Source organism: Streptomyces sp. JLBG701 (genome assembly GCF_058544905.1).
In genome coordinates this window covers 2,488,554-2,545,710 of the sequence record NZ_CM178588.1, presented here as the reverse complement: position 1 = coordinate 2,545,710, position 57,157 = coordinate 2,488,554, and the positions used below count along the sequence as shown (strand labels likewise).

Genomic DNA, 57,157 nt, shown 5'->3' with positions numbered 1-57,157 from the left:
TTGCCGACGGCGAGCGCCTGCGTGAACCCGGTCTCGCGCACCGCCTCGCGTACCCGTCGGCTGGAGTAGCCGTACGGGTAGGCGAACGAGGCGGGCACTGTGCCCAGTTCGTCGGAGACGATCTCCTTGCAGTGGATCAGCTCGTGCCGCAGCGTGTTGTCGTCGAGCTGGTCGAGCTGGGGGTGGGTGTGGCTGTGCCCGCCGATCTCCACGCCGTCGGCCGCGAGTTCGCGCACCTGGTCCCAGTCGAGCATGGTGTCCAGGCCGCCTCCGGTGTCGTACGCGCCCCTGATCCAGCCCGTCGAGACGAACAGGGTGGACGCGAAGCCGTGCTTGGTGAGCACCGGCAGGGCGTGTCGGTGGACGCCTTCGTAGCCGTCGTCGAAGGTGATGAGGACCGGGCGCTCGGGCAGCGGGGCGGTGGATCGCCAACTCTCCGCCAGTTCCGCCGTGTTGACCGGGGTGAAGCCCAGGTCGCCGATCAGCTCCATCTGTTCCGCGAACGCCTCGGGGGCCACCGACAGGCCCCGGGTGGCGTCGTTCGGGTCGGTCGCGACCGCGTGGTACATGAGAATCGGCACGCGCGTGTCACTCATGTGCTTCCCCCCGTTCTCCGGCGTCGCGATCTCCCGCACTGAGATCCTCGGCGCCGAGCTCGATCTCCACCACTGAGAAGGCGCCCGGGCCCCTGCGGGCACGCACGCTCCCCACCACGTACCCGCCCGCCGCCGTCAGCACCCCGGCGACGATCGCGCCCGCCCGTCCCGCACCGCCCGGCCGGGCCAGCGCGGCGTCGCGCAGACCGCGGGCCACTCCGGCCGGCAGGACCCGCGTCGCGTACCGGCGTTCCGACTCAAGTCCCTTGTCCGCACCCACACTTCGGGCCACCAGCGCCTTGGACAGGCCCTCGGCGTAGGCGCGCGTGCGGAAGTACCCGAAGTGTTCGCGCGCCTCGGGCACCCGGTGATGGATCACCGCGCGGTCGTCGATCAGCAGGACCGCGTCGGGTCTCGCCCGGGTGAGCCGGATGCACAGCTCCGTCTCCTCGCAGCCCAGCGGCCGCTTGTCCCCGTCGCGGCCGATACCGGTCGCGAAACCGCCGGCCGCGTCGAACGCCGTACGGCGGAAGGAGGCGTTGCCGCCGAGGACGTTGCGCACCCGGACCCGGCCCGGCGGCAGGCCGCGGTATGTGCAGCCCACCACCCAGTCGAACTCCTCGGGGAACCAGGCCGGGCGGCGGCCCGACGCCCAGATCGGCATCGTACGGCCGCCGACCGCGAAGACCTGCGGGTCGGCGTAGGCCTCCGCGAAGCGTCGCAGCCAGTCCCGCTCGGCCACGGCGTCGTCGTCGAGGAACGCGATCACCTCGCCGTGCGAGGCCGCGATGCCGGTGTTGCGGCCGGCTGACAGACCGCGAGGGCCCGCGTTGGCGAGCACCCGCACGTCATCGACTTCCTTGTACTCCTTGGCCAGACGGTCAAGGAGCGCCCGGTTGTGGTCCACCACCAGGAGCGTCTCCAGGGCCGGGCGGGACTGCGCCCGGACCGAGGAGGCCGCCGCGAGGATGTCCTCCCAGCGGTCCTCGGTGTAGACGCAGATCACGACGGAGATGTCGGGCCTGCTCAAGACACCTCTCCCCGGCCCGAGTCGAGCATCGGCGAGTGCTGGGTCCGGCTGCGCAGGGCCCGCCGGTTCGAGCGCTCCTTGAGGATCACCTTGAGCACCCGCAGCCCGTCCCGCACGGCGCGCAGATTGCTCGTGCCGTGGATGCGGAGGTACTCGTGGCTGGGTATCTCCTGCACCTTCAGGCCGGCCTTGACCACCCGGATGTTGATCAGGGTCTCGATCTCGAAGCCGGTGCAGTCGAGCTCGATCTTGTCGAGGCAGTGCCGCCAGAACGCGTTGTACCCGTAGCAGAGATCGGTGTAGCGGGCGCCGAACTTGCGGTTCACGGCCGTGCACAGCGCCCAGTTGCCGAGCTTGCGGATCGGCGTCATGTCGTCGGTGCCGCCACCGTTGGCGAAGCGGGAGCCCTTGGCGAAGTCCGCGCCCGAGACGAGGGCGGAGACATAGCTGACGATCTCGTTGCCGTCGGCCGAGCCGTCCGCGTCGACCATCACGATGATGTCGCCGGTGCACGCCTCGAACCCGGTGATCAGGGCATCCCCCTTGCCCTTGCCCTGCTGCTTGACCACCCTGACGGCCGGCCACAGCTCACGGGCCACTTCGACGGTGTCGTCGGTGGAGTTGCCGTCGACGAGAACCACTTCGTGTATCCAGTCAGGAAGTGTCTTGAAGACGTACGGAAGATTCTCCGCCTCGTTCATGGCCGGGATCACCACGCTCACCGGCGGTGTGATGGCCAGGTGGGAGGAGATCGGTCGGTAGATACCCGCTGTCGACGGGTCTTCGCCCGTGGTCGGCGGGCGCAGAACGGAACTCATGAGTCTGGTCCCTCTCGTCCGGTGGACCGCCCGCCCCTGGGCGGCCCGGCTCTTGTCCGGTTCGAAAAGGGGGTTCTCACCGATGGCATGACGAAAAGGATCTCCGTGCACACCGGGTGAGCTGGCAAAGCTGGCCGACTATCAGAAGTCGGTAGTCGGTCGCGCGGCACGACTCGGCAAGATTGTGCGCTCACCGAGCACGGCACCCCCCTACCGCGCCCCGCTCCGGCACCATCGCGGTCCTCGAGCCCTCCCCTTGGAGCCGCTGGATGATGGACCGATGCGGGTGAGATATAAGACGGTATTGATGATTGAGCCCGTATGGCAAGGCCTGGAACGAGCTCTCACACTTTTTGTGTTTGTGTCCGTTACTTATCACCCCGAACGGATTTTGCCCATCCGTTTGAGCAGTTTGTCCGCCGGTTCGAACAGTTCCGGCCGCGACAGCACCGTGTTGCGCAGCGCCCGGACCGGGGCGCGGCGCACCCGATGTCCCAGCGCGACCGGGTGACGACGTGTCACCCACCCTTCGGACACAGTGAGTTCACGTGTCTTCAGGGAGTCCTTGTACTCCTTCTGGCCCCGGCCGAGATCGAGATACGCGATGCCGTCGGCGGCGGCCGCCTCGGCCATCCGCAGATGCAGGACCAGCCCCGGCGAGTACTTCGCGAACGCCGGGTCGTACGCCGGGAACCAGCACGCCAGCACCTGCTCGGTACGCAGCCCGAAGTGGGCGGCGACCGGCCTGCCGGCCGCGTACAGCACCGACAGGATCCCCGCGAACGGCTCGGAGCGGGAGTGGAAGAGCTGGTGCACGAGATGGGTGATCCAGGCGTGCGCGAAGCGGTCGCTGCGCCCGGTCCTGCGGTACTGCGCCGACTTCCACTCCATCAGCGTGCGCAGGGCGGCGGGGTCCCGCTCGTCGTGGACGTAGCGCACCTCGCCCGCGTCCCGGCCGAGCTTGCGCTCCTTGGCGAGCGTGGTCCGGGTGAACTTCGGTGACCGCTCGCGCAGTTGGCCCAGATAGGCCTCGTAGCCCCGGTCGACATCCATGACCGGGGACGGGAACGTAGCGGCGGCCTCGGCCCCGAACGGCTCCTGGCCCTCCACCAGATGATCGAACTCCCACACCGCGAGCCCGCAGGCCCGCAGCAGTTCACGCGCGTCCCAGGTGAACCCGGGACGGTGCACCAGGCCCTGGGCGTCCGAGACGCCGAGTCCGACGGCCCGGCCGACGCCGGCGGCGGTTCTCTGGAACGGGAAGTACGCGGCGGGTTCGCCGTCCTCCCGTACGGCCGCGATCCGCACCCCGCGTCTGCATCTGCCCACCGCGAGCGCGAACTCGGGGGACAGGAACGGGTTCGCCAGCCCGGGCGAGCCGTGCAGATGGGCCTTGGACTGCATCGCCGTCCAGGCCGCACGGTCGGCGGCACTCAGCTCGCCCGGTCGGTACACGCGTATGTCCACGTCAGGAGCCCTGTCCTCTGGCGCGCCGTAATGCGACCAGCAGTGGCACGACGGCGCTGATCACGGTCACCGCCACGATGGCGCCGCCCACGGACCACCGGTGCACGGCCAGCATGCCCTGGGCCACCAGCATGTCCAGGGCCACCGCGCCCGCGAGCGAGGCGAGCAGCCGGCCGAACGGTTCAAGGCCGCGCAGCACCACGGCGATGGCGGCGGCCGGTGCCGCGAGCAGGAAGAACAGCGTGAACGGACCCCGCAGAGGCGAGTCCGCGTCGGCGAGCGCGAGGATCGCGCCCACCGCGCCGACGGCCGTCGCGGCGCCGGCGAGCACGGGCGAGAGGTCCCTCCAAGGCCCTCGCCACGCTCCCTCAGTGCCGTCCGTTACGCCCGTTGCGTCTGTTGAAGCTGACTTGCTGCCTATCGTCTGCATTGGTGACTTTGCCCCCTGAAGCCCCGGATGCCGGGCTTCAATGTCGCGCAGCCCGGTCGGGCAGTCAAGATGCGGAATGTAGCCAGTACCGGTTCTTCATCGCCTTTAAACATGCGTTCCCCGGAGGCGCCGGCTGCCTCCGGGGAACGGTCGTACGGGTTCTACGGGCTGAGCGGGGCGGTACTACGACACGAGACGCAGGAGCAGGTTCGGCGAACCGGTGCCCGCGCTGGTGACCACGCCGGAGGTGGCGCCGCTGGTCAGAGCCGAGGCGACCTGGGCCGGGGTGGACGAGGTGTGACCCGCGAGGTAGACCGCGGCGGCGCCCGCGACGTGCGGGGTGGCCATCGACGTACCGGAGAGCGTGGCGGTGGCGGTGTCGCTGGTGTTGTAGCCCGCGATGATCGAGGAGCCGGGCGCGAAGATGTCCAGCGTCGAGCCGTAGTTGGAGTAGCTGGCCTTGGCGTCCGTGCTCGTGGTCGCGCCGACCGTGATCGCGGTGGCGACGCGGGCCGGGGAGTACGAGGAGGCGTTGGCGGCGCTGTTGCCCGCCGCGACCGCGTAGGTCACGCCGCTCGCTATGGAGTTGGCGACGGCCGTGTCCAGGGCGGTGGAGGCGGAGCCGCCGAGCGACATGTTGGCGACCGCCGGGCTGGTGTGGTTCGCGGTCACCCAGTCGATGCCCGCGACGACGCCGGCCGTGGTGCCCGAGCCGCTGTTGTTCAGCACCCGGACGCCGACGATGCTCGCCGCCTTGGCGACACCGTAGGTCGAACCCGCGATGGTGGTGGCGACGTGCGTGCCGTGGCCGTTGCCGTCCTGCGCGGTGGAGTCGCCGTCGACGGCGTCGTAGCCGTAGGAGGCCCGGCCGCTGATCTGGGTGTGCGTGATACGGACGCCGGTGTCGATGACGTACGCCGTCACGCCCGCGCCGGCCGTGTCCGGGTAGGTGTACGTGCCGGAGAGCGGAAGCGCCGCTTGGTCGATGCGGTCCAGGCCCCACGGGGCGCTGGACTGAGTGGCGTCCACGGTGAACACCTGGTTCTGCTCCACGGAGGCCACCGCCGGGTCGGCGGCGAGTCTCTTGGCCTCGGTCGCGGAGAGCTCGGCGGAGTAGCCGTTCAGCGCGGTGGTGAACGTCCTCTTCACCGTGCCGCCGTACGTCTTGACCAGGCTCTTGCCCGCGCTGGACGAGGCCTTGAAGCCCGTGGCGCCCTTCTTGAGCGTGACGATGTAGCTGCCCTCGATCGCGGTGGGGGAATCGGCCGCGAGCACCTTGCCGACGGCCGGGGCGGCCTGGGCGGGAAGTGCGGTGAGCCCGCCCAGCAGGGCGGCGGCCGTCACGGTGGTGAGGGCGGCGATCCGGATCTTCTTGCTACGCAGCTGTGCCATTACGAGGGAGTCCTCCTCATAGGCGGCGCGCGCCTGGGTCGAGCGCGCGTCTGTGGGGGTGCGCGCGTCATCGCACGCACGACCCTGGAGCGTCGCGTTCCGCTCCGGGGCCTGGGTAAAGAATCGGTTTTCGCTGTGTGTAGATCAAGGGAGTTGACGGCCTGTCACGGGCATGTCATGAACACGTAATCAAATGCATGGTGAACACACAGGGAGGGAGTCGGTAGGAGGTGAAAAGTATTGGCATGGACACTTCCCGTCAACACGCGTAGTTGCTACGACGGTTGTGGCAGAGATCCTGCTAAAGGGAGGTTCCATGAGACGTTTCCGATTTACGGCATACGTGAGCTCGCTCCTCCTCGCCACCGGCCTCACCCTCACCGGTGTCACCTCCGCGCACGCGTCCCAGATCGCCGCGACAGGCGGCTATGTGGCGCTCGGCGACTCCTATGCCTCGGGAGTCGGCGCGGGCAGCTACCTCAGCTCCAGCGGCAACTGCAAGCGCAGCACCAAGGCGCACCCCTACCTCTGGGCCGCCGCCAACTCACCCTCGACGTTCGACTTCACGGCTTGCTCGGGCGCTCGAACGGGTGATGTTCTGGCCAACCAGCTCGCCCCCCTCAGCTCCTCCACCGGCCTCGTGTCCATCAGCATCGGCGGCAACGACGCGGGCTTCGCCGACGTCATGACCACCTGTGTGCTCAATTCCGACAGCTCCTGCGTCTCCCGCATCAACACGGCCAAGGCGTACGTCGACTCCACGCTCCCCGCCCAGCTCGACAGCGTCTACAACGCGATCACCGCAAAGGCCCCGTCCGCCCACGTCGTCGTCCTCGGCTACCCCCGCTTCTACAAGCTCGGCACCAGCTGCCTCGGCCTCTCCGAGACCAAGCGCAAGGCCATCAACGACGCGGCCGACTACCTGGACGCCGCCATCGCCAAACGCGCCGCCGACCACGGCTTCACCTTCGGCGACGTCCGCACCACCTTCACCGGCCACGAGATCTGCTCCGGCAGCTCCTGGCTGCACAGCGTCAACTGGCTGAACATCGGCGAGTCCTACCACCCGACCGCCGCGGGCCAGTCCGGCGGCTATCTGCCGGTGCTCAACGCGGCGGCCTGACCCGTCAGGACGTCGACGTAGCTGAAACTGATGCGGAGGCCCCGCCCGTCGGGGTCTCCGACACACAGGTCACCGTGAACGGCACCGAGTTGGATTCGGTCTCCACGGGGGACCGGACCTCGACACTGATCTCGTTCTTGAACGTCCCGGTGTCGTCGTACGTCGTCACGAATGCCCTGTCCTGCTTGGTCTTCGCCCCGCCTTCCGGGAACGAGAGGGTCTTCCAGCCCGGATCCATGATCTCGCCGTCCTTCGACACCCAGCGATAACTCACCTGCGCGGGCAGCTGCCCCACCGTGATCGTCGCGGTGAACGAGGGCGCCTCGTCGTTGGGCGGCGGACAGGAGCCGGAGTAGTCCGTGTTCGCACCTGCCAGCGTCACGGCCACCGACTGCTGCGCGTTGCCACTGCTCTTCGGCGTCGACGGAGTGGAGGCCCCGCCGGCGGCGTTCCCGCTGTCCGTGGATCCCGGCGAACTCTCCTGACTGGTCTGGCTGGTGGAGCTGCCGGCGCCCTTCTTGCCGTCGTCGTCATTGCCGTTCAGCAGCGCGTACGTCAGCCCCGCGATCGCCAGTGCCAGGACGGCGACGCCCACGATCAGGACGACCGCGGAACGCCGGTCGCGAACCGGCGGGCCGGACGGGGGCGGTGGGACGGGAGCGGCCCGGGTCGGTGCCGGTGACACCGGTGTCGTCGACTCCCTTGGCGGGAAACCCGGTTGAGGGTAGCCCGCGAGGGTCGGCGTGTACGGCGGCGGCACGGGCGCGGTCGGCGCGGTCTGTGCGGACGGTGAGCCGCCCGCCCCGATGATCCGCAGATCCTGCTCGGCCCGCTCCGCGGAGATCCGCTCGGCCGGATCCTTGCGCAGCAGCCCCTCGATGACCGGGGTGAGCGGACCGGCCCGGCGCGGCGGCGGCAGCTCCTCGTCGACGATCGCGCGCAGGGTGCTCAGCGGGGTGTTCTGCCGGAACGGCGAGTTGCCCTCCACCGCCGCGTACAGCAGCACGCCCAGCGACCACAGGTCCGACTCGGGGCCCGGCGTGCGGCCCAACGCCCGCTCCGGGGCGAGGAATTCGGGCGAGCCGATGACCTCGCCGGTCATGGTCAGCGCGGAACTGCCCTCGACCATCGCGATACCGAAGTCGGTGAGCACCACCCGGCCGTCGTTCGACAGCAGCACGTTGCCCGGCTTCACGTCCCGGTGCAGCACCCCGGCCTCGTGCGCGGCCCGCAGCGCGTGCAGCACCTCGGCGCCGATGTGCCCCACCCGCTGCGGCGACAACGGCCCCTCGGCGTCCAGCTGATCGGCCAGCGACAGCCCGCGGATCAACTCCATGACGATCCACGGGCGGCCGTCCTCCATGGCCACGTCGTACACCGTCACCACATTGCGGTTGGACACCCGGGCCGCCGCCCACGCCTCGCGCTCCAGACGGGCGTACATCCGCTCCACGTCGGGAGTCGGCAGCCCGGCCGGCGCGCGCACCTCCTTGACGGCGACCTCGCGGTGCAGCACCTCGTCGCGGGCCCGCCACACGGTCCCCATGCCGCCCTCACCGAGGGGGGACAGGAGCCGGTACCGGCCCGCGATCACACGCTCATTGCCCGGCTCTTCGGACACGGGCGTCCCCCATTCGCATCCGTGTGAAATCTCCACTGCGCGTCGCTCCGAGTGATCTCTCCCCAAAAGTAGCTCAGCCGAGTGCGGATGCCGCCCCCTTGAGCACCAATCCGGCCCCGAGCGCTACGACGACCAACGCGGACAACAGTGGTGTCGTACGCCGCATCAGAGCCAGCGTCGGGCTCGTGGTCCAGCGCGGGCGTTTGTCCAGCACCCGGGTCATTCCGGTACCCAGCTTGACGACGGCGAACCCGGCCGCGGTGAGGGTCAGGGCGAGCCCGACGCCGTACGCGAGAACGAGCAGCAGCCCGAACCAGGCCTGGCCGAGAGCCATCGCCCCGACGAGCACGACGACCGCGGAGGGACTGGGCACGAGCCCACCGGCGAAGCCGAGAAGGATCGTGCCGCGGAGGGTGGGGGCGATTTCGTGGGAGTGGGTGAAGCCCCCGTGGGTGTGCGTGTGGGTGTGGTCGTGATGGTGACTGTGGTCGTGTTTGTGGTCGTGGTCGTGGTCGTGCGTATGGCCGTGGGGGTGGGGGTGCGGATGGGTTTTGGTGGGAGCGGTTGCGGGTGCGGCTTCGGTGACGGCGGAGACCAGGACCAGGGAGCGTTCCTTGGGCTCGACGGCCTCGTGCGAGTGCGGGTGCGGATGGTCGTGACCGTGTTCATGGTCGGGGCCGGGGCCGTGTCCATGGGGACGGCCGTGTCCCCGGCCACGCCAGGCCCGTCGTACGAGGCTCACGCCCGCGAAGATCACCAGGGCGCCGCTCGCGATGCCCAGCCAGGCGATCACCGAGGGCGCCGCCGCCGAGCCGGCCGTGACCAGGAGGCCCAGGGCCACCACGCCGAGCGTGTGGGTGACCGTCACCGAGGCCGCCAGGGGGAGGACGTCCTTGAGGCGTGCCTTGCCGCGGTGGGCCGCCGCCGTCGCGGCCATGAGTGTCTTGCCGTGGCCGGGGGCCAGCGCGTGCATCGCGCCGAGGCCCACCGCGATGAGCAGGGCGAGGGCGGCGAAGCCGAAGGTGAGGTCGTGGCGGGCCACCAGGTCGTCCAGGGCCCGTGTCCAGCGGTCGGCGCCGCGCGGCAGTACCGAGGCGGCCGGGGCGTCACCGTCGTCCTCGACCAGGGCCGGGCCGCCGGGCCGCACGGACAGGGACGCGGTCGCTGTGTCGGCCGGGGAGGAGAGCAACTCCTGGGGGTAGCTGGTCAGTTCGCCGGAGACCGACTTCGTCGGCACGTCCGACTCGGTGAGCGTCATACGGTCGCCGCGAGCCGTGATCTCCCGCCAGCCGGGCCCCGAGGTCGCGCCCGCACTGTGGAAACCGAGCGCCACGGTGTCGCCCTCGGGCAGCGGGGCCGTCAGCCGGCACTCCACGCGCAGGGTGTCGAGCCCTGCCTGCCCGGGCCGCACGCGCGCCTTGCTGCTGCCGACGGTGAGGGCGGCCGTACGCCCGTCGACGGTGACCTCGCTGCCCTCGGCGGCGGTCGCGCACCGCTGCCGGGCCCACTCGGTCATGCCCGCCTTCTCGATGTCCGGCTCGGCCTGGGTCGCCGGGATCTCGGCGAGGTCCTCGACGTGCAGGACGCGGAGCTGTCCGGGGGCGGCGACGAGACCGTCGTAGCGGTTGACGGTGAAGTTGCCGAGAGGGTGCGCGCTCGCGCTCGACGAGGGGAGGAGCACGAGCGCGCACACGGCCGTGAACACGGCCAGGCAGGACGCGGACACACGACGGGGATTCACTTGTCCGCCTCCAGGGACTTCAGTGCCGTACGGGCCTCGCGGGCGCCCAGGGGCGAGAAGCCGGGGTTCAGCTTCAGCGCCGCCGTCAAAGAGGTGCGGGCTTCCTTCGCGTGACCCGTGGCGCGTTCGATCATGCCGCGGTGGTAGAGGAACGAGGCGTTGTCGTAGCCGGTGGCCGTGGCCTCGCGGGTGTAGGGGAGGGCCTCCTCGTCGAGGCCGTTGACGTGCAGGGCCCAGGCGAGGGCGTCCGCGGTGTGCACGGTGTGGCGGCGGGCCCACTCGGCGCGGGCCGCGCGCAGCGCCGACTTGGCGTTGCCGTGGTCGGCGGCGGCCAGCGCGGTGTCGAGGTCGACGTTGACGCCGTTGGCGCGGGCCAGTGCCGTCCACGCGTCGACGAGGGCGTACTGGTCGCCTGCCTTGTCGTCATCGTCCTCGCCGCCCCGGGCCTCGTACAGCTCGCCGAGTTCGACGAGCGGGCCGGGCAGCGGGTAGCGGGCGACGACGTCCTCCATGCTCTTGATGGCGGCCGCGCTGTCGCCGCTCGCGTACTGGGCGCGGGCGCGGCCCTCAAGGGCGGGGAGGTAGTTCTCGTCGGCGGCCAGCGCCCGCGCGAAGTCCGTCAGGGCCGTCTTGTAGTCGCCCTGGTTCCAGGCGAGTTGGCCGAGCGAGGTGGCCACGTAGGCGGTGTCTCCGGCGCTGCTCGCGTTGTCGAGAGCCAGCTCCAGGACCTGCCGGGCGGTCTTCACGTCCCCGCGCAGTTCGTGCACGTACGCGTACCGCGTGAAGACGGGGATGCCGGGCTGCCGTTCGTCGGCGAGGTCGGCGGCCTTCGACGCCTCGGTGTAGCGGCCGAGTTCGACGAGGGCGTCGATGCGGGAGGAGAGGGCCCGCTCGCTGTAGGGGTTCTGCTTCAGCGCCTGGTCGGCGTACTTGAGGGCGCCCTTGAAGTCGTGCCGGGCGGCGGCGAGGGCGGCGCGGCCGGCGAGGGCCTGGTCGTTGTCGGGGGACAGGGCCAGGGAGTGCTTCAGGGCCTTGTCGGCCTGCGGGTAGCGCGAGGGGTCGCCCTTGGTGCGGGCCTGCTCGACGTAGGCGAGTCCGAGGGTCGCCCAGCCGGTGAAGTCCTTGGGCTGGGCGCGGAGATGGGCCTGCAGGGCGGTGATGCTCGCGTCCAGGTCACCTCCGGTCAGCTGGGCCGGCGACACGGCGGCGGGTGCGGACGCGACGGTGGAGCCGCCGTTGTCCGACGCACCCCCGAACGCGATCGCCCCGGCGGTCATCGCGACCGCCAACAGCACGACACAACCGGCGAGTTGAGCGGCCCGCAGCCGCCGGCCGACATCTCCGACCCGACGGACGGCGGCGACCCGCTCGTCGACCTCCCCGGCCTCCTGCGCCTTCGCGGAGGGCTCGGGTACGACCTCTGGCACATCGGCCTCGGGCTCGCTGTCGTTCGTACGCGGGGACATGCCCTCTCCTCGGTCGCCTGGAACAGTCAATCAACTTGTTGCGAAAGGAAGTTGGTGCGTGCAGCAGGCGCGGCCCGCGCCGTGGGGGATGAGTACGAGCGGGCCGCGCCAGTCGGTGGGAGCGGGGCTGTGGGGGCCCCGCTCCGGGGAGGCGGTCAGTACGCCCCGTACGACCGGTTCCGCATCCGGCGCCACCACATGAGGGCCGCGCCGATCAGGACGATGCCGGCCGCGCCGGCGCCCGCCGAGGCGGCGATCAGCGTGGTGTCGTCGCTGCCGCCGGAGGACCCGGCAGGCTGCAGGGCGTCACCGAGCTGGTTGCGGACGTCGTTGGTGCTGGTCGTGCCCTTGGCCAGCGGACCGCGCGAACCGGCGGTCGGGTTGGCCAGGTACGGGAAGGACTTGCCGAACTTCTTGTCGTTCTTGTCGACCGCGTCGCCCAAGTCGTTCTTGGAACCGACCAGTTCACCCTCGACGACCTGCAGCGAGGCGTCGATGACGTCGTCGGCGAGTCGGCGCCCGTTCGGGAAGCCCGCGTTGTCACCGTCGAGGACACCGAGCCGCTTCTCCTTGGCGGCAGGTTCGATGGAGGTGTTGAGGCGCAGTTCCTCCGCCGGACGCACGTTCGGGGGCTGGTTGAGGCCCTCCACGCCCTTCAGATAGACGTCGACCAGGTCGTTGCGCGGCTCGTCGGGCGCCGGGATCTTGTAGATCGCCTCGATGAGCTTCGGCAGTTCGGGGTTGGTCACGTTCTTCAGGAACTGGGCGTCCTCCCAGGGCGAGGACGCGTTGAACTTGTCCTTGTCCTTGATCGGGTTGACGACCTCGTTGACCAGCGGGTTACCGAGGCGCGAGACCTGGGAGTAGTAGCCCTGGGCGTTCTTCTTCTGCGTGGTCGACCAGATGCCCACGATCGGCTGGTCCGCCGACTCCGTGATCATGTGGGTCGGGACCTGCAGGGCGATGGAGTTGACGTTGTAGCCCTTGAGCGTGTCCCGGCCGACCTCGGACAGGTTGCCGCCATACAGCAGGTCGAAGACGCGCAGGTCCAGGAAGAACGGGTCGTCGGCCTGTCCGGCGAACGTGGTCGTGCCGCCGTAGAGCTCGTGGATCGCCTGCTTGCGCAGCTTGCCGTAGTTCGGCATCGACGCCTTGCCGACGTTCGACGGGGCGACCGGAACATCGTTCGCGATCTTCGTCTTGGACTTGACCTTCTGGTTCTTCAGCTTGATGAGCTCGATGTCGTACGTCTGCGTGATGTTGAGGTCCGGGTCGTCGAGGCTCTCCACCGCACCCGTGTTGTACAGGAACGTCTTCTTGTTCTTGACGTGCGTCTCGAAGGTGTAGCGGTAGAGCAACTCGCCCTGCGCGTCACCGTTGTTGTCGATGTGGATGTCGTACTGGGCGTCCTCGGCGAACTGGTAGAAGTTCGGTCCGCCGGCGGGCTCCTCGAACGGGATCCAGTTCGCGATGATCGTCGTCGTGTCCGGCTTGTCCGGGCTCACGAACGCGTACACGTCCGTGTTGTCGTACTGGGGAGTCCCCGAGATGAGCGGGGCCTCCCGGTGGCTGGAGGCGGAGGCCGCCCCCGGTCCCAGCGCGGTCACGCCGGCGGCTGCGAGCCCCCCGGCGGCCAGCGCACCACATATGACGGTCGCGAGGCTCCTGCGTCCCGCACCGGTCCGGAAGATAGGTGTCATGCCGTCCGTCCTCATTGCCAACTTGCCTGACGCAGGGGGATTCGGTGCCGGTGGCGGGGCGGATTGGTCGAACTTGAAAACTTATTTTCCCGGCGCTGGGCTGGGGATTTGGGCAGTCTGATCCGTAACCCCATCCGGAGGTGTGTTCGTTGCGAATACCTGGTGGGACGGGACGGGCCCCGTGCGGCCGAAGAGAGGGGGATCGGGTGGAGGCGGACGAGCTTCTGGTGCTCGTTGCGGGGGGCGACCAGAAGGCATTCGAGGAGTTGTACGGACTGGTGTCCGGGCCGGTGTTCGGGCTCGTGCGGCGCGTCGTGCGGGATCCGGCCCAGTCCGAGGAGGTGGCCCAGGAAGTACTGCTCGAACTCTGGCGGTCCGCCGGACGGTTCGATCCCGGACGCGGCAGCGCCCTCTCCTGGATCCTCACCCTCGCCCACCGCCGGGCCGTCGACCGGGTGCGCAGCGCCCGCGCGGCCGGCGAACGCGAGCAGCGCGAGGCGCGGCGTGCCCACAGCCCCGCCTTCGACCAGGTGTCCGAGGAGGTCGAGGCCGGCCTGGAACGGGAATGGGTGCGGCGCTGTCTGGACCGCCTCACCGCCATCCAGCGCCAGTCCGTCACCCTCGCCTACTACGACGGCTACACGTACCGTGAAGTGGCCGAGCGGCTCTCGCTGCCGCTGGGCACGGTGAAGACGCGGATGCGCGACGGGCTGACCCGGCTGCGCGATTGCCTGGGAGGTGTGGCGTGAGTCTGCTCGACCGACTGCTGCGCCGCGGGAACATCCACTCCCTCGCCGCCCCCTACGCACTCGACGCTCTGGAGCCGGGGGAGCGCGTGCGCTTCGAGAAGCACCTCAAGAAATGCGACACCTGCCCCGCCGAGGTGCGCACCCTGTCCGAGGACGCGGTCCGGCTCGCCTGGTCCACGGCCGCCCGGCCGCCGGCCGCGATGCGGGACCGGGTGCTGGCCGCCGTACGCGCGACTCCGCAGGAAGCGACCATGCAGGAGCCCGCACGCGCGCGTGCGCCGCAACTGCCGCCCCATGTGTGGGGCAACGAGCCTCCGCCACATGCGCGCGTGCGGCGCCGGACGCCGATTTTCGCGCCCTTCGCGACGGCCACCGCCGCGGCCGCCCTCGTCGTCGCCGCGCTCTTTGCCGTGCAGACCAACCAGACGCAGGACAAGCTCGACGCCGAGCGGGCCTACGCGCGTGAGATCGCCCACGTTCTCGCGGCGCCCGACGCCCGCGCGACCAGCGGCCAGGACACCCAGGGCCGGAGCATCGGCGTGATCGCGTCGGCGTCCGAGGGACAGGCGGTCGTCACCCTGAGCGGATACGACGACCTGTCCACCGGACACGTGCACCAGCTGTGGCTGATGCGCCCCGACGAGCAACCGCGCTCCCTCGGGCTCTTCGAGGGCGACACGCCCTTGGTCGCCGACGACCTCGACAAGTCCGCCACGTCACTCGCTGTGACCGTGGAGCCCGACGGGGGCTCAGCACAGCCCACCACCCAGCCAGTTGTCCAACTCGCCCTGAAATCGGTTGGATTCGGAGAGTGACGGAGGATGGGTCGTCAACCCCCTTACGGGGAAGGTGAATCCTGTGACCGCGATACACGAGTGCCTCACGGGGACGATAGGGTTACCCTGCCCGGGCCGGGTGGAGTCGTACGGGTGGGGAGTGACATGGAACAGATAGTGCGCAGCAGGGCAAGGGTCCCTGCGATCACGTGCGGGAGCAGCGCGACCAGTTCGCGCCTCGACCGCCATCTCGCGGTGCTGGGCGGCCCTGTCGTCCCACAGCGCGAGTCGGCCGAGGCGACCTTGCTGATGCGTGAGCTGACCTCGCGTGACACCACGCAGGAACGCAGCGCCAGGGGCGCGCGAGTGAGCCGTGTCTCGCTCTTCGCACCGCTGCGCCGACTGCGCCGTTCGCTGTTCGGCGGGCGCTGAGCGACACCGGCGTTCCTCAAGGTCAGTCTTCTTTGAGGCCCGCGCTCAGGCCGCCACACCGTCCCGGCGCAGCGCTGCGATCTCGGCGTCCGTCATCCCCACGGCACGCAGCAGCGCCTCGGTGTGCTCCCCGAGCGCGGGCACGTCCCCCATACGTGCCTGGTCCCCGCCCGGCAGCGTGATGGGCGGCAGCAACGCCCGCAACGGCCCCACCGGCGATCCCACCTCCCGCCACCGCTCCCGGGCCGCCAACTGCGGATGCCCGGCCACCTCACTCACGTCCCTGAGGCGTGCGCACGCGATCCCGGCCCCCTCAAGGCGTGCCACCGCCTCGTCGGCGTCCAGCGAGGCGAGCGCCTTCGCGACGAGCGCGTCCGTACGCTCCCGGTTCACCACCCGCGCCGCGTTCGTCGCGTACGCCGGATCACTCCCCAACTCCGCCTGCCCCAGCACCAGTTCGGCCAGCCGCCGCCACTCCCGGTCGTTCTGCACCGACAGCAGCACCCGCCCGCCGTCCGCCGTCGGATAGGCGTCGTACGGCACGATGACGGCGTGCGCGAGCCCGGTGCGCGCCGGTGGTGTTCCTCCGTGCATCGCATGGTGCAGCGGATGCCCCATCCACTCCGCGAGCGCGTCCAGCATCGACACCTCGACCGGCCCGCCCCGCCCCGTCGTTCCACGCCGCACGAGCGCGGCGAGGACGCCCGAGAAGGCGTACATGGCCGCCGCGATGTCCGCCGCCGGAATCCCGGCCTTCACCGGCTGCTCCGGCGTCCCGGTGACCGACACCAGCCCCGCCTCGCACTGCACGAGCATGTCGTAGGCCCGCTTGTCCGCGTACGGCCCCGAAGCCCCGTACCCCGAGATGTCCACGGCGACCAGCCGCGGGTGAGCGGCACACAGCGTGGCCGCGTCGAGCCCGAGCCGGGCCGCGGCCCCGTGTGCCAGGTTCTGCACGAACACATCCGCGTCCGCGACCAGCCGCCGTACGACCTCAAGCCCGCGCGGGTCCTTCAGGTCCAGCGCGATCGACTCCTTGCCGCGGTTGCACCACACGAAGTGCGAGGCGAGTCCGCGCGCGGCGGTGTCGTAGCCGCGCGCGAAGTCGCCGCCGTCGATCCGCTCGACCTTGATGACACGGGCGCCCAGGTCGGCGAGCTGACGGGTCGCGAAGGGCGCCGCGACGGCCTGTTCGACCGCGACGACGGTGATGCCCTCCAGGGGCAGGGGGAGTGGCTGCATGCGGTGGATCATGCCTGTACGTAACACCTTTGTCATGCACGCATGTTGACGGGGCAATCTTCTGGGTCCAGGGTGGCTGATCGTTTGCACGTTTCAGCGGGATTCTTGCGAGGAACCCCAAGGGTTCACGCTTGGTGGGAGTCGTGTCCCGAGCCCGGCGGTGCGGGGCGCCGTGGCATCGTCCGGCATGGAGCGCCAGGAGTGCCCGAGCCAGGCTCGGGAATCTAAGGTGTTCGAATGCATGGTCCGGATCCGCGAGGTAGCGTTGCGGGCGTGAAGCTGGTGGTACAGGTGAAGCTGCTGCCGACGCCCATGCAGGCGGCGGTACTTGAGGCGACCCTGCACGCCTGCAATGAAGCAGCCACGTGGTCGAGTCAGCTAGCCTTCGAAAAGGATGTGAAGAAGAATTTCGCGCTGCGGGAGCACGCCTACGGTGAGGTGAAGGCGCGGTGGGGGCTGGGGGCGCAGGCCGCGCAGCATGTGATCAAGAAGACGTGCGACGCGTACGCGACGCTGCGGGCGAACCTGAGGGCCGGGAATCTCGGCAAGCCGGGCTCAAAGCGCTACCGCAAGGCGATCGAGAAGCCGATCGCTTTCCAACCGGAGGGCGCGCAGCCGTACGACGACCGGATGCTGTCCTGGCAGATCCCCGAACGCCGGATCTCGATCTGGACTGTGTCGGGGCGGATGAAGGACGTGGTGTTCACCGCCGCACCGGAGCAACTGGCTTCTCTCGCGCTGTATCGGCGGGGCGAGTCGGACCTGGTGTACCGGGAGGGCATGTGGTTTCTGCTGGCGACGTGCGAAGTACCCGAAGCACCGCTCAACACGGATCCGTCCGGCTTCCTCGGCATCGATCTGGGCATCGTGAACATCGCCACCACGTCCGACGGTGAGATCGTGGCCGGGCGCGAGATCAACCGCGTCCGGGCCCGCGAGCGAGGTCTGCGCACCAAGCTGCAGAAGAAGAACACCCCGTCCGCCAAGCGCCGGTTGAAGAAGCGGCGGCGTAAGGAGGCGCGGCGGGCGCGAGACATCAATCACAAGATCGCGAAGCATGTGGTGGCCGAGGCAGAACGCACTGGTCGCGGAATCGCCCTGGAAGACCTCACGGGCATCCGCGAACGGGTACGGCTTCGCAAGCCCCAACGGGCCACCCACTCCAGCTGGGCCTTCGCCCAGCTCGGCAGCTTCATCGCGTACAAGGCCCGCCGGGCGGGAGTGCCGGTGGTGTACGTCGATCCCGCATACACCTCCCGCACCTGCGCCGAGTGCGGACATGTAGACAAAGCGAACCGAGTTTCGCAGGCCTGGTTCGCGTGCCGGAACTGCGGACTCGTTGATCACGCAGACCGGAACGGCTCCCGCAACATCCGGGCTCGCGCCTGGGAGTTGTGGCGACGCGGGGCCCAGTCAACGGCCCCTGCCCCACCACCGGAGCGCACGCGCCGGGGTGGGGCTGGACGCAAACGCAGCATCACCGCCAGTGATGCCCGTTGTGCAAGCTCGGCGCTTTAGCGCTGGGTAGTTGACTGTCCGCTGCACCGATCCTCACCGCCGGAGGTGCGTGTGACCTGCACGATCAGCATGACGAGACACCTGGCCTGGACGCTCAGTGTGGCCTGAGCAGCAGCCGCATCATGCAGCTGCTGGGCGCGGGCGGCCTCTCGACCACCTTGATGACCGCCAATGTACGAGCCGCCGGCCTGGTTCCTGAAGAAGACCGGCCAGATGTGGCCGCCGAAGAACATCACCTGGCCGCCGAAGCGAGTCGTGTCGCAGGAGAAGTTCTCCTCGCCTGGGCCCGAACTGGCGGCTCAGCAGTAGCGGTTCACCAGGAGAAGTTCACCGCTCGCCGTGTGCGTACCGGCGTACGGCGAGCGGCAGGAACACCGCGATCAGCACCGCACACCAGGCCAGCGACCCGGCGATCGCGTGGGCCACGGGCCAGGCGGCTCCCTCGGGTACGGGGGAGTTGCCGAACAGGTCCCGCAGGGCCGAGGTCACCGCGCTGAGCGGATTCCACTCGGCGAGCGTGCGCAGCCAGGTGGGCAGGTTGTCCGTGGGGATGTAGGCGTTCGACAGCAGCGGCAGCATGAAGGTCGCGCTGCCGAGTTGACCGGCCGCCTCCTCGCTCCGGGAGAGCAGCCCGAGGAAGATCCCGGCCCAGGTGCACGCGAACCGGAACAGCAGCAACAGCCCTACGGCGCCGAGCGCTTCGGCGACGGACCCCTCGACCCGCCAGCCCACCGCGAGCCCGACCAGCAGGAACGGCACGGTTCCGGCGGCCGTGACGACGAGATCGGCGAGGGCCTGGCCGAGGGGTACGGCCGCCCGGCTCATCGGCAGCGTGCGCAGCCGGTCCGTCACGCCCCGGTGCGAGTCCTGGGCCGCCTGGAACATGCCGGTCATGATCCCGTTGGCGGCGGTCGCCACCAGCAGCCCCGGTACGAGGAAGGAGCGGTACTCCGCGCCCGGCATCGCGAGCGCGCTGCCGAAGACGTAGCCGAAGAACAGCAGCATGGTGATCGGCATGGTCTGGGTCAGGATCACCAGGCCCGGGTTGTTCCGGACGCGGAGCAGCTGGCGGCCCAGCATGGCCGAGCCGTCGTACGCGAGCGTGCTCATGTGGCGACCTCGCTTTCGGCGGTCAGACGCAGGAACACGTCGTCGAGTGTGGGTGGTTGGAGGATCGCGTCGAGCAATGGCACGCCCGCCGCGTCCAGTTCACGGATCAGACGGGGGAGCGTGAGCGTGGTGTCCCGGGTCACCGCGCCGACGGAGTTCCGGTCGTGGTCGAACGTCGGCTCGCCGCCCGTGAGTTGGTCGAGGACGCCGGCCGCCTTCGCCAGTACGTCCGCGTCCGCGACGACGATCTCGACGTACGCCCCGACGACCGCCTTGAGCTGGGCCGGTGAACCCGTCTGCGCGACCCGTCCCCGGTCCATCAGGGCGATGTCGTCGGCGAGTTGGTCGGCCTCCTCCAGGTACTGCGTGGTCAGCAGCACGGTCGTGCCGTCCGCCGTGAGCTCGCGCACGGCGTTCCAGATCATGGTGCGGCTAGCCGGGTCGAGTCCGGTCGTCGGCTCGTCCAGGAAGAGGATCTCGGGGCGGCGGATCAGGCTCGCCGCCAGGTCGAGGCGGCGGCGCATCCCGCCCGAGTAGGTGGACGCCGGCCGGTCCGCGGCCTCGGCAAGGCCGAAGCGGTCGAGCAGTTCCCCGGCGCGCCCGGCCGGCCCCCGCACCCGGTGCAGCCGGGCGAACAGCCGCAGGTTCTGCCGCCCGGTGAGGTCCCCGTCGACCGACGCGTACTGCCCGGTGACGCCGATGCACCCTCGTACGGCGGCGGGCTCCCGTACGAGATCGTGCCCCGCGACCCGCGCGGAGCCGGCGTCCGGGCGCAGCAGCGTGGTCAGCAGCCGTATCGCCGTGGTCTTGCCCGCGCCGTTCGGGCCGAGGATCCCGCAGACCGTGCCCGCCGGGACCGCCAGGTCGAGCCCGCGCAGAGCGTGGACCTCCCCGAACCGCTTCTCCAACCCTTCACTAAGTACAGCGTACGTAGAAGTCATGGGTCGACCATAGCGCACTACGTACGCTGTACGTAACTAGGATGGTGGCCGAGGTGATGATCGATGGCAGGCCGAGCGGCCGTACCCGAAGTGATCTGGGCGCGCCCCGAGCGCACCGGCCGTGGGCCGAAGCCGGCGTTCACGCGCGCGGACGTCGCGGCGGCGGCGGTGCGGATCGCCGACGCGGAGGGGTTGGACGGGGTCTCGATGCGTCATGTCGCGGCCGAGTTGGGGTGCGGGACGATGTCCCTGTACAACTACGTGCCCCGCAAGGAGGACCTGCACGAGCTGATGCTCGACGCCATCGGCGCCGAGCACGAGATCCTCCCGCCGTCGGGCGACTGGCGCGTCGACATGCTCCGCAACGCGCGGGAGACCCGCGTCATCATGCGCCGCCACACCTGGGTGCCGCGTCTGATGGCGGGCGTGTACGGCTTCAGCCCCAATAGCCTGCGCTATCTGGAGCACTGCCTGGACTGCCTGGAGCCGCTCGACGTCCCGTACGCCACGAAGATGGAGCTGGTCGCGCTGCTCAACGGCGTCGTGACGACGTACACCGCCAACGAGAACGCCACCGCCGAGCGCACTCGCTCCATGCCCTGGTCCGAGGAGGAGGAGAACGCGGTCCGGATGGCCTACCTCGGCAGCCAGGTGGCCACCGGCGCGTATCCGCGACTGGCGGCGGCCTTCATGGAGCAGAGGGGGAGCGGGCCGATCGATCTGGAGACGGTGTTCGAGCAGGCGCTCACACGCGTGCTGGACGCCTTCGACCCGGGCCTGCGGCCCTAGGGGCAACTCGCCTTAGATCAGCGCGAGTTGGCCCTCCGGTCCCTCCTCGGGACCGTCCAGTACCGAGGCCGGCTTGCGGGTCGGTTCCGGTACGGGCAGGACGCCCGCCGCGCGCAGGTCGGCCGTGGTGATCTGGGATGTCAACTCGTCCTGTAGGGGCTGGAGTTCGGCCAGCAGGGCGAGGACTGTGACGAGTTCCAGGAGTTCCGACGTCCAGGCCTGTGGCCAGGTCGTCGGGCGGATCGCTGCCAGGGTGCCCGGCTCCGGCTCCGCGACACGTGCCGTGAACCACTCCTCCAGGACCCGCACTCCGCCCACCTCGAAGTCCCAGGCCTCCGGCGGCACCGGGGAGATGAGGCCCTCGTCGAGGTGGAGGGTCTCCTCGTCGCGGTCGTAGTGGAGGGTGAGGGGGCGGGAGGGGAGAGGCGCGCGGACGTAGGGGCGGCGGCCGCCGGGGAGCTTGGGGCGGTCTCCGTCGCGGCGCATCAGCCACAGGGTGCGGCGGCCCGACTCGACGCCGCGCGCCCAGAGTTCGGCGTCTGCGGTGAGCGGGACGGCGAGGTCGGCGCGGATCGCGGCCAGGATCCAGGCGAGGACGTCCACCGGCTCCGGCGTGTGGCCGAGCCGTGCGCCTAGGTGTTCCAGGAGACCCGGCGCCAGGTTCGGTTCCCGGCCGCCGGGGCGGCGGTACAGGGGGCGGATACGGCCGGGGCGCAGCAGGGGGAGCAGGGGCGTCGCGATCAGGAGGGGGCCGGGGCCGCCGGCCGTCTCCGCCACGAAGACCTGCCGCTCGTCCGCCACCCGCCACAACTCGGGCCGGGCCGCGTCGATCAGCCGGTGGTCCGGGATCAGCCACTGCTCGTCGAAGGGGGCGCGCAGCACCCGTACGGGCTCGGGGCAGGGGCCCGACGCGCGGACCAGCTTCTCCGTGCCGCCGGCGCCTCCCGGCAGCTGCCCGACCGCTGAGCGCAGGGTGCGCGAGCGGCTCGGCTCGAACAGGGCCTCCCGGTCCGGTCCCTCGGCCTTCAGCAGGGCATCCCAACGGGCCTTCAGGGACGCCGCGTCGGGACCCGTCGGCCACCCCCGGCCGAGCCGCGGCGGTGCGACGGACCACGGCATCAGGTCCGCCAGCAGCGGAGCGTCGTCGTGCGTCACGCTGGGCATCGTAACGTCGGGCACGGACAGTGGGCTCAGGTGGCGTCCAGGGTGACCGTGAAGGAGAAGCGGTCGCCCCGGTAGTGGATCACCGCCACGTCCAGCACCCGCCCCTCCCCGTCGTAGGTCACGCCCGTGTAGTGCAGGATCGGGCTGAGCAGCGGTACTTGGAGCAGCTGAGCCGTCTCCGGGTCCGCGAGGCGTGCCTCCACGGTGTCAGTGATGCGGCTGATGTCCGCGCCGACGACATCCCGCAGCACCTTGGTCATCGGCCAGCGGGTGAGGTCCTCGACGTCGATGAGGGCGGCCAGTTCGGGGCGGACGTAGTTGCGGGCGTGGTTGGTCGGCTCGCCCGTCACCTCGTCGCCGCGGAGGCGGTGGTACATCGCCACCTCGTCGAACTCCGGGAAGTACTCGGCGAGTTCGGCGGGCACGGGCGCCTTGCCGTGCTCCAGCAGCTCGGTCGCCATGCCGGACTGCTGGGCCACGATCGCGTCCACCGAGCCGAGCAGCCGGACGGGGGCGGCCCGTCTCGCGCTCGGCTCGATGAACGTGCCGCGCCGGCGGTGCCGGGTGATCAGCCCCTCGTCCTCCAGCTCCTTCAGCGCCTGCCGCATCGTCAGCACGCTCACGCCGTAGTGCCCGGCCAACTGCTCCTCGGTGGGCAGCCGCAGCGGATCCTGGGGCGACCGGCCGAGGATCGAAGCGCGCAGCGACTGCGACACCTGATACCAGAGCGGCAGCTTGCGGTTCAGAACGATCGAGTCCGGGGCGAAGGAGGTCACGGGCTATCCGTACCGGTCGTGAACGCTCAGCGCAACGGGCGGAAGTGGCGCTGGAGGCCCTCCCACACATCGTCGTACCCCTGTTGCAGATGCTCCGCGTGCGCCGCCTGAGCCGTCGCGGTCACCGGCCAGCGCGTCTCGAACATGAACGCCAGCCCGTCGTCGACCTTCTGCGGCCGCAGCTCGGCCGCGCTCGCCCGGTCGAAGGTCTCCCGGTCGGGACCGTGCGCCGACATCATGTTGTGCAGCGACCCACCGCCGGGCACAAAGCCCCCTGGACCGGCAGTCTTGGCGTCGTAGGCGCCCTCGATCAGCCCCATGTACTCGCTCATCACGTTCCGGTGGAAGTACGGCGGCCGGAAGGTGTCCTCGCCCACCAGCCAGCGCGGTGCGAACACCACGAAGTCGACGCCGGCCAGGCCCGGGGTGTCCGACGGCGACGTCAGGACCGTGAAGATCGACGGGTCGGGGTGGTCGTAGCTGATGGTGCCGATCACATTGAAACGGCGCAGGTCATAGGCGTACGGCACATGGTTGCCGTGCCAGGCGACGACATCGAGCGGGGAGTGGTCGTAGACGGCCGTCCAGAGGTTGCCGCAGAACTTGTTCACCACCTCGACCGGGCCCTCGATGTCCTCGTACGCGGCGACGGGCGCCCGGAAGTCGCGGGGGTTGGCGAGCCCGTTGGCGCCGATGGGGCCGAGGTCGGGGAGGCGGAAGGGGGACCCGTAGTTCTCGCACACATAACCGCGGGCCGAACTATCCAGCAGCTCCACACGGAAGCGGACCCCACGAGGAACGAGGGCTACATGTCCCGGCTCCACATGCAGCAGCCCGAACTCCGTACGCAGCAGCAGCCCGCCCCGCTCCGGCACGATCAGCAGCTCGCCGTCGGCGTCGCTGAAGACACGGTCCATGGAGGTGTTGGCGTGAAAGAGGTGCACGGCCATGCCGGTGCGCTGGGTGGCGTCGCCGTTGCCGCCGAGGGTCCACAGGCCGGCCAGGAAGTCGGTGCCGGCGGTGGGCTGGGGCAGGGGGTTCCAGCGCAGCCGGTTCGGGTCGGGCACCGTCTCCGTGAAGGGGGCCGTGCGGAGCGTGCCGTTCGCGGTGCGGGTGAACGCGGGGTGGGCGGCCGAGGGGTGGATTCGGTACAGCCAGGAGCGGCGGTTGTGGGCGCGGGGCTCGGTGAAGGCCGTACCGCTGAGCTGTTCCGCGTACAGCCCGAGGGGAGCGCGCTGCGGCGAGTTGCGGCCCTCGGGCAGGGCGCCCGGGACGGCCTCCGAGGCGTGCTCGTTGCCGAAGCCGGAGAGGTGGGCCAGCCCCTCGGCGGCCTTCCGCGCGTCCCCACTCATGATCGCTCCCTTGCGAATCCGATTCCTATGTATCACCGTAGGATTGCGTTTTCGCGGACGCAAGAGGACCGACGGGCCTCCGGCCGAGGGACCTCGTCCCGGGCGTCCTCACAAGGGACTACAAAGGAACCCGACTCCAGGGGGATCCCGGCTGTCGGAGGGGTGTTCTAGTTTTTCTGGCATGTCGTGGACGCGGGGAATCCTGGCCGTGCTCGCGGTCTGTGTCCTGCTCCTTGCCGGATTCGCGGGCTGCGGCTCCGGTGGCGCACGGGACCAGCAGCGGAACGAGGTGTCGTCCTCGCCGGTGGGCAAGGTCCTGGACGACACGGACGAGAAGGGGCGGCACTACCGAGAGGTGGACGAGGAGGACGCACCCGAGGTCCGCACCGAGGTGCTGCCCGACACCGCCGGCGGCTGGGACGTCCGGCTGACCGTGACCAACTTCCGCTTCTCCCCGGCCGGTGCGAAACCGGAGGCGACCGCGGGCCGCGGCGTCGCCTGTCTCTTCGTGGACGGCCGCTCCGTCGCCGAGATCCGCACCCCCGAGTACCACCTGGCGGCCGACCTCGTCCCGCACGGCACCCATCGCGTGACCGCCCGCCTCTACGCCGACGACGGCACGGCGTGGGCCGTGGACGGCGACCCCGTGGAGAGCACGGCCGACATCACTGCGTCGGAGGCCGACCCGACACCCCTGGCGGCGGCACGATGAGTGCTAGGGGCACCCAGTTCCGTACTGGGGGGCGAGCTTCACCGGACCGCGACGGAAAGGCATCATGAAGTCCGTGCCCCACGCGACATCGCTCCGTCGTGCGCCCGTGCAGAGGCGCAGCGCCGAACGTCTGACCAGGATCCTCGACGCCTGCGCCGACCTTCTCGACGAGGTCGGCTACGACGCCCTGAGCACGCGGGCCGTGGCCCTGCGCGCCGGCGTCCCCATCGGCTCGGTCTACCGCTTCTTCGGCAACAAGCGCGCGATGGCCGACGCGCTCGCCCAGCGCAACCTCGAGCGTTTCACGGAACGTGTCGACGAGCGCCTCAAGGAGGCCGGCGACGTCGGCTGGCGCGGCGCGATGGACGCCGTCCTGGACGAGTACCTGGCCATGAAGCGCACCGCGCCCGGCTTCTCCCTCGTCGACTTCGGCAATCAGATCCCGGTCGGCTCCGGCCACGCCGAACCCAACCACCGCGTCGCCGACCGCCTCACCGACCTCCTCTCCGGCTATCTCGACCGCGACCCCGACGAGGATCTGCGCCGCACCTTCCTGATCGCCGTGGAAACGGCGGACGCCCTCGTCCATCTCGCCTTCCGGGTGTCCCCGGAGGGGGATGAGCGGATCATCGAGGAGACGAGACAGATGCTGCGGGCGTATCTGGCGCGCGTGCTGGACTGATACCGCGATGGGGGTCCCCCCACACCCTTAAGGCAGTGGGGGAGCACGGCGCACTCCTCTCGGCCATGAACAGGGCCACGGCGCACGCCCGTTGCTAAGGTGATCTCACCTTTGGGTCGGGCATAGGGGGACGCTGTGACTCGGGTGGTCTGCATCCATGGGATCGGTCAACAGCATGCGGGGGAGCGGGAGTTGCACCGCTCCTGGCATCCCGCGATCGACGACGGGCTGCTCCGCGCCGGGGTGGCTTCGCTGCTCCACGCGGACGATGTCCGCTGCGTCTTCTACGGTGACCTGTTCCGTCCGCCCGGCCGCGTCCTTGCCGCCCAGGATCCACCCCTGGACGCCTCGGACGTCGAGGAGGGGTTCGAGACCGAACTCCTCCTCGCCCTGTGGGAGGAAGCCGCGCGCATCGACCCAGGTGTCATGCCGCCCGACGCGCGCACACTGGCCCGTACACCACGAGGCGTGCAGCGAGCGCTGGATGCCCTCGGCCAGTCGAGGTTCTTCTCCTCCCTCGCCGTACGGGCCCTGATCCTCGATCTGAAACAGGTCCGCGCCTACTTGTCCGAACCCGCGGTGCGCGACTTGGTGCAGGCGCGAGTGGCGGCCGCCGTCACCGACCGTACCGCGGTGGTCGTCGGTCACTCCCTGGGCAGCGTGGTCGCGTACGAGGCCCTGTGCGCCCATCCCGAGTGGCCGGTCCGCGCCCTGCTCACCGTCGGTTCACCCCTGGGCATCCGGCGCCTTGTGTTCGACCGGCTCTGCGCCGGTGCGGGAGGAAAGCCAGGAGATTGGCCGGGCTCCGCCGGGTCGTGGACCAATCTCGCGGACGAGGGCGACGTCGTGGCGCTGGTGAAGGACCTGCGACCGCTGTTCGGCGAGGCCGTGCGCTGCCACCTCGTGCACAACGGCTCACGAGCGCATGACGTGACGAGCTACCTGAACACGGCCGAGGCGGGGCGGGCGATTGCCGATGGCTGCTCTCTCGCCTGAGCCCGGCGCGGGTCCTCGGGTGCCGCGCCGCTATCTGATCACCACGGCCGTTCCACGCGTGCACAGCAGACCTGACCTCGACCGGCCGGAACTCATTGACGATGTGCGCCGCATCGAAGACCTCTTCACAGGGCTGCTCGGCTACGAGCGGGCCGCCGCACCGGGACCGGACCCGACCAGGGAGCAACTCCTCAAGGCACTACGGGCGTTCGCCGTGTCCGACGAACGGCGTCCGGACGACTATGTCGTGCTCTACTTCGCCGGCCACGGCGTGGTCTCCGAACAGAGCGGACGCCACTACCTCCTCACGGCCGACAGCGATCACGATCTACGCGGCACCGCGCTGCCGACCGAGGAGTTGGTGGCGCAGCTCTGGGAGGAGACCCGGATCGGGCGACTGCTCGTCCTGCTGGATGCCTGTCACTCCGAGGCGGGTCTGGACGAGGCACTGGCGAGTGCGCTCCGCGCCCGCCGGTTCCACCCGGCCGCCGGCAAGAACCCCGGCACCGGCCTGGTCCTGCTCGCCTCCTCACGGCGCAAACAGGAGACGGCGCCCGGCGCACTGTCGTCCGCCTTCGACCGGGCTGTACGCAAACAGGTGACGTACGCGGGCCGGGTGCCTCAGCACATCCGGCTTGACGACGTCCTCGAAGCCGTCTCCCTCGACCCCGAGGTACCCGGCTGGCAGGAACCAAGCGCCTTCCTGGCGCAGGGGACCTCCGGGTTCCCCCTCTTCCTGCCCAACCCGCGCCATATCGACGGTGCCCGTGACCGCCGTATCGACGAGGCCGACGAGCTGTTCGTCCGGCTCGCCCGCGGGCGCGAGGAGCGCAAGGCCGAGTTGACGACCCACTTCGACCCGCGGGCGCGCGGAACCGATGTACCGGCCTCCGAGGTCGCGTACTTCACCGGCCGACACGCCGCGCTGCGCGCGGTCAATGCCTGGCTCGCCCCCGAGCGCGCAGGTGACCGGCTCTGTGTGGTCACCGGCGACCCCGGCTCCGGGAAGTCCGCGCTCCTGGGGCTCATGACGGTCCTGGCCGACCCCCACCGGCGCGCCTCCCTGCCGCGCGACGACCTGCCCCGGGACGCGATTCCCACCCCGGGCGCCCTGCACGACTCCGTGTTCGCCGGCCACAAGTCCTTGCGTCAGATCCTCGACCGGCTCGGCGCCGCCGCCGGACTCGGAGCCGTCGACTCGCTGGACGCGCTGGTCCGGGGGCTGCAACGCCGACCGGAGCCGTTGGTCGTCGTCATCGATGCAGTCGACGAGGCCGTCGACCCGCAGCAGGTCGTCGACGCCCTGCTCTCGCTGACGGACCCTGAGTTGCGGCTGCCCGTGCGCCTGCTGGTCGGGGCCCGGCAGCACGTGGCCGACCGGTTGGGCGCACGGGCCCTGCGCGTCGACCTCGACAACGAGCACTATGCCGACCCGGCCGCAGTCCGTGCCTACGCGTACAAGCTCCTTGACGCACACGGCTCCACCCTGCGCGGCCACCGCGCAGACCACTTGGGTGCCATCGCGAATGCGGTCGCCGAGGCGGCCGGCCGTTCCTTCCTCGTGGCGCTCATCACGGCCCGCACCCTGGTCCGCGAGGCCCCGCCCACAGACCCCTACGACCCGGTCTGGCGGGCGTCCCTGCCGACCAGGCCCGGCCAGGCCATGCAGCGCGACCTCGAGCAGCGCCTTGGTGCGAACACCCAGCGGGCCCGTGACCTGCTGTTGCCTGTAGCGTTCGCTCAGGGCAGCGGGCTGCCCTGGGGCCGGGTGTGGCCGCGACTCGCCACAGTGCTGGCGGGCCGCGAGTACAGCAGTGAGGACATCGTCTGGCTGCGGGAGGTGGCCGGCTCGTACTTGGTGGAGACCGAGGAGGACGGCGAGTCCGTCTACCGCGTGTATCACCGCGCGCTCATCGACCACCTGCGCGGTGGACAGGACGCCCGGTCGGTGCAGCGAGCCGTCACGACGGTCCTGCGGGAGACCGACCACCCTTATGTGCGCCGCTACCTGGCCCGCCATGCCGCCGAGGCGGGCCTCCTCGACGACTTGGTTCAGGATGCCGACTTCGTGCTCTCTGCCGACCCCGGACCGTTGCTCGCCGCGCTGCCCGCCCTGCGCACTCCGGGTGGGCTGGCGGCCGGCCAGGCCCTGCGCGACATGGATGCCCTGTTACGGGAGCGGCCCGGACCGGACGCCTGGGCGCGGGCCCAACTACGGCTCGCGGCGGTGTGCCGCCGGGCGGACCGATTGGCGTTGTCCTGCGACGCCGGTGAACCACTGCCGTGGAGGGCTCGGTGGGCCGTGTGGGACCCGCGGGAAGGGGACGGCTCTCTTGCCGGTCTTGCCCAAGCCTCTGGAGTGGCCGTACCGGTGTCCGGGAGCGGTGCCCGCCTGCTCGGGCTCGGAGGCGGCAGGGAAGCCGTCGTGCGGCGCCGGGATCTTGTCACCGGCCGCGAGGAGTGGTCCACGCGGCTGCCGTTCGCCCTGTTCGATTCGACGCTGACCGCCCTGCGTGGCCTCGGGCCTTACGCGGGAGTCCTGTCCGCCGACTTCGGCGATGTGCGCAGCGTCACCCGCCGCATCTTCGGCGGGTCCGACCTCACACCGTCGCTCTCCTTCACTCTGGTCGACCGCGTCTCCCGCTGGGCCGGCCGGGCACTGCGCCGGAAACCGCCCCGCCGCGAGGTGGCCGAGACTCGCCTGCTGCACGTGTGGGACCTCGACAGTGAATCCCTCAGCCCCGACACCTGGCGGCTGCCCGCCCACCCCGCCCTCGACCGGGAAGGGCACGCGCGAGGACTCGTACCGGCCGAGGAAGTGGCAGTCCTGCGGACATCCGACGGCGGCCGGTACGCGGCACTGCGATTCACCGGCGGGCAGGTCGTCGTCCACGAACTGTCCGAGGTCAGTGAGCTACCGGATCTGCCCCGTCGGCGATGGCGTCAGATCCACCCGACCGACCAGGAGTTGTACAACCGACTACGGGAACAGTTCTCGGCTGCTGTCTCGGCCACTCTGGGGCCGGAGCTGGCCGGTGCGGGTCGCCACGTCCGGCTGCCGCCGGTGACCCGCTGCACCGTTCCGGCCGACGCGCCCTCCGGCGTAGTGCTGTTGGGCCACGCCGACGGGACTGTCACGGTCTATGAGGCGGGCAGCCCTTCGGCGCGGCGGATCGGCCCCGGGCACGATGGGCCCGTGACGGAACTGGAGGTGATCAGGCCGCCGAACGCGGGGCCCCTGTTGGTCTCCGCCGGCAGTGACGGCTCTGTCAGACTCACCGTACTCGACAGCGGCGAGCCGGTCCGGACCCTGCACAACGGGGCGGCTCCGGTGACCGGGCTCGCGGTGCACCGTGGGGACGACGAAGGCCAGGGGCTGGTCGTGGTCGCCACCGGGGACGGCCTGCTGCACCGGATCGACGTCGAAAGCGGCCATCCGGTCGGCCGTCCGACGCGCTTCGGCGGTGCGGGCGGGTGCATGCTCACCGTCCTCGACCTGCATGGCACGCAGAGCGTGCTGGTCCAGGTGCCGGATCGGCGGGGTGCTCAGCTCTATGCCCTCGACACCGGCGAGCGCATCGGCGGCCCCGCCGAACGGCAGGAGGCCACCGCGCTGTGCATGGTCAACGGCACGGTGTGGGTGGGTGGCTCGAGTGGAGCGATCCGCTGCTGGCCCACCGGCCATGCCGCGAACACCACCCGCACCGACGCGCACGACGAGCGGATACTCGCGCTTGGCACGATCCGCGGCCCGGGCGGCGTCCCAGCGGTGGTCAGCGTGGGGACGGATCATGTGATCCGTTGCTGGTCGGCGGACAGCACCCCGCACGAACTGTGGCACCGGCCGGTGCCACGGCCGTATCCGTGGGAGGTGCCACTGTTCGGTGCGGCCGCGACAGGCCGTACGTCGGACGGCCGCGATCTGGTGGTGACCGGGGAGTACGGAGGCAGGGTCCGGGTGCTCATGCTTCGTGACGGACTTCCCGTCGGCGAGCAGGAGTTGACCGTGCCCGACTTGGTGACCGCCGTGTGCGTGGGGCGCGTGCGCGACAGGGATGTCGTGGTGGTCGGCTCGGACACCGGACGGGTGTCGTGCTGGGACGTGACGGCGGGGCGCTGGTACGCGCGTGGTCCGGTGCCGGACCGGAAGCGCTGGACGACCGCTCTCGCGCTGGCGCCCGACTGCTCAGGGCGTCTCGGCGTGGGTGCCGACGACGGCACGGTGCGCGAGTGGTCCCTGCCGGCCTGCCGTCCGCTCGAACCCGCCCGCGCCGCCCACACGACGCGGGTCTCGGCCCTGGCCCATGTGCCGGGCCCCGACGGTCCTCTCCTGGTCAGTGCCGGTGACGACCGCCGGCTGGTGTGTGGTCCCACCGGCCCGTCCGTCGAACTGCCGCGGCCGATAGGCGCCGTGGTCGCGGTCGACGGCGAGGTGTGGTGCGGGGACGACCGGGGGGACGTATTCCTGATGCGTTGTGCCGCGGATGGCTGGCATACGGTCCAGGCTCTTGAGGGCGTACGGCCGGTCTCCGCAGTCGCCGTCGTACCCCACGGGGACCAGGTCGAGGTGGTGGCGGGCGGCCCCGACGGCGAACTCCTGGTCCGGGACGCGCGAGAGGGGGCCGCTCGGGGGCGGCTGCGGCCGATCTCCGATGGCGGGGTGGCGGCGCTGACCGTCGAGGACGATCCCGTTCCGGTGCTCCGCTCCAGGAGCGTCCAGGGCATCGTGGAGGCCTGGAACTTCGCGGATCCTCAGCGAACCTGGTTCGGGGTTTTGGACCTCGCGCACAGGGAGAGGGCCGGAGTGTGGGAGGTACAGCTCGGGGAGCGGCGGGTGGCGGTTTCGTGGCCGGAGTTCTCCAGGAGGGTGGAGGACGGCACGCTGTCGTGGCGGCTGCTGCGCAGTTTCCTGTGGGAGCTGGCACGGCAAATACTCACCAGACGTGCTCCGCACCCATCGGTCACCGATATGCGGTTCGAGGACCTCGACGACGGGCGGGTCTTCCAAGTGGACGTACCGGGCTGGCGGGCGCGGCAGGTGCTGGCGCGTAACGGCGCCGAGGGCCCCGAGCTGTTCGTGGCGGGGGATCGTGCGGTGCGGGCGTACGCAGCCGATCCAGCCGACCTCGGCCGCGTCGATGAGCTGGCCTTCCATTTCGCACCGTTCGAGGTCCGCCACCTGGCCGTGCTTCCAGACCGCAGTTGTGTCGTGGCCGGAGAGCACCTCGACGAGCTGGTGGTGCTGGGCCCGCGCAGTCTCTCGTCGCTGCGGATCGAGCTACCGTCCGTCGTGACCGGCCTGGCAACCGGCCCCGACGGCACTCTCGCGGTCGCCACCCGCAACGGGCTGGTCGTCTTCGACCAGCCCCCCTCCGGGGTTCCCGGGGATTTGGGATGAGTGTCGGATCCCCCTCGCCCCCGTTCCTACCGGTCGGTATGCTCGGCTCAGTCCGTGCGTCACCGTCGTCGCCGCCCACCGGGAGGACCCGTGTCCCGCACCGCCCTGCGTATCTGCCCCCTGTGCGAGGCCACCTGCGGGCTGACGCTCACGATCGAGGGGACCCGGGTGACCGGAGCCCGCGGCGATCGCGACGATGTGTTCAGCAAGGGGTTCATCTGCCCCAAGGGCGCCTCCTTCGGAGCCGTCGACGCGGACCCCGACCGGCTGCGCACCCCGCTCGTGCGCAAGAACGGCGAGCTGCGGGAGGCCACCTGGGAGGAGGCCTTCGACGCGGTCGCGGCCGGGATCCGGCCGGTCGTCGAGCGGTACGGGCCGCACTCCGTCGGAGTCGTCCTCGGCAACCCCAACGTGCACACCATGGCCGGCGCCCTCTACCCGACCGTGCTGCTCACCGCGCTCGGCACCCACAGCATCTTCACCGCCTCCACGGTCGACCAGATGCCCAAGCACGTCTCCAGCGGACTGCTCTTCGGCGACGCCAACGCCATCCCGGTCCCCGACCTCGACCACACCGACCATCTGCTCCTCATCGGCGCCAACCCCCTTGAGTCCAACGGGAGTCTGTGCACCGCACCCGACTTCCCCGGCAAGCTCAAGGCCCTCAAGGCCCGCGGCGGCACCCTCACCGTCATCGACCCGCGCCGCACCCGCACCGCCAAGCTCGCCGACCGGCACATCGCGATCCGGCCCGGCACGGACGCCATCCTGCTCGCGGCCATGGCGTACGTCCTCTTCGAGGAAGACCTCGTGGATCTCGGGGAGTTGACCCCGCACGTGCAAGGGGTCGACGAACTCCGGGGCGCTGTACGGGACTTCACTCCCGAAGCCGCAGCCGAGGCGTGTGACGTCGACGCCGGGACCATCCGTAAGCTCGCCCGCGAGCTCGCCGCGGCCCCAACCGCCGCCGTCTACGCCCGTATCGGCAGCTGCACCGTCCCGCACGGCACCCTCGCCAGCTGGCTCGTCGACGTCCTCAACATCCTCACCGGCAACCTCGACCGCCCCGGCGGCGCCCTCTTCCCGCAGGCCGCCACCGACAGGACACCCCGCCCGGCCGGACCCGGACGCGGCTTCGCGCTCGCGCGCTGGCACTCGCGGGTCAGCCAACACCCGGAGGCGAAAGGCGAGTTGCCGCTCTCCGCGCTCGCCGAGGAGATCGACACCGCCACGGCAGAGGGCGAGCCGATCCGGGCCCTCATCGCCGTCGCCACCAACCCCGTCCTGTCCGCGCCCGACGGCGACCGGCTCGACAAGGCCCTCGACTCGCTCGACTTCATGGTCAGCGTCGACCCCTACCTGAACGAGACCGCGCGCCACGCCGACGTCGTACTGCCCCCGCCCCCGCCCTCGCAGAGCCCGCACCACGACTTCGCCTTCAACACCCTCGCCGTACGCAACCAGGTCCGCTACACCCGCCCCGCCGTCCCCCTGGAGCCCGGCCGGATGGCCGAGACCGAGATCCTGGCCCGGCTGACCCTCGCCGCGATCGGCATGCACGGCGCCGACCCTGCCGCCGTGGACGCCATGGTCGTAGAACAGACCCTCGGGAAGGCCGTCAAGGAGCCGCACTCGCCCGTGTACGGGCGGGATCCCAAGGAGCTCGCCGGTCAGCTGGCCGGGGAGTCCGGGCCGGAGCGGCGGCTGGACATGATGTTGCGGCTCGGCCCCTACGGGGACGGCTTCGGGGTACGGCCGGACGGGCTGGGGCTGGAGAAGCTGCTGGCGCATCCGCACGGCATCGACCTCGGGGCGCTGCGGCCCCGGCTGCCGCAGCCGTTGCGGACCAGGAGCGGGAAGGTCGAACTGCTGCCGGGGCCCATCGCGGACGACCTGCCCCGGCTGCGACAGGCCCTGCGGGAACGCCCGGAGGGGCTCGTCCTCATCGGCCGGCGCCATCTGCGCTCCAACAACAGCTGGATGCACAACGTGCCCGCCCTCACCGGCGGCACCAACCGCTGCACCCTGCAGATCCACCCCGAGGACGCCGAACGCCTCGGCGTGCTCGACGGAGTCGCGGTGCGGGTCAAGGGTGCCGGGGGAGAGGTGACCGCCCCCGCCGAGGTCACCGACGGCGTCCGCCGGGGTGTCGTGAGCCTGCCGCACGGCTGGGGGCACGACCGGCCCGGCACCCGCCTCGGCCACGCCTCCGCCGACCCCGGCGTCAACGTCAACCAGCTCCTCGACGGCAGCCTGCTCGACCCGCTGTCGGGCAACGCGGTCCTCAACGGCGTACCGGTCAAGATCATGGCACCGCTGTGACCTGGAGTTTTGCGCTTATTGCTCGCATGTCAACGTCTTGTTAAGACTGTTTGACGCGGCCTAACGTCATCGAACCGCCGTCCCTGGTGGGAGTTCAAGGGCGAACGTTAGGTATCCACTCATGCTGACCATCCTCGGCTTCGCCATGATCGCGACCTTCCTGGTCCTGATCATGCTGAAGAAGATGTCGCCGATCGCGGCACTCGTGCTGATCCCGGCACTGTTCTGCGTCTTCGTCGGGAAGGGCGCCAAGCTCGGTGACTACGTCATCGACGGCGTGACCAGCCTTGCCCCGACCGCGGCGATGCTCATGTTCGCGATCGTCTACTTCGGTGTGATGATCGATGTCGGGCTCTTCGACCCGATCGTCCGGGGGATCCTCAAGTTCTGCAAGGCCGATCCACTGAGGATCGTGGTCGGCACCGCCGTACTCGCCGCGATCGTCTCGCTCGACGGCGACGGCTCGACCACCTTCATGATCACCGTCTCGGCGATGTACCCGCTGTACAAGCGCCTCAAGATGAGCCTGGTCGTGATGACCGGCGTCGCCGCCATGGCCAACGGTGTGATGAACACCCTCCCGTGGGGCGGCCCGACCGCCCGCGCCGCCACCGCGCTGAAGCTGGACGCGAGCGACATCTTCGTCCCGATGATCCCGGCGCTCGCCGTCGGCCTGCTGGGCGTCTTCGTCCTCTCGTACGTGCTCGGCAAGCGCGAGCGCAAGCGGCTCGGTGTGCTCACGCTGGACGAGATCCTGATCGAGGAGAACGTCGAGGAGAAGGTCCAGGAGACCGAGTCGGTTCTCGTGGGCGCCGGCGGCGGTGTCTCCGGCGCGGGCAAGGCCCTGGTGGGCACTGGTGGTTCCGGCACCGACGCCGAGGACGGCGACGCGGAGCGCTTCCAGGTCCTCGACCCGAACCGGGCCACCCTGCGGCCCAAGCTCTACTGGTTCAACGCGCTGCTCACGCTGACCCTGCTCACCGCCATGATCATGGAGTGGCTGCCGATCCCGGTGCTGTTCCTGATCGGCGCCGCGCTCGCGCTCACCGTGAACTTCCCGCACATCCCCGACCAGAAGGCCCGCCTGGCCGCCCACGCCGACAACGTCCTCAACGTCTCCGGCATGGTCTTCGCCGCCGCCGTCTTCACCGGCGTCCTCCAGGGCACCGGCATGGTCGACCACATGGCCCGCTGGATGGTGGACGTCATCCCCGAGGGCATGGGCCCGCACATGGCCCTGGTCACCGGCGTCCTGAGCCTCCCGCTCACCTACTTCATGTCGAACGACGGCTTCTACTTCGGCGTCCTCCCGGTCCTCGCCGAGGCCGGCGCGGCTCACGGTGTCTCCCCGCTGGAGATGGCCCGCGCCTCGCTCGTCGGCCAGCCGCTGCACATGTCGAGCCCGCTCGTCCCGGCCGTGTACGTCCTGGTCGGCATGGCCAAGGTGGAGTTCGGCGACCACACGAAGTTCGTGGTCAAGTGGGCGGCGCTCACATGTCTCGTCATCCTCGGGGCAGGGATCCTCTTCGGAATCATCTGATCCACTTCCACTTCCTCGGAACCATTTCCACGGAGGACTCGAACATGGCGCCCGGTGGGAATCGCGGCTGGCTGCTCCGCCTCGTCATCGCCTTCAGCTTCGCGCAGGGGGCGGTGTCGATGGCCAGGCCCGCCGTCTCCTACCGGGCGCTCGCGTTGGGCGCGGACGAGCGGGCGATCGGCGTCATCGCGGGCGTGTACGCCCTGCTCCCGCTCTTCGCCGCGGTCCCGCTGGGCCGCCGCACGGACCACGGCCGCTGCGCGCCCCTGCTGCCGGTCGGCGTGATCCTGATATCCGGCGGCTGCGCGCTCAGCGGCCTCGCGGGCTCCCTCTGGACGATGGCGATCTGGAGCGGAGTGATGGGACTTGGCCACCTCTGCTTCGTGATCGGCGCCCAGTCGCTCGTCGCCCGCCAGTCCGCCCCGCACGAACAGGACCGAAACTTCGGCCACTTCACCATCGGCGCCTCACTCGGCCAGCTGGTCGGCCCGATCGCGGCGGGCGCCCTGATCGGCGGCTCGGACATGGCGGGCACCAGCGCGCTCGCCCTGCTCGTCGCGGGCGCGGTCGCCGCGGTCGCGTTCACCTCGCTGTGGCGCATAGAGAGTCCTACGGCGGCCAAGTCCCGTACGGAACAAGGCGGTCGCGTCCCCGTCCAGCGCATCCTGCGCGCCCGGGGCGTGCCCGCCGGCATCCTCATCAGCCTCTCCGTGCTGTCCGCAACCGACATCCTGACCGCCTATCTGCCGGTGGTCGGCGAACACCGGGGCATCGCGCCGTCGGTGATCGGCGTCCTGCTCAGCCTCCGCGCGGCGGCCACCATCGCCTGCCGCCTGGTCCTGACGCCGTTGCTGCGGCTGCTGGGGCGTTCGCTGCTCCTCACGGTCACCTGCCTCCTGGCGGCCGTGCTGTGCGCGGGCATCGCGCTGCCGCTCCCGGTGTGGGCACTGGCCCTGGTCCTGGCCTCCCTCGGCTTCTGCCTCGGCGTCGGCCAGCCGCTGTCCATGACGACGGTCGTCCAGGCGGCCCCCGACGGCGCCCGCTCCACGGCCCTGGCCCTGCGCCTGACCGGCAACCGCCTCGGCCAGGTCGCCGCCCCCGCCACGGCGGGCCTCGTCGCCGGAGTCGCGGGTGTGGCCGCCCCGTTCGTGATGCTCGGGGCCCTGTTGCTGCTGTCGTCGGGGGTCGCGCTGCGCTCGCCGTCGCCGGACAAGCCGGCTCAGGGCCCTGCGTCGACGTCCGGAGTCCGCCGCACCTTGAGCCGGAAGAGCGATATCTGACCACGTGCAGTTCAAGGACGACGCCGAGAAGGACAACGACCCCCACGTCTGCCGCTTCTACCTCGACGCCTTCGGCTTCAACCGAAAAAGCAGGTCCACTGGACCATCGCGACCCAAGCCCCTCCTCCGGCGGCGCGGTCAAGGAGGGAGACATCACACTGCTCGCCTCGGGTGGGGGCACCACTGACGTGATCCGCTGGCCAACGGCGGTCCGCCCGCCGGCGGCGTTGGACTCGCTCGTGCCGACGCCTTCACCCCGGCCGTCGGAGCCGGAACCGACGTACACGCGACACGGCCCGGGCGACCACCCGGGCCTCCCGCCGGCGTCCGCACACCGCAGCCGCCACGCCCTGCCCGCCCCCGGACCACTGTCCGCCCCCCGGCACCGACCCGCACCGGTGAACGCCGCCTCACCGCGCCCCCGGCGGGCAAGCCGAACCTGGTGGGCTGGTACCAGGACGGGCCGTCCCCGGCGCGCCGACGGACGGAGGGCCGTCTACGCCGTCGACGCCGTGAAGTCGTACGACACGAAGCACCTCCCCAGTCGCGAGGTGTACGGCGACCGGGGCCGACCGGAGCTGCGTCTGATCACCTGCGGTGGCGACTACGACCGTAGGACGGGATACGCCGGCAACGTCGTCGTCTTGGCCCACCTCACGCGGATCCACGAGCCGGACACCCGCTGAATCTGACCCTCCGTTTTCTCACCACCTGGACCGGAGCGTCCGATCCCGCCCATTCCCTTCCCCCGGCCGCACACATTCCGTTAACTTCCGTGCCCCATACGCCCGTACCACCCGCACGGGCCGTCCGACCGCGGAACAACAGCGCCTTGAGCCCCCGGGGGCACCTGCCATGACACGCGCCATCTCCCTGCACGACGTGAGCAAGGCCTACACGCGAGGCGTCCGCGTGGTGGACCGGCTGTCGCTGGACATCGAGCCCGGCGAGTTCCTCGTCCTGGTCGGACCCTCCGGCTGCGGCAAGTCCACGGTGCTCAGAATGATCGCGGGGCTGGAGGAGATCGACGAGGGCGAGCTGCTGCTGGACGGTGAGTACGCCAACGAACTGCCCCCGTCCGGCCGGGACATGGCGATGGTCTTCCAGAACTTCGCCCTCTACCCGAACATGACCAGCCGCGACAACATCGGCTTCCCGCTGCGGGTCGAGGCACCCGGCGAGGACCCGCGCCCGCGCGTGGACGCCACCGCCCGCATGCTCGGCATCGAGGAACTCCTCGACCGCTTCCCCGCCCAGCTCTCCGGCGGCGAACGCCAGCGCGTCGCGATGGGCCGGGCGATCTCCCGACACCCCTCCGCCTTCCTGATGGACGAACCGCTCTCCAACCTCGACGCCAAACTCCGCAACCACTTACGCGCCGAAATCTCCTCCCTCACCCGCGAGTTGGGCGTCACCACGGTCTACGTCACCCACGACCAGGCCGAAGCCATGTCGCTCGGCGACCGGGTCGCCGTCCTGCGCGGCGGGGTCCTCCAGCAACTCGGCACCCCGCGCTCGGTGTACGCCCTGCCGCGCAACGTCTTCGTCGCCGCCTTCATCGGCACCCCGCGGATCAACCTCCTGCGCGGTCTGGTGCGGGCCCCGCTCGACGGGGCGATGACCATCAGCCTCGGCCGCCAGTCGCTGCGCCTGCCCGAACCTCTTACCCTGGACCATCAGTTGCTGCGGGTACAGCAGGGCCGTGAGGTGATCGTGGGCCTGCGCTCGGAGGCCATCAGGATCGCCCGACCTGCCGCCGCGCGGCCCGGCGAGGTGTTGATCACCGGGCTCGTCGAGCATGTCGAGTTCCAGGGCCACGAGGTCCTCGTCCACTTCAACACCGGGTCCCGGCCCGCTGTCGTACCGGAGTTGGAGGCCCCGCGTCCGGCCCGTCCCTCCCGGCGTCGGCGCCGTGACGGGGGCACGGTTCTGGATCGGCTCCGGGAACGGGCGGTGAGTGCGTTGCGTGCCGGGCCGGTGGTGGTTCTGGATGATCAGGCCGACGCGGCGGACGCGGAATCGGGTCGCCCCGAGCCGGTGCCGCCTGAGGGGCGACTTCCCGGCGATCTGGTCGTCCGCACCACCCCTGACATCGACCTTCGCCACGGTATGCAGGTTCCCCTCCTCGTAGACATCGCCCACTTGTTCGTCTTTGACCAGCACGGGGAACGCATTTGTCCTGCCCCGGCGCGGCTGCCGGACCTGGAGGAGTAGGCCGGTTGTTCACTGCGGGCCGGTGGGGGCTGGTCGCGCCCGCGCGGCGGAGCCGCATATCGATACAGCCCCGCGCCCCTTCGGGGGCGCTTGCACCTGGCGTTGGAAAACTAACACCGCTAGTTTGTGAGTCGGACGACGCTGCCCGCCCGGGAGGAAGCACGATGAAGGCTCACGACGGTATGTACATCGACGGAGATTGGCGCCCCGCCGCCGGCCCGGAGACGATCGACGTCGTGAACCCGGCCGACGAGCAGGTGATCGGCCGGGTCCCGGCGGGCATCGCCGAGGACGTCGACGCCGCCGTACGGGCCGCCCGTGCCGCCCTCCCGGCCTGGGCCGCGATCCCGCCCGCTGAACGGGCCGCTCGGTTGGCCGCCCTCCGGGACGTCCTCGTGGCCCGCAAGGACGAGATCGCCGAGACGGTCACCGCCGAACTCGGCTCGCCCCTCAAGTTCTCCCAGGCGGTCCACGCGGCCGTGCCGATCGCGGTCGCGGGCTCGTACGCCGAACTGGCGGCGACGTACGCCTTCGAAGAGCAGGTGGGCAACTCGACCGTCTACCACGAGCCGATCGGAGTCGTGGCCGCGATCACGCCCTGGAACTACCCCCTGCACCAGATCGTCGCCAAGGTCGCCCCGGCGCTGGCGGCGGGTTGCACGGTGGTCCTGAAGCCGGCCGAGGACACCCCGCTGACCGCCCAGCTCTTCGCGGAGGCGGTCCACGAGGCGGGCGTCCCGGCGGGCGTCTTCAACCTGGTGACGGGCCTTGGTCCGGTAGCCGGACAGGCCCTCGCGGAACACCCGGACGTCGACCTGGTCTCCTTCACGGGCTCCACGGCCGTCGGCCGGCAGCTCGCCGCCACCGCCGGTGCCGCCGTCAAGAAGGTCGCCCTGGAGTTGGGCGGCAAGTCGGCGAACGTCATTCTCCCGAGCGCCGACCTCGCCAAGGCGGTCAACGTCGGCGTTGCGAACGTCATGTCCAACTCCGGTCAGACGTGCAGCGCTTGGACGCGGATGCTGGTGCAGCGCGAGCAGTACGAGGAGGCCGTGGAGCTTGCAGCGACGGCCGCCGCCAAGTACGGCGACCGGATCGGCCCGGTGGTGAACGCCAAGCAGCGGGCGCGGGTGCGGAGTTACATCGAGAAGGGGTTGGCGGAAGGCGCCCGCCTGGTGGCCGGCGGCCCCGAATCCCCGTGCGAACAGGGCTACTTCATCAGCCCGACCGTCTTCGCCGACGTGACCCCCGACATGACCATCGCCCAGGAGGAGATCTTCGGCCCGGTCCTCTCGATCCTCGCCTACGAGGACGAGGAGGACGCCCTGCGCATCGCCAACGGCACGGTCTACGGCCTCGCCGGCGCCGTCTGGGCCGGCGAGGAGGCGGAAGCGGTGGCCTTCGCGCGCCGCCTTGAGACCGGCCAGGTCGACATCAACGGCGGCCGCTTCAACCCGCTGGCCCCCTTCGGCGGCTACAAACAGTCGGGCGTGGGACGCGAGTTGGGCACCCAGGGTCTGTCCGAGTACCTCCAGACCAAGTCCCTCCAGTTCTGAGGAGCCCGCACATGGTTCGCGCAGCTGTACTTCCGGCCGTGGGCGCCCCGCTGGAGTTCACCGAGATCGACCTCCCGGACCCCGGCCCCGGCCAGGTCCGCGTCCGTCTCGCCGCCGCCGGGGTCTGCCACTCCGACCTGTCCCTCTCCAACGGCACGATGCGAGTGCCGGTCCCGGCCGTCCTGGGCCACGAGGGCGCGGGCACGGTCGTAGCCGTAGGGGAGGGGGTCACTCACGTCTCGCCGGGCGACGGAGTGGTCCTCAACTGGGCTCCGGCGTGCGGAAGTTGCCACGCCTGCTCACTGGGCGAGGTCTGGCTGTGCGCCAACGCGCTGGCAGGCGCCGCCGATGTCTACGCCCACCGCACCTCCGACGGCACCGACCTCCACCCGGGCCTGAACGTGGCCGCGTTCGCGGAGGAGACGGTGGTGTCGGCGGCCTGCGTCCTGCCGGCCCCGCAGGGCGTCCCTCTGGCCGACGCGGCCCTCCTCGGCTGTGCGGTCCTCACCGGCTACGGCGCCGTCCACCACTCGGCAAGGGTGCTGCCGGGGGAGACGGTGGCGGTCTTCGGGGTGGGCGGAGTCGGCCTCTCGGCTCTCCAGGCGGCCCGGATCGCGGGCGCTTCGAAGATCGTCGCGGTCGATGTCTCCCCGGAGAAGGAGGAGTTGGCGCGCGGGGCGGGCGCCACGGACTACGTCGTCGCCTCCGAGAACACGGCCCGAGCGATCCGCGCCCTCACCGGCAAACAGGGCGTCGACGTGGCCGTCGAGTGCGTAGGCCGCGCGGTGACGATCCGCACGGCCTGGGAATCCACCCGCCGAGGCGGCCGCACAACAGTGGTGGGCATCGGCGGCAAGGACCAACAGGTCACCTTCAACGCCCTGGAACTCTTCCACTGGGGCCGCACCCTCTCGGGCTGCGTCTACGGCAACTCCGACCCGACGAAGGATCTTCCGGTGCTGGCCGAGCATGTACGGGCGGGGCGGCTGGACTTGGGGAGTCTGGTGACCGACCGGATAGCCCTGGAGGGGATTCCGGCGGCGTTCGAGAACATGGTGGCGGGGAAAGGGGGGAGGGCGTTGGTGGTGTTCTGAGGGGTCTTTGGGGACGAGGATCTTTGACCGGCGAGGGTTCTCTTTTCGGCGCCGGTCCAGTCCACCCCAGCCCGTCCGGCGTTTGAGGACGAGGCCGTCCAGGCCGATCGGGGGTCTGGGGGCAGCGCCCCCAGCTCCCACCCGCGCCCAAGAACAACCCGCGCTCAACGAACAACCTGCACCGCGGAGCGCGCCCGCGCCCGGGACCGCGACACCGCCACACCCGCCAGACACAGCGCCCCGCCCGCCAGCGTGAACAACCCCGGCACCTCGCCCAGCGCCAGCCAGGACATCAGGACGACCAGTGCGGGGACGGCGTACGTGGTCGCGCCCATGCGACCGGCGGTCGTACGGGCCAGGGCGTACGCCCACGTCGTGAAGGCGAGCGCGGTCGGGAACACGCCGAGATAGACCATGTTGAGCGTGGCGGAGACCGGCGCGTCGGCAGCCTCGTGCACCAGTTGCCCGGCGAACGGCAGACAGACCACCGTGCCGACGAGACACCCGAACGTCGTCACCTGCAACGCACTCGCCCGCCCCAGCGCCGGCTTCTGCGCGACGACCCCGCCCGCGTACGCCACCGCCGCCAGCAGACACAGCACCACGCCGAGCACCGAGGAACCGCCCCCGCCCGACATGGACAGCCCCACGATCGCCGCACCGGCGAACGACACCGCCATGCCCGCCACCAGCCGCGGCGGCATCGCGTCGCCGAGCAGTCGCGCGCCGAGCAGGGCGATGAGGATCGGCCCGATGTTCACGACCAGGGCGGCCGTACCGGCGTCGACCTGCTGCTCGCCCCAGTTCAGGACCACCATGTAGAAGCCGAACCACAGCACCCCGGATATCGCGATCCCGCGCCAGGCAGACCTCGGCGGCACCCCTTCCCGCCGTAGGAGACACATCACGCCCAGTGTCAACGCCCCGGCGAGCAGCCGCCCCAGCGCGAGTGCGCCCGGCGAATACGCGTCCCCCGCGCTCCGGATCGAGACGAACGCGGAGGCCCACAGCACGACGGTGAAGGTGGCGGCACCGGCGGCGAGGAGGTCGGTACGACGGGACAGGTTCATCATGCTCCTGAGGCTAGGAGGGAGTAGGGGGGAGGGCTCGCGGATTTCGGACGTCAAGTCGGACGGGCAGGGGGGCGTTTGGCACTGGAACGTCGGCGCCTATCGACGGGCGCGAGCGGCAACTCCCCAGGGGTGTGGGGCTGTGTCGATATGCGGCTCCGCCGCGTGGGTGCGACCAGCCCCCGCGCACCCGCAGACGAACAACTACCGCAGCGCCTCCGCCCTGATCCCCAACAGCTCGTGCAAAGCCAGCTCACCCGCCCCCGTCACCTTCACGGCCCGCTCCGACCCGATCCGCACGCACCACCCGGCATCCAGCGCATGCCGGCACAACGCAGCCCCCGCGACCCCCGCCAAATGCGGCCGCCGCTCGGTCCAGTCGAGGCAAGCACGGGCAAGCGGACGCCGACCCTTACGTTCGAGGGGAATACCGACCGAGCCGAACCACCGCACCCCCGCGTCCGTAAGCGCGAACCCGGTGTCCTGCACCAGCAGTTGACGATCCGTCAGCGCATCAGTCACCGCGATACCGAGCCGCCCCGCCAGATGGTCATAACAGGTACGCCCACGCGCCATGGCAGACCCCGCACTCGACTCCCGCAGATTCCGCGGCCGCACGACCGCCCCCGGATCGACCTGCGAGGCCAGCTCCTCCATCAGCTGAGCCACCCGCGCGTCGGCAAGTCGCACATACCGATGCCGCCCCTGCCGCTCCTCGGCGAGAAGGCCGCCGGCGACAAGCTTGCCCAGATGCTCGCTCAACGTCGACGCGGCGACACCCGCGTGCCGGGCCAGCTCACTCGCGGTCCAAGCCCGCCCGTCGAGCAACGCCAGCAGACACGCGGCCCGCGTCTCGTCGGCGATCAGCGAGGCGAGCCGGGCCAGCTGGGGAGCCTGGGCATCCCTGGAGGTCATGTACTTCAGCATGGGCCACGGACACTTCGGTGCCCACCGAACTGTCCCGCCCGCAGAACTATGCGCTGCGCCGAACCTGCTCGTACTGCTGCGCCAGCCCGTCGAGCAGAGCAGTGAGCCCGGTCTCGAAGGCCCGCTCGTCGATCTTCTCCTGCTGCTCGGCGAGAAGGTGGGCCTGCCCGAGGTGGGGGTAGTCGGCGGGGTCGTACGCGCTCTCGTCGTCCACGAAGCCCCCGGCGAAGGAGCCGAGCGCGGAGCCCATGACGAAGTACCGCATCAGCGCGCCGATGGACGTGGCCTGCGCCGCCGGCCAGCCCGCGCCGACCATCCCGCCGTAGACGGCGTCGGCGAGGCGCAGCCCGGCGGGGCGGCGGCCGGGGCCGCGGGCGAGGACCGGGACGATGTTGGGGTGGTCGCGCAGGGCGGCCCGGTAGGAGACGGCCCAGTCGTGCAGGGCGGTCCGCCAGTCCCGGCCGTCCTCGAACATCGACAGGTCGACCAAGGCGCTCACCGAGTCCGCGACCGCCTCCAGGATCTGGTCCTTGGTGCTGAAGTGGTTGTAGAGGGACGGTCCGCTCACGCCCAGCTCGGCGGCGAGCCGGCGGGTGGAGACGGCCGCGAGGCCCTCCGCGTCCACCAGCGCGCGTGCCGTCGCGACGATCCGGTCGGTGCTGAGGAGGGGCTTGCGCGGTCGGGCCATGGCGCACATAGTAGGGCTGCGACCAGAAACTAGCAGTGCTAATTTAAATGTACGGCTTCCAAGGTCCGTCTTCTGCGTCTTCCGTGTCTTCTGTGGGGTGATCTCGTGGTGAACCTGGGGCTCAGCGAGGAGCAGACCGCCGTACGGCAGCTGGCCCGGGACTTCGTGGAACGCGAGATCGCCCCGAACGTCATCGCCTGGGACCGGGCCGAGGAAGTCGACCGGTCCCTCGTGAAGAAGCTCGGCGAGGTCGGTTTCCTGGGGCTGACGATCGACGAGGAGTACGGCGGCTCGGGCGGCGACCATCTCGCGTACTGCCTGGTGACGGAGGAGCTCGGGCGCGGGGACTCCTCCGTGCGCGGCATCGTGTCCGTCTCCCTCGGGCTGGTCGCCAAGACCATCGCGGCCTGGGGCGACGAGGACCAGAAGCGGCGCTGGCTGCCCGGCCTCACCTCCGGCGACTACATCGGCTGCTTCGGCCTCACCGAACCGGGCACCGGATCCGACGCGGGCAACCTCACCACACGCGCGGTCCGCGAAGGCGACGACTACGTCATCAACGGCACCAAGATGTTCATCACGAACGGCACCTGGGCCGACGTGGTCCTGCTCTTCGCCCGCTCCACGGACGCCCCCGGCCACAAGGGCGTCTCCGCCTTTCTCGTACCGACCTCCACGCCCGGCCTGACCCGCCGCACCATCCACGGCAAGCTCGGCCTGCGCGGCCAGGCCACCGCCGAACTGGTCCTTCAGGACGTACGCGTACCGGCCTCCGCGATGATCGCGCCCGAGGGCAAGGGCTTCTCCGTCGCCATGTCGGCCCTGGCCAAGGGGCGGATGTCGGTGGCTGCGGGCTGCGTCGGCATAGCGCAGGCGGCCCTCGACGTGGCGGTCCGCTACGCGGGCGAGCGCGAGCAGTTCGGCAAGCCCATCGCCCACCACCAGCTGGTGCAGGAGCTGCTCAGCGACATCGCCGTCGACGTGGACGCGGCACGGCTGCTGACCTGGCGCGTCGCCGACCTGATCGACCGCGGCCTGTCCTTCGCCACCGAGTCCTCCAAGGCCAAGCTCTTCGCCTCCGAGGCCGCCGTCCGCGCCGCCAACAACGCCCTCCAGGTCTTCGGCGGCTACGGCTACATCGACGAGTACCCGGCCGGCAAGCTCCTGCGCGACGCCCGCGTGATGACCCTCTACGAGGGCACCAGTCAGATCCAGAAACTCCTCATCGGGCGGGCGCTGACGGGGGTTTCGGCCTTCTGAGTCTGTGGCCTTATGAGTACATGGGTGAGTACTTCGGCGGATGTGGCGCGGGCCACGTCCGCCGACGCTTGTCCCATGAGTGACACACCGGGCAAGCAGCAGAACACCGCCGCCTTCTACGGCCAGGCGGTCGCCTCCTTCGCCGTCGCCATGGCGGCCACCGCGATCGGCATCTTCAAGCTCGACGCCGACGCCTGGGTGCGGGCCTTCCTGGCGATCGCCGTCCTGTATCTGGTCACCTCCGCGTTCACCCTGGCCAAGGTGATCCGCGACCGACAGGAGGCGGAGAACCGCGCCTACCACCCCTTCGAGAAGCTCTGAGCGGGCAGGCTAAGCGCTCGCTCAGCTTCGGCTGTATGGTGTTACCCCAGCCGGTGAGAGGGGCGAACGAGCGATGAGTACGGCGGAGGACACGGTCGGCGGCGAGCCGCAGCCCTGGGGCGAGGTCACGCCCGACGCGGCCCGGCGACTGCTCGTGGCCGCCGTGGAGGCCTTCGCCGAGCGCGGCTACCACGCCACGACGACCCGGGACATCGCGGGCCGCGCCGGCATGAGTCCGGCCGCGCTCTACATCCACTACAAGACCAAGGAAGAGCTGCTCCACCGCATCAGCAGGATGGGCCACGACAAGGCCCTCGACATCCTGCGCGCCGCGTCCGCGGGCGAGGGCAGCGCGGCCGAGCGGCTCGCCGTCGCCGTGAGTTCCTTCGTGCGCTGGCACGCTGGACAGCACACCACCGCGCGGGTCGTGCAGTACGAACTCGACGCGCTCGGCCCCGAGGCCCGCGCCGAGATCGTCGCGCTGCGCCGTCAGGTCGACGCCGAGGTGCGCGGAATCATCGAGGACGGTGTCGCGGCGGGCGAGTTCGAGGTGCCCGACGTGCCCGGTACGACGCTGGCCGTGCTTTCCCTGTGCATCGACGTGGCCCGCTGGTTCAACGTCGACGGAGCCCGGACGCCCGACGAGGTCGGCGCGCTCTACGCCGACCTCGTGCTGCGGATGGTGGGGGCCAAGCAGCCCCTGGGCAAGTAGCCCCTACAGGTAATAACGCGAGACCGACTCGGCCACGCACACCGGCTTGTCGCCGCCCTCGCGCTCCACGCTGAAGGCGACGCTCACCTGCACGCCACCGGTCACGTCGTCGACGCCGGTGATCGTCGCGGTGGCGCGCAGCCGTGAGCCGACCGGGACAGGGGAGGGGAAACGGACCTTGTTCGTCCCGTAGTTGACGCCCATCTTCACGCCCTCGACCTTGATCAGCTGGGGCCCGAACAGCGGCAGCAGCGACAAGGTCAGATAGCCGTGGGCGATCGTGGTCCCGAAGGGACCGGCGGCGGCCTTCTCGGGATCGACGTGGATCCACTGGTGATCCCCCGTGGCCTCCGCGAACAGATCGATCCGCTTCTGGTCGACCTCCAGCCAGTCGGTGTACCCCAACTGCTCGCCCACCGCCGCCTTCAGGTCGTCGGCGCCCGTGAAGATCCTCGGCTCTGCCATGTCCCGGCCTCCCGCATCGTTCAACTCTAAGCAACTGCTTAGCATGGTCGGACGCGAGGCCCCTGTCAACGGACCGGGGGAGTGGCGGGGTGGGTAGGCTTCGAGAGGTGCCCCAGATTCCCGAGAAGATCCACGAACTCACGGTCGGCCAGCTCGCCGCCCGCAGCGGCGCCGCCGTCTCCGCCCTGCACTTCTACGAGTCCAAGGGCCTCATCAGCAGCCGCCGTACCACGGGCAACCAACGCCGCTACGGCCGTGACACCCTGCGCCGGGTCGCCTTCGTCCGCGCCGCGCAGCGCGTCGGCATCCCGCTGGCCACGATTCGCGAGGCGCTCGCCCAACTCCCCGAGGAGCGCACCCCTACCCATGAGGACTGGGCACGGCTCTCGGAGGCGTGGCGCTCGGAGCTGGACGAGCGCATCAAGCAACTGAACCGACTCCGCGACCACCTCACCGACTGCATCGGCTGCGGGTGCCTGTCCCTGGACACCTGCGTACTGTCCAACCCGGACGACGCGTTCGGCGAACGCCTCACGGGCTCGCGCCTGATGGTGGAGCGCGCAGCCAAACAGACCGACTGACGACAACTGACAAACTCCGGCGAGGCCAATCGACCTAGGGGCGCGGGGCTGTGACATTAGCGGCTCCGCCGCGGGGCGCGACCAGCCCCCACCGGCTTGCGGCGTACAACCGCCCCAACCAATCGCACTGCTCAGCGACTCCGCACCGTCTCCGCCACCAACTGAGCGTTGGACACGGCCCGTACCCCGTCCGGCAGAACCAATGTGTCCTCCAGCCCAATCCGGGTGGCAAGCCCCAACCGCCCCGCCAGCCGCAACACCGGCCAGGCACCTCCGTCCTCGCCGTGCAGCAGCACAGCGCGCCCGTGTGCCGCGCCCAGGTCGGAAAGGAGGGCACGCGCCGACGCCTCCGCGCTGCTCGCGTCCCGGTCCGTCACCTCCGCCAGGACACGCAACACCCTTGGCCCGAGCGGCGAGACGCGGAAGCGGACGGCCGCGTCCGTGCCCGACCAGATGCCGGCCTCCACGCCCACACCTCGGTCGATCAGTGCCGCGGCGAGCTCCTCCGCGCCCGGCTCGTGCCAGTTGACCGAGGCGTGGTCCGGGAGCACCGTCCAGCTCAGCACCCGCTCCAGCCGGGCCGCCGGATCCGGCTCGGCCCAGGCGCCCGTGGTCACACCGACCGGCACCGACACCAGGGAACGTATGGCCTCCAGCGTCGCCGCGACCGCGCGCGGGGACAGTGTGTCGTGTCCGCAGGGGGACTTGGGGTGCACGTGGACGTCCGTCGCCCCGGCCGCGACCGCCTCGGCCGCGGAGTCGGCCATCGCTCCCGGAGAGAGCGGCACCATCGCGCCGTCGGCGGCCCCTCGGGGCCCGTTGAGACACACCTGGATCATGTCTCGATGGTGCCAAACACCACTGACAAAGGGGGGTGCGGCATCCCCGGCGCACCCCCGTCGTACTAGGCCGACATGAGCAGCAGCCGTCCGCGCCTGGCGCCTGCCAGGGCCTCGGCTGTCAGCACCGGACGCGGCACCACGATTCCGCAGTCCGTGCAGACCGGACCCGACGAAGGCTCGTGGGCCAGGTCGTACTTCCATATGAGGCGCTCCCCGCCGCACACCGGGCACACCGAGCCCGGTTCGCGCTCCAGGGCGGCGATCAGCCGTCGCAGCACCTCGGCCATTGGTTCACGGGGATGGATACGCGGGTCGTCGCACCAGGCGACACCGAAGCCGCCCCAGGTCAGCCGGTGCCAGTCGTCGACCGTGCCCGGCCGGCGCAACCCGTCGTGCTTCTCCTTCTTGCGACGCTGGGCGAACTCGACCTCGTAGGCGAGCCACACCGAACGCGCTTCCTCCAACTCGTCCAGTGCGGCCACGAGCCGCACCGGGTCGGGGGAACGGTCCTCGGGACCGAACCCTGCCCGGGAGCACAAATGATCCCAGGTCGCCCTGTGCCCGTAAGGGGCGAACCGCTCAAGGCACTTGCGCAGTGAGTACCGCCGCAGTGCCAGATCACTCCGCGGATCTCGCACCTGTCTCGCCAGACTCCGGAAACCGGCCATCGCCCTGCACCTCCGTCACACCTGCACCTGTACTTCGGTTACTTCGGCGTCGTCGTTCGGACGTTGCCGAATAGACGTATCGACAAGCGATTTGGCTCCATCCGATTTCGGATGTCCTCCATAAGTAGGTCGCCATGAACTTGAAAAGTGACGCATGTTCACCTTCAATCCCGGGGATACCGGCGGTAACGTCCGGCCTCACCCCCGTCGGTAGGAGCTGCCATGTCTCGGCGCACCTCACGCACGTTGCTCGACAGACTGAGAACTCCCCGAAGATTCCCCGGGTTCCTGAAGGCGGCAACCGTATGCACCCTCGTTGCCGCCCTTTTGTCTCCTCTTTCCCAAGCGGTGGCAGTCGACGCGACGGCGGCTACCGACTACTGCGGCGGCCAGTGCTCCGACATCCTCCCGCCCGGTGAGAACGGCAACGCCACCCTCGCGCAGATCCTGCTCAACCAGGCCTTCGGCTCCCAGCCCGCGCACGCGGAGGACCAGCTCGGCCCCTATGCCAACCTGGCCACGGGCCACACCACGCTCACCAACGCGACGATCAACACCTTCTTCAACGACGCCTCGTTCGGGGTCGCCTCCGACCAGGTCGAGTCCACCCTGAATCCCGCGGGCCGCACCGACGTGACGATCGTCCGCGACAAGAAGACCGGTGTGCCGCACATCACAGGCACGACCCGCTACGGCACCGAGTTCGGCGCCGGATACGCCGCCGCGCAGGACCGGCTCTGGCTCATGGACGTCTTCCGGCACGTCGGCCGCGGCCAGCTGACCACGTTCGCCGGCGGCGCCGCCTCCAACCAGGGCCTGGAGCAGGAGTTCTGGCGCAACGCGCCCTACACCGAGGCCGACCTCCAGGCGCAGATCGACAGCGCGATAGCGAAGAACGGCACCCGTGGCCAGCAGGCCCTCGCCGACGTCAACGCCTACCTCGCCGGCGTCAACGCCTACATCGACGCCTCCGACAGCGGCCGTTACTTCCCCGGCGAGTACGTCCTGACCGGCCACAAGGACTCCGTCACCAACGCCGGCACCATCGACCACTTCAAGATCACCGACCTGGTGGCGCTGGCCTCCGTGATCGGCGCGCTCTTCGGCTCGGGCGGTGGCGGCGAGGTCAACAACGCCATCTCGCTCATCGCCGCCCAGAGCAAGTACGGCGTCACGGAGGGCACCAAGGTCTGGGAGGCCTTCCGCGAGCGCAACGACGCCGAGGCGGTCCTCACCGTCCACAACGGCGAGAGCTTCCCGTACGCGGCCAAGCCCGACAGCCCACAGGGCGCGGCGCTGCCCGACTCGGGTTCGGTGACCACCGAGCCGCTGATCTACGACCCCACGGGCACCGGCGGCGACCAGGACGCCACCGCCGCCGCCGAGACGGCGACCACGAACGCCCTCAGCTCGGCCAGACGCGGTATGTCCAACGCCCTCGTCGTCAGCGGCAAGTACACCGCCAGCGGCCACCCTGTCGCCGTCTTCGGCCCGCAGACCGGCTACTTCGCACCGCAGCTGCTCATGCTCCAGGAGATCCAGGGCCCCGGCATCAGCGCCCGAGGCGCCTCCTTCGCCGGCTTGAGCATGTACGTCGAACTCGGCCGCGGCCAGGACTACGCGTGGAGCGCGACCACCTCGGGCCAGGACATCATCGACACGTACGCGGTCGAGCTGTGCCAGGACGACTACCACTACCTGTACCACGGCACCTGCACGGCCATGGAGAAGGTCGAGCAGGCGAACGCCTGGACGCCGACGACCGCCGACGGCACCGCGGCCGGCTCGTACACGATGCGTGTCTGGCGTACGAAATACGGTCCCGTCGAGTACCGCGCGACAGTCGGCGGCAAGAAGGTCGCCTACACGACCCTGCGCTCGTCCTTCATGCACGAGGCCGACTCGATCATCGGCTTCCAGATGCTCAACGACCCGGACTACGTGAACAGCCCGGCGACCTTCCAGACCGCCGCGCAGCACATCAACTACACGTTCAACTGGTTCTACGCCGACTCGACGCACACCGCGTACTACAACAGCGGCGACAACCCGGTGCGTGCCACCGGCGTCGACTCCGAGTTCCCGGTGTGGGCGCAGACGGCGTACGAGTGGCAGAACTGGGACGCGGCGACCAACACCGCCTCCTACACGGCCGCGTCCGCGCACCCGAACTCGGTCGACCAGGACTACTACATCTCCTGGAACAACAAGCAGGCCAAGGACTACGCCACCGCCTCCTGGGGCGACGGGTCGGTCCATCGCGGCAACCTGCTGGAGGACCGGGTGAAGAAACTCGTGGCCGCGGGCGGTGTGACCCGGGCCTCGCTGGTGAAGGCGATGGCGGACGCCGCGCTCGCCGATCTGCGCGCCGAGGACGTGCTGCCTGACCTGTTGAAGGTCATCAACAGCTCGACGGTGACCGACACCACGGCCGCCGCCGCGGTCAGCAAGCTGTCCACCTGGCTCACGGCCGGCGGGAAACGGACCGAGACCTCGGCCGGGTCGAAGGCCTACGCCAACGCCGACGCGATCCGCATCCTCGACGCCTGGTGGCCCCTGCTGGTGCAGGCCGAGTTCGAACCGGGCCTCGGCACCGACCTGTACACCGCCTTCACCGACAACCTCCCGATCGACGAGTCCCCGTCGGCCGCGCACGGCCCGACCGGCGCGCACGCGGGCAGCTCTTTCCAGTACGGCTGGTGGAGCTATGTCGACAAGGACATCCGGGCGGTGCTCGGTGAGACAGTCTCGGGCGGGCTCACCCAGAAGTACTGCGGCAGCGGCACCCTCAGCTCGTGCCGGGACACCCTGATCAGCACCCTGAAGACCGCGGCCGGCACGACCGCGGCCACGGTCTACCCCGGGGACGACCTGTGCTCCGCGGGCGACCAGTGGTGCGCCGACTCGATCGTCCAGAGCACCCTGGGCGGCATCAAGCACTACAACATCAGCTGGCAGAACCGGCCCACCTACCAGCAGGTGGTGGAGTTCACCTCGCACCGGTGAGGTGATGAAGTCCTAGTGCAGGAGCGGCGGCGGGTCACGCGATACGGCCCGCCGCCAGCACCACCTGCGCCAGCTCCCGGTGCACGATGTCGCTGTGCGCACCGGACGGCGGGCCGCCGCGCCTGACCACGGCGGCCACGTCGATGTTCACGCACCCGGACGTGGGCAGCTTCGCGTTCAGCGCGTCGGCGAGCTTCAACGCCCGCGTGCCCGGCACCGCCTGTACGCCGTCGTGCCCCATCGCACCCCACTTGGCGCCCAGCACCCTCCGCACGTCGAAGCCCGCGACCGACGCGGCGTCGTCAGCCATCCGCGAGGCCAGCGGATACACCGAGCCGAGCGCCGCGTCGAACGAGGAGTGGCAGCAGACCAGCGGGCCGTCGATGCGGTTCTGCTGACCCTGCAACACGCCGCCCGCCCGCGCGTCGTGCGGCAGACGTGCCGCGAACGCGTAGTGGGAGAAGGCCCCTTGGAGCAGCGTCACGGACTTCACCGTGCGCACCCCCTCGGGCAGCCCGCGCAGCGCGAACGACACCAGCCGCCCGCCGAAACTGTGCCCGACGAGATGAACCCGTACCTCCGGTGCCGCCGCGGCCAGTTGCCCGATCACCCGGCCGAGCCCGCGCTCACCGACGGTCCCCGCGCGTCGCTTCATCGTGTAGTACGTCGCCTGCCGCAGCAGTTCGTGCGCCCCGTCCCACGGGTTGGGCAGCGCGAACTCGCTCACCGCACCCGGGGATTCGGCCTCGGCGAGCTCCCGCGCGAACTCCTCGCAGACCATGGCCGTGGACCCCGCGAACATCAGGGGATCGCTCTGCGGCACGCCCTCGGCGAGGGTGTCCGCCGCGAACAGCAGCTGCGGGCCCGGAGGCACGACGTCGACCAGTGCCCTCACCAGCCGCCCGAACTCCTCCAACTCGGCCTCGTCATCCGGCTGTTGGTCCAGCATCCGGGCGATCTGGTCGATCACCGTCGCCCGGCCCGGGAAGGTCTCCAGAAGCGCGTGCCGGGTGTCCTTGTCCAGCACCGGACGCCGGGGCGGCTCGACGGCCGCCGACCGCGGGAAGTCCGGGATCGGCTCGTCCGAGAATCGCATCGACGGCCACACCACGCCCACGTACCCGATCTTGGCCTTCGGCACGAGCTCCGGGATCGGTGCGAAGAAACGGCTGTAGAGCCGGGTCGCGCCGGATCGGTCGTTGTTCCAGCCGTGCGCGAAGACGACCAGGTCACGCACGCCGCGCCGACGCACCTCCGCCAGCAGCCGGTCCCGCTCGCGGGCGTCCACATCGCCGTCCGCGTCGAACGTCAGCTCCCAGTACGGCGTCACGCTCATCACCGGATCCGCCATCACGGGCCCCCTTGTCCCCCGAAGTGGTGCTTTACGGGCGCATCGTCCCGCCACCGCGCAAGGTTGGCCATACGTCGTGGCTCATCTCGTGGCTCAGCTGTAGCGGAGGTATCCCTTCCGTACCTTCCGGAACGCCGCCAACTCCTCCTGCCAGCCCGCCACCACGTCGTCGACACCGGCCCCCGCGTCGATCGCCGTGCGCACCCCCGTGGAACCGGTGAGCTTGTCGATCCAGTTGTCGGAGCGCCAAGTGAAGCCGCTCCACACCTTCTTGGCGGTCACCAGGAGTGCGATTCCGGTGCGCACGGGGTCGTACGCGGCCCGGTCGTGGACGTGGATCTGCACGCCCCCGATCGTCTTGCCCTGGAACTTGGAGAAGGTGGGCGCGAAGTACGCCTCCCTGAAGTACACGCCGGGCAAGTCGAGTTCACCCACCTCGGCCGCCCATCGCCCGTCCAGCCCCTCCGCGCCGAGCAGCTCGAACGGGCGGGTCGTCCCGCGCCCCTCCGACAGGTTCGTCCCCTCGAAGAGACAGGTCCCCGAATACACGAGAGCGGTGTCGGGCGTCGGCATGTTCGGGCTCGGCGGCACCCACGGCAGCGCGGTGGCGTCGTAGAACTCCGACCGCTTCCAACCCGTCATCAGTACGGTGTCCAGCTCGACCGGCGTGGTCAGGAACTCCCCGTTGAACAGACCGGCCAGTTCCGCGACGGTCATTCCGTGCGCCTGGGAGATCGGCTGCCGTCCTACGAACGTGGCGAACTCCCTGTGCAGCACGGGACCCTGGGCTGAGCGGCCGGTCACCGGGTTCGGCCGGTCCAGCACGACGAACCGCTTGCCCGCGAGCTGGGCAGCCTCCATGCAGTCGTACAGCGTCCAGATGTAGGTGTAGAAGCGGGCGCCGACATCCTGGATGTCGAAGACGACGGTGTCCACGTTGGATGCCGTGAAGATGTCGGCCAGTGGCTGACCGCTCTTCAGATACGTGTCGTAGACGGGGAGTCCGGTCGCCGGGTCGTCGTAGCGGCCCTCGGAGCCGCCTGCCTGGGCGGTGCCTCGGAAGCCGTGTTCGGGGCCGAACACTGCCGTTAGGTTTACGCGGCTGTCTGTGTGCATGACGTCGACGATGTGACGGACGTCGCGGGTGATGCCGGTGGGGTTGGTGACGATTCCTACTCGGGCGCCGTTCAGGAGGCTGTAGCCGTCCGCGGCTAGGACTTCGAAGCCGGTGTGCAACTTCTTGCGGTGCTCGGCCGCAGTGGCTGGGGATGCTGTGGGGAGTGATGCGGCTGCCGTGGTCGCTGCGAGCAGGGCTCGTCTGGATAGGCGCATGGGGTGCACGGTATTGCTCCCGCAGGTCGTGTGGAAGGTGCGGACCGGTTGTGGCTGGTCGCGCAGTTCCCCGCGCCCCTGAGGTGGATCCAGCTCGGCCTTTCCTACTACATACCGACCGGTTAGTCTGGGGCTGCAGTCCAGGCGCGTCAAAGGAGACCGATGGTGGGAGCCGTGCAGGATGTCGGAGTCGTCGTCACCGGAGCGGGGGGTGGCATCGGGGCGGCCCTCGGCCGTCGGTTCGCCGGCGAAGGGGCCCGGGTTGTCGTCAATGATCTCGATGCCGGCAAGGCGCAAGCCGTCGCCGATGAGATTGGCGGGATCGCCATACCGGGGGACGCCTCCGCCATCGTCGGGGACGCTCGCGACGCGCTTGGTGGGACCGTCGACATCTACTGCGCCAACGCCGGTCTCGCCTCCGGTGGGTCCGAGGCGGCCGACGAGAAGGTGTGGGCGACTGCCTGGGACGTGAACGTGATGGCGCATGTTCGGGCCGCCCAGGAATTGCTGCCGGGGTGGCTGGAGCGGGAGCGTGGGCGTTTCGTGTCCACCGTGTCCGCCGCCGGGCTGCTCACCATGATCGGCGCCGCGCCCTACAGCGTCACCAAGCACGGTGCGTACGCCTTCGCCGAGTGGCTGTCGCTGACGTATCGGCACCGGGGGGTGAAGGTCCACGCCATCTGTCCGCAGGGCGTGCGCACCGACATGCTCGCGGCCACCGGCAGTGCGGGCGACCTGGTGCTCCAACCGACCGCCATCGAGCCCGAGGCCGTGGCCGACGCGCTGTTCAAGGGGATGGCGGAGGATCGTTTCCTGATCCTTCCGCACCCCGAGGTCGCCGGGTACTACCAGGTGAGGGCCGGTGAGCCGGATCGGTGGTTGACGAACATGAACCACATCCAGCAGAAGTGGGAGGCGGGGCAGCGAGCATGATGGAGGTCCTGCCCGACTTGCCCGAGGCGGCGAATGGGAAGATCCTCCGTCGGGAACTTCATTCTCGCTCCCACGACAACTAGCGGACCCCCGGCGGGCAGCCGGCGGACATCTTTGGAAGGCAGGTGGCGGCAGTGCCCAGGACGACGGACGGTGACGGCACGCCCGTCCCGCAGCGGCTGCTGGCCGCCGCCACCCGGCTCTTCGCCGAGCAGGGATACGACCGGACCTCCGTGCAGGAGATCGTCGAGGCGGCCGGCGTCACCAAGGGGGCGCTGTACCACTACTTCGGCTCCAAGGACGACCTCCTGCACGAGGTGTACGCGCGCGTGCTGCGCGTCCAACAGGAGCGCCTGGACGCCTTCGCGGACGCCGACGAGCCGGTCGAGAAGCGGGTGCGGGACGCGGCGGCCGACGTCGTCGTCACCACCATCGACAACCTCGACGACGCGGCGATCTTCTTCCGGTCCATGCACCATCTGAGCCCGGAGAAGAACAAGCAGGTGCGCGCCGAGCGCCGGCGCTACCACGAGCGCTTCCGCGCGCTGATCGAGGAGGGCCAGAAGGAGGGCGTCTTCTCCACGGCGACCCCGGCCGACCTGGTCGTGGACTACCACTTCGGTTCCGTGCACCACCTGTCGACGTGGTACCGCCCGAACGGCCCGCTCAGCCCGCAGGAGGTCGCCGACCACCTCGCCGACCTGCTGCTGCGCGCGCTGCGACCGTAAGGCGAGCCGTACTCGACAAGAGCATGTGTAAGGGGCGGCCACAAGGGGCGGCCGCCCCTTACACATGGCTCACAGGCTCACAGGTACTTCTTCAGCTCCCGGCGTGCCAGCGAACGCTGGTGCACCTCGTCCGGGCCGTCCGCGATCATCAGCGTCCGCGCCCCCGCGTACAGCTCGGCCAGCGGGAAGTCCTGGCTCACGCCGCCCGCGCCGTGCAGTTGGATCGCCCGGTCGATGATGTCGACGACC

The 57,157-nt window shown here is 70.3% G+C and carries 50 protein-coding genes (2 of these 50 only partly in view); 25 read left to right on the top strand and 25 right to left on the bottom strand.

What is annotated here, in order from left to right; all coding sequences use genetic code 11:
* The 6 genes from AC5DRG_RS11625 to AC5DRG_RS11600 all read right to left on the bottom strand — a co-directional run.
* Positions 1-596 carry the 5' portion of a polysaccharide deacetylase family protein gene (locus AC5DRG_RS11625; RefSeq protein WP_491809938.1) on the bottom strand. Its footprint begins 205 nt before the window's first position, so 596 of the gene's 801 nt are visible here — the first part of the coding sequence; the start codon lies at positions 594-596; its stop codon lies off the left edge, out of view.
* The gene (locus AC5DRG_RS11620; protein WP_491809937.1) at positions 589-1,626 is read right to left on the bottom strand and encodes a glycosyltransferase family 2 protein; all 1,038 of its coding nucleotides are present in this window, start codon (positions 1,624-1,626) and stop codon (positions 589-591) included. The genes AC5DRG_RS11625 and AC5DRG_RS11620 overlap by 8 nt, the downstream gene beginning before the upstream one ends.
* A complete protein-coding gene (locus tag AC5DRG_RS11615; RefSeq protein ID WP_491809936.1) occupies positions 1,623-2,444 on the bottom strand; it encodes a glycosyltransferase family 2 protein in 822 nt (273 codons plus the stop codon). Before AC5DRG_RS11615 ends, AC5DRG_RS11620 begins: the two co-directional genes overlap by 4 nt.
* 375 nt (positions 2,445-2,819) lie before the next feature.
* The gene (locus tag AC5DRG_RS11610; RefSeq protein WP_491809935.1) at positions 2,820-3,911 is read right to left on the bottom strand and encodes a GNAT family N-acetyltransferase; all 1,092 of its coding nucleotides are present in this window, start codon (positions 3,909-3,911) and stop codon (positions 2,820-2,822) included.
* 1 nt (position 3,912) lies between these two features.
* Entirely contained in the window at positions 3,913-4,242 is a 330-nt protein-coding gene (locus AC5DRG_RS11605; RefSeq protein WP_491809934.1) for a hypothetical protein, read from the bottom strand.
* 282 nt (positions 4,243-4,524) lie between these two features.
* On the bottom strand, positions 4,525-5,733 hold the full coding sequence (locus AC5DRG_RS11600; protein ID WP_491809933.1) for a S8 family peptidase: 1,209 nt from the start codon (positions 5,731-5,733) through the stop codon (positions 4,525-4,527).
* A gap of 316 nt (positions 5,734-6,049) precedes the next feature.
* Here AC5DRG_RS11600 and AC5DRG_RS11595 point away from each other — a divergent pair, with 316 nt between their 5' ends.
* Positions 6,050-6,856, top strand: coding sequence for an SGNH/GDSL hydrolase family protein (locus AC5DRG_RS11595; RefSeq protein WP_491809932.1), 807 nt, complete (start codon positions 6,050-6,052; stop codon positions 6,854-6,856).
* A gap of 4 nt (positions 6,857-6,860) precedes the next feature.
* Here AC5DRG_RS11595 and AC5DRG_RS11590 read toward each other — a convergent pair whose 3' ends face one another.
* From AC5DRG_RS11590 to AC5DRG_RS11575, 4 genes are all read right to left on the bottom strand, one after another.
* Entirely contained in the window at positions 6,861-8,477 is a 1,617-nt protein-coding gene (locus AC5DRG_RS11590) for a serine/threonine-protein kinase (protein WP_491809931.1), read from the bottom strand.
* 73 nt (positions 8,478-8,550) lie between these two features.
* Positions 8,551-10,218: a nickel/cobalt transporter gene (locus tag AC5DRG_RS11585; RefSeq protein WP_491809930.1), complete on the bottom strand. Its 1,668-nt coding sequence runs from the start codon at positions 10,216-10,218 to the stop codon at positions 8,551-8,553.
* Positions 10,215-11,684, bottom strand: coding sequence for a tetratricopeptide repeat protein (locus tag AC5DRG_RS11580; RefSeq protein WP_491809929.1), 1,470 nt, complete (start codon positions 11,682-11,684; stop codon positions 10,215-10,217). The genes AC5DRG_RS11585 and AC5DRG_RS11580 overlap by 4 nt, the downstream gene beginning before the upstream one ends.
* 155 nt (positions 11,685-11,839) lie before the next feature.
* Positions 11,840-13,384 carry a DUF4331 domain-containing protein gene (locus tag AC5DRG_RS11575; RefSeq protein ID WP_491809928.1) on the bottom strand — a complete coding sequence of 515 codons (1,545 nt, stop codon included), beginning with the start codon at positions 13,382-13,384 and terminating at the stop codon, positions 11,840-11,842.
* 206 nt (positions 13,385-13,590) lie between these two features.
* Here AC5DRG_RS11575 and AC5DRG_RS11570 point away from each other — a divergent pair, with 206 nt between their 5' ends.
* From AC5DRG_RS11570 to AC5DRG_RS11560, 3 genes are all read left to right on the top strand, one after another.
* Positions 13,591-14,133: a sigma-70 family RNA polymerase sigma factor gene (locus AC5DRG_RS11570; RefSeq protein ID WP_491809927.1), complete on the top strand. Its 543-nt coding sequence runs from the start codon at positions 13,591-13,593 to the stop codon at positions 14,131-14,133.
* The gene (locus AC5DRG_RS11565; RefSeq protein ID WP_491809926.1) at positions 14,130-14,948 is read left to right on the top strand and encodes an anti-sigma factor; all 819 of its coding nucleotides are present in this window, start codon (positions 14,130-14,132) and stop codon (positions 14,946-14,948) included. Before AC5DRG_RS11570 ends, AC5DRG_RS11565 begins: the two co-directional genes overlap by 4 nt.
* A 126-nt stretch (positions 14,949-15,074) precedes the next feature.
* Positions 15,075-15,341: a hypothetical protein gene (locus tag AC5DRG_RS11560; protein ID WP_491809925.1), complete on the top strand. Its 267-nt coding sequence runs from the start codon at positions 15,075-15,077 to the stop codon at positions 15,339-15,341.
* 45 nt (positions 15,342-15,386) lie between these two features.
* On the opposite strand, the gene AC5DRG_RS11555 is transcribed toward AC5DRG_RS11560, so the two are convergent.
* Complete coding sequence (locus AC5DRG_RS11555; RefSeq protein ID WP_491813017.1) at positions 15,387-16,595, bottom strand: CaiB/BaiF CoA transferase family protein; 1,209 nt, start codon at positions 16,593-16,595, stop codon at positions 15,387-15,389.
* A 261-nt stretch (positions 16,596-16,856) separates the two neighbouring features.
* On the opposite strand from AC5DRG_RS11555, the gene AC5DRG_RS11550 reads away from it, so the two are divergent.
* Both AC5DRG_RS11550 and AC5DRG_RS11545 read left to right on the top strand, forming a co-directional pair.
* Positions 16,857-18,101, top strand: a complete 1,245-nt coding sequence (locus tag AC5DRG_RS11550) for an RNA-guided endonuclease InsQ/TnpB family protein (protein ID WP_491809924.1) — start codon at positions 16,857-16,859, stop codon at positions 18,099-18,101.
* Between the two features lie 171 nt (positions 18,102-18,272).
* Positions 18,273-18,410, top strand: a complete 138-nt coding sequence (locus AC5DRG_RS11545; RefSeq protein WP_491809923.1) for a hypothetical protein — start codon at positions 18,273-18,275, stop codon at positions 18,408-18,410.
* 18 nt (positions 18,411-18,428) lie between these two features.
* Here the strand turns inward: AC5DRG_RS11545 and AC5DRG_RS11540 are convergent, their stop codons facing one another.
* Together AC5DRG_RS11540 and AC5DRG_RS11535 are read right to left on the bottom strand one after the other, a co-directional pair.
* On the bottom strand, positions 18,429-19,211 hold the full coding sequence (locus AC5DRG_RS11540) for an ABC transporter permease (protein ID WP_491809922.1): 783 nt from the start codon (positions 19,209-19,211) through the stop codon (positions 18,429-18,431).
* Positions 19,208-20,152, bottom strand: a complete 945-nt coding sequence (locus AC5DRG_RS11535; RefSeq protein WP_491809921.1) for an ATP-binding cassette domain-containing protein — start codon at positions 20,150-20,152, stop codon at positions 19,208-19,210. Before AC5DRG_RS11535 ends, AC5DRG_RS11540 begins: the two co-directional genes overlap by 4 nt.
* Before the next feature lie 63 nt (positions 20,153-20,215).
* Between AC5DRG_RS11535 and AC5DRG_RS11530 the strand changes: the two genes are divergently transcribed.
* On the top strand, positions 20,216-20,941 hold the full coding sequence (locus AC5DRG_RS11530) for a TetR/AcrR family transcriptional regulator (RefSeq protein WP_491809920.1): 726 nt from the start codon (positions 20,216-20,218) through the stop codon (positions 20,939-20,941).
* A 12-nt stretch (positions 20,942-20,953) separates the two neighbouring features.
* On the opposite strand, the gene AC5DRG_RS11525 is transcribed toward AC5DRG_RS11530, so the two are convergent.
* From AC5DRG_RS11525 to hmgA, 3 genes are read right to left on the bottom strand one after another with little or no spacing between them, the layout of a single operon-like run.
* Complete coding sequence (locus AC5DRG_RS11525; RefSeq protein WP_491813016.1) at positions 20,954-22,105, bottom strand: type ISP restriction/modification enzyme; 1,152 nt, start codon at positions 22,103-22,105, stop codon at positions 20,954-20,956.
* Positions 22,106-22,131: 26 nt separating this feature from the next.
* Positions 22,132-22,881, bottom strand: coding sequence for a GntR family transcriptional regulator (locus tag AC5DRG_RS11520; protein ID WP_491809919.1), 750 nt, complete (start codon positions 22,879-22,881; stop codon positions 22,132-22,134).
* Positions 22,882-22,907: 26 nt separating this feature from the next.
* Positions 22,908-24,233: a homogentisate 1,2-dioxygenase gene (gene hmgA, locus AC5DRG_RS11515; protein ID WP_491809918.1), complete on the bottom strand. Its 1,326-nt coding sequence runs from the start codon at positions 24,231-24,233 to the stop codon at positions 22,908-22,910.
* 181 nt (positions 24,234-24,414) lie between these two features.
* On the opposite strand from hmgA, the gene AC5DRG_RS11510 reads away from it, so the two are divergent.
* The 11 genes from AC5DRG_RS11510 to AC5DRG_RS11460 all read left to right on the top strand — a co-directional run bounded on the left by AC5DRG_RS11510 (position 24,415) and on the right by AC5DRG_RS11460 (position 42,024).
* The gene (locus AC5DRG_RS11510; RefSeq protein WP_491809917.1) at positions 24,415-24,945 is read left to right on the top strand and encodes a hypothetical protein; all 531 of its coding nucleotides are present in this window, start codon (positions 24,415-24,417) and stop codon (positions 24,943-24,945) included.
* 64 nt (positions 24,946-25,009) lie between these two features.
* Complete coding sequence (locus tag AC5DRG_RS11505) at positions 25,010-25,627, top strand: TetR/AcrR family transcriptional regulator (protein WP_491809916.1); 618 nt, start codon at positions 25,010-25,012, stop codon at positions 25,625-25,627.
* Positions 25,628-25,762: 135 nt separating this feature from the next.
* On the top strand, positions 25,763-26,623 hold the full coding sequence (locus tag AC5DRG_RS11500) for a hypothetical protein (RefSeq protein WP_491809915.1): 861 nt from the start codon (positions 25,763-25,765) through the stop codon (positions 26,621-26,623).
* A 58-nt stretch (positions 26,624-26,681) separates the two neighbouring features.
* A complete protein-coding gene (locus AC5DRG_RS11495; protein ID WP_491809914.1) occupies positions 26,682-32,021 on the top strand; it encodes a caspase family protein in 5,340 nt (1,779 codons plus the stop codon).
* Between the two features lie 90 nt (positions 32,022-32,111).
* A complete protein-coding gene (locus AC5DRG_RS11490; protein ID WP_491809913.1) occupies positions 32,112-34,343 on the top strand; it encodes a molybdopterin oxidoreductase family protein in 2,232 nt (743 codons plus the stop codon).
* 121 nt (positions 34,344-34,464) lie between these two features.
* Positions 34,465-35,883 (top strand): CitMHS family transporter, encoded by a 1,419-nt coding sequence (locus AC5DRG_RS11485; protein ID WP_491809912.1) that lies wholly within the window; start codon positions 34,465-34,467, stop codon positions 35,881-35,883.
* 44 nt (positions 35,884-35,927) lie between these two features.
* On the top strand, positions 35,928-37,163 hold the full coding sequence (locus AC5DRG_RS11480) for an MFS transporter (protein WP_491809911.1): 1,236 nt from the start codon (positions 35,928-35,930) through the stop codon (positions 37,161-37,163).
* 512 nt (positions 37,164-37,675) lie between these two features.
* On the top strand, positions 37,676-37,849 hold the full coding sequence (locus AC5DRG_RS11475; RefSeq protein ID WP_491809910.1) for a hypothetical protein: 174 nt from the start codon (positions 37,676-37,678) through the stop codon (positions 37,847-37,849).
* A gap of 169 nt (positions 37,850-38,018) precedes the next feature.
* Complete coding sequence (locus AC5DRG_RS11470; protein ID WP_491809909.1) at positions 38,019-39,377, top strand: ABC transporter ATP-binding protein; 1,359 nt, start codon at positions 38,019-38,021, stop codon at positions 39,375-39,377.
* A gap of 164 nt (positions 39,378-39,541) precedes the next feature.
* The gene (locus AC5DRG_RS11465) at positions 39,542-40,930 is read left to right on the top strand and encodes an aldehyde dehydrogenase family protein (protein ID WP_491809908.1); all 1,389 of its coding nucleotides are present in this window, start codon (positions 39,542-39,544) and stop codon (positions 40,928-40,930) included.
* A gap of 11 nt (positions 40,931-40,941) precedes the next feature.
* Positions 40,942-42,024, top strand: a complete 1,083-nt coding sequence (locus AC5DRG_RS11460) for a Zn-dependent alcohol dehydrogenase (RefSeq protein WP_491809907.1) — start codon at positions 40,942-40,944, stop codon at positions 42,022-42,024.
* Between the two features lie 164 nt (positions 42,025-42,188).
* Here the strand turns inward: AC5DRG_RS11460 and AC5DRG_RS11455 are convergent, their stop codons facing one another.
* From AC5DRG_RS11455 to AC5DRG_RS11445, 3 genes are all read right to left on the bottom strand, one after another.
* Entirely contained in the window at positions 42,189-43,097 is a 909-nt protein-coding gene (locus AC5DRG_RS11455) for a DMT family transporter (protein WP_491809906.1), read from the bottom strand.
* Between the two features lie 201 nt (positions 43,098-43,298).
* Positions 43,299-44,009, bottom strand: a complete 711-nt coding sequence (locus AC5DRG_RS11450; protein WP_491809905.1) for an ArsR/SmtB family transcription factor — start codon at positions 44,007-44,009, stop codon at positions 43,299-43,301.
* 58 nt (positions 44,010-44,067) lie between these two features.
* On the bottom strand, positions 44,068-44,709 hold the full coding sequence (locus AC5DRG_RS11445; protein ID WP_491809904.1) for a TetR/AcrR family transcriptional regulator: 642 nt from the start codon (positions 44,707-44,709) through the stop codon (positions 44,068-44,070).
* Between the two features lie 108 nt (positions 44,710-44,817).
* On the opposite strand from AC5DRG_RS11445, the gene AC5DRG_RS11440 reads away from it, so the two are divergent.
* The 3 genes from AC5DRG_RS11440 (at position 44,818) to AC5DRG_RS11430 (ending at position 47,002) form a co-directional block, all read left to right on the top strand.
* Positions 44,818-45,969, top strand: coding sequence for an acyl-CoA dehydrogenase family protein (locus AC5DRG_RS11440; RefSeq protein WP_491813015.1), 1,152 nt, complete (start codon positions 44,818-44,820; stop codon positions 45,967-45,969).
* Positions 45,970-46,044: 75 nt separating this feature from the next.
* A complete protein-coding gene (locus AC5DRG_RS11435; RefSeq protein WP_491809903.1) occupies positions 46,045-46,290 on the top strand; it encodes a YiaA/YiaB family inner membrane protein in 246 nt (81 codons plus the stop codon).
* Between the two features lie 73 nt (positions 46,291-46,363).
* Positions 46,364-47,002: a TetR/AcrR family transcriptional regulator gene (locus tag AC5DRG_RS11430; RefSeq protein WP_491809902.1), complete on the top strand. Its 639-nt coding sequence runs from the start codon at positions 46,364-46,366 to the stop codon at positions 47,000-47,002.
* A gap of 3 nt (positions 47,003-47,005) precedes the next feature.
* Here AC5DRG_RS11430 and AC5DRG_RS11425 read toward each other — a convergent pair whose 3' ends face one another.
* Entirely contained in the window at positions 47,006-47,467 is a 462-nt protein-coding gene (locus tag AC5DRG_RS11425; RefSeq protein ID WP_491809901.1) for a MaoC family dehydratase, read from the bottom strand.
* 107 nt (positions 47,468-47,574) lie between these two features.
* Between AC5DRG_RS11425 and soxR the strand changes: the two genes are divergently transcribed.
* On the top strand, positions 47,575-48,048 hold the full coding sequence (soxR, locus tag AC5DRG_RS11420; protein WP_491809900.1) for a redox-sensitive transcriptional activator SoxR: 474 nt from the start codon (positions 47,575-47,577) through the stop codon (positions 48,046-48,048).
* Between the two features lie 131 nt (positions 48,049-48,179).
* Here the strand turns inward: soxR and AC5DRG_RS11415 are convergent, their stop codons facing one another.
* A complete protein-coding gene (locus AC5DRG_RS11415; protein ID WP_491809899.1) occupies positions 48,180-48,887 on the bottom strand; it encodes a 3-keto-5-aminohexanoate cleavage protein in 708 nt (235 codons plus the stop codon).
* A gap of 65 nt (positions 48,888-48,952) precedes the next feature.
* Complete coding sequence (locus AC5DRG_RS11410) at positions 48,953-49,558, bottom strand: hypothetical protein (protein ID WP_491809898.1); 606 nt, start codon at positions 49,556-49,558, stop codon at positions 48,953-48,955.
* Positions 49,559-49,780: 222 nt separating this feature from the next.
* Here AC5DRG_RS11410 and AC5DRG_RS11405 point away from each other — a divergent pair, with 222 nt between their 5' ends.
* Positions 49,781-52,564, top strand: a complete 2,784-nt coding sequence (locus AC5DRG_RS11405; RefSeq protein ID WP_491809897.1) for a penicillin acylase family protein — start codon at positions 49,781-49,783, stop codon at positions 52,562-52,564.
* 34 nt (positions 52,565-52,598) lie between these two features.
* Here AC5DRG_RS11405 and AC5DRG_RS11400 read toward each other — a convergent pair whose 3' ends face one another.
* A complete protein-coding gene (locus tag AC5DRG_RS11400) occupies positions 52,599-53,915 on the bottom strand; it encodes a serine-threonine protein kinase (protein WP_491809896.1) in 1,317 nt (438 codons plus the stop codon).
* A gap of 93 nt (positions 53,916-54,008) precedes the next feature.
* Complete coding sequence (locus AC5DRG_RS11395) at positions 54,009-55,247, bottom strand: exo-beta-N-acetylmuramidase NamZ family protein (RefSeq protein WP_491809895.1); 1,239 nt, start codon at positions 55,245-55,247, stop codon at positions 54,009-54,011.
* A gap of 162 nt (positions 55,248-55,409) precedes the next feature.
* Here AC5DRG_RS11395 and AC5DRG_RS11390 point away from each other — a divergent pair, with 162 nt between their 5' ends.
* Together AC5DRG_RS11390 and AC5DRG_RS11385 are read left to right on the top strand one after the other, a co-directional pair.
* Positions 55,410-56,180 (top strand): SDR family oxidoreductase, encoded by a 771-nt coding sequence (locus AC5DRG_RS11390; RefSeq protein ID WP_491809894.1) that lies wholly within the window; start codon positions 55,410-55,412, stop codon positions 56,178-56,180.
* A 134-nt stretch (positions 56,181-56,314) separates the two neighbouring features.
* On the top strand, positions 56,315-56,908 hold the full coding sequence (locus AC5DRG_RS11385; protein WP_491809893.1) for a TetR/AcrR family transcriptional regulator: 594 nt from the start codon (positions 56,315-56,317) through the stop codon (positions 56,906-56,908).
* A 77-nt stretch (positions 56,909-56,985) separates the two neighbouring features.
* Here AC5DRG_RS11385 and AC5DRG_RS11380 read toward each other — a convergent pair whose 3' ends face one another.
* Positions 56,986-57,157, bottom strand: partial view of an acyl-CoA dehydrogenase family protein gene (locus AC5DRG_RS11380; RefSeq protein WP_491809892.1) — the end only. It continues 1,079 nt past the right edge of the window; 172 of the gene's 1,251 nt are visible here — the last part of the coding sequence; its start codon lies beyond the right edge, outside the window; the stop codon is at positions 56,986-56,988.

Coding starts and splice junctions, on each gene's coding strand:
- AC5DRG_RS11615 (WP_491809936.1), bottom strand. CDS start 2,444: ATGAGTTCCGTTCTGCGCCCGCCGACCACGGGCGAAGACCCGTCGACA.
- AC5DRG_RS11600 (WP_491809933.1), bottom strand. CDS start 5,733: ATGGCACAGCTGCGTAGCAAGAAGATCCGGATCGCCGCCCTCACCACC.
- AC5DRG_RS11595 (WP_491809932.1), top strand. CDS start 6,050: ATGAGACGTTTCCGATTTACGGCATACGTGAGCTCGCTCCTCCTCGCC.
- AC5DRG_RS11580 (WP_491809929.1), bottom strand. CDS start 11,684: ATGTCCCCGCGTACGAACGACAGCGAGCCCGAGGCCGATGTGCCAGAG.
- AC5DRG_RS11575 (WP_491809928.1), bottom strand. CDS start 13,384: ATGACACCTATCTTCCGGACCGGTGCGGGACGCAGGAGCCTCGCGACC.
- AC5DRG_RS11560 (WP_491809925.1), top strand. CDS start 15,075: ATGGAACAGATAGTGCGCAGCAGGGCAAGGGTCCCTGCGATCACGTGC.
- AC5DRG_RS11555 (WP_491813017.1), bottom strand. CDS start 16,595: ATGATCCACCGCATGCAGCCACTCCCCCTGCCCCTGGAGGGCATCACC.
- AC5DRG_RS11545 (WP_491809923.1), top strand. CDS start 18,273: ATGTACGAGCCGCCGGCCTGGTTCCTGAAGAAGACCGGCCAGATGTGG.
- AC5DRG_RS11540 (WP_491809922.1), bottom strand. CDS start 19,211: ATGAGCACGCTCGCGTACGACGGCTCGGCCATGCTGGGCCGCCAGCTG.
- AC5DRG_RS11535 (WP_491809921.1), bottom strand. CDS start 20,152: ATGACTTCTACGTACGCTGTACTTAGTGAAGGGTTGGAGAAGCGGTTC.
- AC5DRG_RS11530 (WP_491809920.1), top strand. CDS start 20,216: ATGGCAGGCCGAGCGGCCGTACCCGAAGTGATCTGGGCGCGCCCCGAG.
- AC5DRG_RS11525 (WP_491813016.1), bottom strand. CDS start 22,105: ATGCCCAGCGTGACGCACGACGACGCTCCGCTGCTGGCGGACCTGATG.
- hmgA (WP_491809918.1), bottom strand. CDS start 24,233: ATGAGTGGGGACGCGCGGAAGGCCGCCGAGGGGCTGGCCCACCTCTCC.
- AC5DRG_RS11510 (WP_491809917.1), top strand. CDS start 24,415: ATGTCGTGGACGCGGGGAATCCTGGCCGTGCTCGCGGTCTGTGTCCTG.
- AC5DRG_RS11505 (WP_491809916.1), top strand. CDS start 25,010: ATGAAGTCCGTGCCCCACGCGACATCGCTCCGTCGTGCGCCCGTGCAG.
- AC5DRG_RS11485 (WP_491809912.1), top strand. CDS start 34,465: ATGCTGACCATCCTCGGCTTCGCCATGATCGCGACCTTCCTGGTCCTG.
- AC5DRG_RS11480 (WP_491809911.1), top strand. CDS start 35,928: ATGGCGCCCGGTGGGAATCGCGGCTGGCTGCTCCGCCTCGTCATCGCC.
- AC5DRG_RS11470 (WP_491809909.1), top strand. CDS start 38,019: ATGACACGCGCCATCTCCCTGCACGACGTGAGCAAGGCCTACACGCGA.
- AC5DRG_RS11465 (WP_491809908.1), top strand. CDS start 39,542: ATGAAGGCTCACGACGGTATGTACATCGACGGAGATTGGCGCCCCGCC.
- AC5DRG_RS11460 (WP_491809907.1), top strand. CDS start 40,942: ATGGTTCGCGCAGCTGTACTTCCGGCCGTGGGCGCCCCGCTGGAGTTC.
- AC5DRG_RS11455 (WP_491809906.1), bottom strand. CDS start 43,097: ATGATGAACCTGTCCCGTCGTACCGACCTCCTCGCCGCCGGTGCCGCC.
- AC5DRG_RS11450 (WP_491809905.1), bottom strand. CDS start 44,009: ATGACCTCCAGGGATGCCCAGGCTCCCCAGCTGGCCCGGCTCGCCTCG.
- AC5DRG_RS11445 (WP_491809904.1), bottom strand. CDS start 44,709: ATGGCCCGACCGCGCAAGCCCCTCCTCAGCACCGACCGGATCGTCGCG.
- AC5DRG_RS11435 (WP_491809903.1), top strand. CDS start 46,045: ATGAGTGACACACCGGGCAAGCAGCAGAACACCGCCGCCTTCTACGGC.
- AC5DRG_RS11430 (WP_491809902.1), top strand. CDS start 46,364: ATGAGTACGGCGGAGGACACGGTCGGCGGCGAGCCGCAGCCCTGGGGC.
- AC5DRG_RS11425 (WP_491809901.1), bottom strand. CDS start 47,467: ATGGCAGAGCCGAGGATCTTCACGGGCGCCGACGACCTGAAGGCGGCG.
- AC5DRG_RS11415 (WP_491809899.1), bottom strand. CDS start 48,887: ATGATCCAGGTGTGTCTCAACGGGCCCCGAGGGGCCGCCGACGGCGCG.
- AC5DRG_RS11410 (WP_491809898.1), bottom strand. CDS start 49,558: ATGGCCGGTTTCCGGAGTCTGGCGAGACAGGTGCGAGATCCGCGGAGT.
- AC5DRG_RS11405 (WP_491809897.1), top strand. CDS start 49,781: ATGTCTCGGCGCACCTCACGCACGTTGCTCGACAGACTGAGAACTCCC.
- AC5DRG_RS11400 (WP_491809896.1), bottom strand. CDS start 53,915: ATGGCGGATCCGGTGATGAGCGTGACGCCGTACTGGGAGCTGACGTTC.
- AC5DRG_RS11395 (WP_491809895.1), bottom strand. CDS start 55,247: ATGCGCCTATCCAGACGAGCCCTGCTCGCAGCGACCACGGCAGCCGCA.
- AC5DRG_RS11390 (WP_491809894.1), top strand. CDS start 55,410: ATGGTGGGAGCCGTGCAGGATGTCGGAGTCGTCGTCACCGGAGCGGGG.